Raw genomic sequence first — 57671 nt, forward strand, 5'->3', positions numbered from 1 at the left:
TTATCTGCATCTTTTACAGTAGTCTTGTCAAATGAGTTAAGGTCTGTATCTGCTTCACCAGTGTTAGTCAATGGTTCGCCTAACTTACTACTGATGATAGTTTGATCAGGTGTCAATTCCTTTTGAGTTCCATCACCAAAGGTTACGATAGTACGGCCATTGTCCTTAACATCAATGTTAGTAATATCTTTGTCACCATTAGTCTTCTTGATGTTTGATACTACTTGACCTTTTTCTTCATCAGTTAACTTATCTGCATCTTTTACAGTAGTCTTGTCAAATGAGTTAAGGTCTGTATCTGCTTCACCAGTGTTAGTCAATGGTTCACCTAACTTACTACTGATGATTGTTTGGTCTGGTGTCAATTCCTTTTGAGTTCCATCACCAAAGGTTACGATAGTACGACCGTTGTCCTTAACATCAATGTTAGTGATATCTTTATCGCCATTTGTCTTCTTGATGTTTGATACTACTTGACCCTTTTCATCATCAGTTAACTTATCTGCATCTTTTACAGTAGTCTTGTCAAATGAGTTAAGGTCTGTATCTGCTTCACCAGTATTAGTCAATGGTTCACCTACATCATAGCGCTTGATGGTTTGATCTGGAGTCAATTCCTTGGTTGTACCATCTTCAAACGTTACAGTTGTTGAACCGTCGCCCTTTACTTCAATGTTAGTAATTCCCTTATCTGGGTTTTTCTTAGTAACGTTGCCCTTAACTTCTTCTTTTTGAGAATCAGTTAAGTCAGCATCACCCTTCACTGGTACCTTATCGAAATTACTATTGAAGTTGTCGGCATCATTGGTAATAACAGTTACTGATACATCTACAGACTTAGTGCTGCCATCTGGGAATGTAGCAATAATCTTACCTGAAAATTCTCCAACTGTATCTGTCTTTGGTGTATTTTCTGGGTCCCAACTGTATGTTGTTCCATTAGGCATATCTGCCTTATTAGTAATTACATCCTCAGCCTTTGGTAAATCTGCATTACGTTTTACAGAGACAGAGTCCGCTTTAGGATTATTTTCATCTGCATCAGAAACAACCCTAACTGGTACAGTCACTTGATCTACAGATCCATCTTTATAAGTAACATTAACCACACCAGTAGATTCACCACTCTTAGAAACATCTGGTTCTTTTGCCCAACTATATTCAGCATCCGTTGGCATGTCTTTACCATTCTTGTCTTGCTTTTGAATACCATCTTCAGCCTTTGGAACTTGATTAATTCGAGTAGGTATTTCTTGTGATGCTGGATCAAATTGTTCTGATTGAGCTGGACGAACATTTACAGTTGTATCAAGAGTATCTGTACTACCATCTTCGTAAGTTACAACAATTTTTGCAGGAACTCCACCTGGAGTAGTTGTTGAAGGAACAGTTTGCCAATCAATCTTAGTAATTGGGTAGTTATTTGAATCAACTGTGTCACTAGCCTTGCCAGTTAAGTCTTCATTATGATCAACAGTTATTGGATGAGTAGTTGGATTATACTTATCGGCATCACTGTTTACGTGGATAGTTACATCTACATCTTGAGTTGAGCCATCTGGATAAGTTACGTGAACTGTTCCAGGCTTGTCACCCCAAGTAGAAGTATCAGGCTTTTTAGTCCAAACATAGTCTGTATTTTCAGGAAGATCAGACGTATTTTCAATGCTATCCTTTGCAACAGGATCTGTGCCTTTATCTACATTTACTGTCTTACCCTTAGCAGAATAAGTTTCATTATCTAATGGAGTTACTTTAACAGTTACATCTACAGACTTAGTACTGCCATCTGGGAATGTAGCAATGATTTTACCTGGGAATTCTCCAACTGTATCTGTCTTTGGAGTATTTTCAGGATCCCAACTGTATGTTGTCCTATTAGGCATATCTGCCTTATTAGTAATTACATCCTCAGCCTTTGGTAACTCTGCATTATGTTTTACAGTTACAGGCTTTTCAGGAATTGGTGTAACAGATTCATCGGCATCACTAACTACATTAACCTTAACTGGTACATCAACACTCTTGTCACCAACAGTTACAGTAACTACCCCTTCTTTATCACTTCCTGAAGTAGAAGTATCAGGAGTGGTCTTCCAGCTATAAGCTGCATCTTCTGGCAATTCAGCGTTCGGATTAATTGCACTCTTAGCTTCTTCGGCTGTAAAGTTGTGGTTCAAGCCAACTTTAACTGGTTCGCCTGCTTCAATTACGTGAACGTTACCAGTTATTTGAGTACTATTACCATCACTGTAAGTTACAGTTACTGTAGCCTTCTTTACACCTGAAGTAGAAGTATCAACTGAACCATTCAAAGTTGGTGTTGTACCTTCTGGTAAAGCATCCTTATTAGCAATTAAATCACTAGGATTTACAGTATCGCCCTTAGCAACATAGATATCTTGTCCCTTAGCAGCTTGTTCAACCAAATCACTATATGGAATTACCACATTTTGTCCTTGACCAGCTGGGTAGGTTACATGCAATCCATCTTCTTGGAATGAATCATGGGTAATTGGATTAAAGTTACCATACTCATTAGTAACTGAATCAAAGTTATCCTTCTTGATAGTGCTAATTACTTGGTCTTTTTCATCATCAGTTAAGGAAGTAGGATTATCTACTAAAACCTTAGGTCCAACTTTAATAGTTGTTACATCTCTAGGAATATAAACACTTGGATCATCAGTTCCTGAACCGGTGTAGTTTACTCCACCAATATTGTCAACTACAACATTATCGCTATTTAAGTCTGGGTTAGCTATAGTGAAAGCTTTCTTAATTGCTTCTTTATCAATTGGGAAAGTAGTTGTACCGTTTTCATTCTTATCTTGAACAATTTGACGCACTGGAGCTTGGACAGTTATCTTATTAACTTTTACGGGTAAGTCTACTGATGAACCATCACTATATGTAAGTTTGATATTACCATCAGAATCAATTGTAACTGTTGGCTTTCCATCAGAAGCTGGGTTGGCATTCGCTATTGCAGTCTTAACAGCTTCTTGGTCCTCATCAGATAATTGTTGCCTATTATTAACAATTATTCTTTCAGATGGGATATTCACTACAACAGTATCAGCAACAGTCTTTTTGGCAACTAAATCAGTCAATTTAGTTGCAGGACTTCCGTCTTGGAAAGTAACTGGAGTATCACCATTATCTTCAACAATGTTAGTAATATCAATACCATTAAATTTAGTATTTGGATTTGCGGCTTTAATTGCATCCCAAACCTTAGACTTTTCAAATGGAGTTAGACTAGAAACATTATCAACCTTAACCTTATTAGGAACGTTGATTACTGCATCTGGTGCAGAAATAGTCGTTGTAATAGTTTTGGTTACTTCCTTAGTAGTAACTTGAACATTTGGATCATGCATATCCCCACCAGCTACTGGTGTTGGAACATTGTATGTTACAGTTTCAGTCATAGTTACTGACCCATCACTATTAACAATTACTTCAGCATTAGGATTTGCAACTTTAACTGCACTTGCAATTACTTCTTTTTGGGCATTAGTCAAATCAGCTGCTGGATTATTATTCCGATCACTCAACTTGATTAAAGTCTTCTCTGGATACTTCGCAACAACTACAGATAACGGAATTGTAGTCTTTGAATTATCTGGATAAACTGCAGTGATTGTTGGATTACCACTTTCATCAGTTCCATATTCATAACTTTGAACTTGGGGATTATTCTTTCTAAGACTGTTTTCAATTTGTGCCTTGTCATTGTCAGTTAACTTAGTTGGATCAGTTACTAAAGTCTTAGAAGTAATTTCTAATGGGTAAACCATGTTATTAACTATTTGTGCAGTAAGCTTTTCACCTGGTATGGTAATTGAACGTGTACCATCTGTAAAACTAACCTTAGCCATATCATCTGCAGTACCATCAGTACCTACTGAGATCTTAGTAGTATCCACATTAGCGTTCCCCTGCTTAAGAACATCAGTAACCACTTGAACTTCACCAGAATCTAATTCTTTTTGGTTTTTAACCCCAATTCTAGTCGAAATGTCAAAAGTGGTCTTATCTGCAGGAATAGTTGCAACCTCTTTACCATTATCATCATAAACAGTAATATCCCCACTAGCGTGTGCTTGTACATGATCAGATGCAATATTTGGATTATCCTTCAAGAATGCATCCTTCATAGCTTGCTTTTCGCCATCGTCTAAACGATAAATCGGCACTAATTGACCAGTTTCATCAGGTTGATCACCTTTATTTGCAACTACTGTTCTAAGTGGAATTGTTACAGCAACATCATCCATAGTTAACTGATGTGTCGTACCATCTGGTAAAGTAGCAGAAACTACATTATTTCCATTATCATCTTTTACAACATTTACATCTGTTAGATAAGTTGTACCACCAGACATATTGGCATTTTTAACATTTTGAATAATTTGGCTGATTTCTGTTGAAGTTAAGTTAGTTTTATCAACGACAGGTGTTAATGTTGTTGGCTTATTCAAAGTAGCATTTTGATATACAAGTAAATCACCAGCAACTTTAGTTTTAGTACCATTATCAACAAAAGATAATGTCGCTGTACCATCATCGGCAATTACATTACCAGCACTAGTATCAGCAACAGATGGATTGAGCTTCTTAATTGCGGTTAAAACTGCTTGTTTTTCATCTGATGTTAAATGTTTTTTATCAGCAACTACTGTTCTCTTTGGTAATTTTAAGATTGTTTGATCAGTAGTTAATGTTGCAGTATTTCCATTATCATCTGTTAATGAAACACTACCATCATTATTAACTTGAGCTGTGAAGCCCTTGTTAGCAGCTTCTGTAGCAGACTTTACACTAGCTTGTTCAGAATCACTTAAAGTGTAATCAGGGGTAGTCCAGTTATTTGCCTTGTTAGATACAACAGTTCTAGTTGGAATATAAACAATAGTATCACTAATTGGAATAGTTTCAGTTATACTACTGCCATCATAAGTAACAACCACTCGACCATTATTTTGATCAATTGTCGCACTTGTTACATCACGATCTTTATTAGCTTCAATTACTTTATCAATAATTGACTGCTTTTGATCATTAGTTAAATTATCTGGATCACCAACAGCTGTTTTTACTTTAGGAGCTACTGCGTCAGCATAAATCAAGTTGGAGTTAACTACATCTAAAGTAGGGCTGCCTTCACTAAAGCTAAGAGTTGACGTAGCATTGTAACCATTATTAATAGTTGCATTATTCCAATCAAATAGAATATTAGGATTATCTTTAGTTAATTGATCCTTAATATTTTGTTTATCTTGATCTGTTAAATTATTTGGATCAGCAACTTTGACTAACTTCTTAACAAAAACAGTTGTATATTTAGCGTCTAGTTTTCCTTGGCTATATACTAATCTCTTTGAATCATTGTTAGTAGAAATAGTATATGTAACATTTCCACTACTATCCAAACTAATATTCAATAAATAAGCAATACCATCTAAACTGGCCTTCTTTTGAATAGATTCTTGGAAGGCGGCTTTATAAACATCGCCCCCTACTGAACTTACAGTTTCACCAATTGGAACTAAGACTCTCTTAGGATAATTAATCGTATATTGGTTAGCGCGAACATCATCTAACGTTAAAACTTGCCCATCGGAATACTTAACAGTTACACCTGTATTGTTAGTACCGAAACTAACTTCAGTAGCACCATCATTAGCATCCTTAAATAATTGCTTAACTTGATCTAGTTCTGAACTAGTTAAATTAGTTTGATCTTTTACCCAAACTAGGCCAGAAGGTGGAATAATGCTTTGGTGAATACTTTCAAAAACAGTCTTAGTCCCAGGAACAGTAATAGGTTTTGAGCCATCAGCAAAAGTTACACTTGCAGTACCATCTAAAGCAACTGAAGCAGATGTAAAACCATCTGAAATTGTTTTATTAGCATTTTTAAGATTGTCTACAACTTTTTGCTTTTCTTCAGCTGTAATATTAGTTTTATCCTTAACTAACACTGGGTTAGGAATATTGATGATGGTTTGAGCTGGTGTTAAAGTTGCAGTCTGGTAAACGCCAGAAGCAGAAGTTCTTGAAACAGTTACTGAACCATCATACTTACCATTTATTTGATTTACTCTAATACCTAACTTAGCAGTAGCATTAGCCGCATTAACATTAGTACTAATAGAGCCAGCTTCATCATCGGTAATTGTGAAAGTATCTGCTCCAGAATCTTGATAAATCATAGTCTTTGCAGGAACTTGAACTACTAAATCGTCATAAGATACAGAATTAGTTGACCCGTCAGCATAAGTCAAAGTTGCTGCTCGATCAATATCACTATAAGTAACATCAGTAACATTTGAATTAGCTGCCTTAATTAAGTCAGTTATCTTTGCAGTTGAAGCGGTATCTTGGCTTAAATTAGTTTTGTCATTAACGACAGTTAAAGCTGCAGGGTCAACAGCTGGATACTTAATATTATCCTTATCAGCATTGGCAACTGTAATTACATATTGCTTATTAGTTGAATCATAACTAGTAGTTGCTTTAAATCCAGCTTTTTCAAGATCAGCCAAATTATTGATGTTTAAACTTAAATACTTACTTCCATTATCTGATGTTGGGTTAAGAGCCTTATCAATTTTTGCTTGCATTTCATCTGTATCATTGCTATAAGCAAATGACTCAGAGATATAGTAATTCTTTTGAACAGACCCAGTATTTGGAACCACACTATCAGTTACTGAACTAGTGCTGGAATTGGTATTACCTGTTACATCAGTTAATGGAGCTTTAGTCAAAGTATAGTTAACAGCTGGAATGTTGCCAGTTGCATTATTGGTTGCATTTTTAACCACAACGTTAACTTGAGCCGTTGCTGCGTCTAATGAATCACTAGTAATAATCTTACCAGAGCTTACCCCACTTGAAGCAGCTTGCATCAAGTGAATATCTGAATTAGTCTTGGCAGCTTGTCCTCTAGTAGCACCACCATCTGCATTTTGAGGTGTACCTTCATTTCCTAAAGCAATTACACCACTATATGTAGAAACCTTTTCACCACTAGGTTTTGTGTAAAATGTAACAGTCCATGTGGCACCAGAATTATCATTCAAGAACTTAGACCCTTGAGTTCTAAATAAGATTCCATAGCCAAAATCGTTGACATCAATAACAGGATTTTTATTGCCCCACATATTTTGATTCTGATTCTTATTGGCATTGTTTTCATCCATCTTAAATGCTTTTTGCCAGTAAGAACTACCATTTCCGTTCGAATCGATGCCACTATTAAAACCATGCACATTGTCATAGTTAGTACTATCTCTTGGGACAATACCATATGAATCCATATAAAGAGCACGATCATTTAAAACTTTTGAACGTTGTGTAGCAGAACTTGTATTAGTAAAAGTAGTAATGCTACTTGTTACATATCCAGTAGCAAAAGTTAGTGGAATCTTGCCACTATTGATATAAGTAGTGGCAGTAGCAGGATCAGTGGCTATCCATCTATTAATGGCAGCTTGGTCATAGTCTTGATAACTTTGGGACATTTCACCTTTAATATAAGCAGTAGCGGTTTTTACTACACTGCCACCTAAACTTGCAGCGTTATTACGTAAGGTTTCATTAACAGTAAATAAATTACCATTTGCATCCTTAACCACCTCATTGTCTTTAGAAATCATTAACGCATACGCACCACTATCTGCATGGTTAACAATATTATTCATGTAATATTTGCCATCAGGCAAGAAAGTTACAGTCCATTTAGTAGTGCCATTATTTTGAGCTTCTTGCGTAATCTTATAATTCTTGGTCATATCAGAAGCCCAACCCCAGTTTTGTGGACCACCAGCAAAGATTTTACCAGGATCAACTTGACTATTTTGTCGCATGTAATCCATGCCTTTAGCTTGATCAACATTAGTTGTCGAAAAATTACCCATGCTGTCTTGCCGTGTTTTATTAACATAAGTTTGAGCACTATCACTATTGTCAGTAATATTGCTCTTATTAGAAGTATTTTGATAACTAGGTGTAGTTACTTCATTTGAATTACTTGTATTTGCTGAAGTAGATGCAGAACCTGACGATTGTGAATCAGAAGCCCTATCTACCCCCCCACCATTTTGTGAATTCGCTGTACTTGAAGAGGTATCTGCTTGAACAACTTGTGCGTTACTTACAAAAGTAAAACCTAATAATACAGATACTACCCCAATAGATAATTTTCTTAGAGAAAATCTTTGTTTTGCATCAAACATATTTCTCATAAATATCCCCCTAATAGCATAAATTTATAGATAAAATTATCTTATAATAGCATATTATAATAGAAAAAGTTTATAATTGTTACCTTTTTCAATTAAATAACTTATTATTAAATCTCAAGCAAACACTTATATACCAGCTAATCACTATGCTATATTCCCCTCAAAAAAATAAAAAGCAAAAAAAATGATAAAGAGCCAAAAGTTGATGCATTTGACTTTTTATCAATTTCATAATCATTATTTTTTTACTAAGGTCAACTTATTTTCTATTGTTTTTCTTGAAAAATCCATGATAGCCAACAATCGAAGTCAAAATCAAAACTATAATTCCTAAAAGGGATACTTCACTTTTTTGCAAACCAGTTTGGGGGAGTTTCGTTGCAAAAAAGAATATTTTAGTGGGAGTTTGGGGAAATGTTATTGTTGGGGAAAGAATTTTTTCAATATTTGATTGAGGAGTATTCGAAGTTGGGATTGTTGAATTATAGCTAGAATTTGAATTATTTGATTTGGCTGTATTATCATCTCTATTTCTACTTTCTAAATTTTTTCTACTAATTACTGTATTTTTTAAAGTGGAATTAGATCTAGTCGCTGCACTAACTAATTGACTATTTATATAACTAATTCCACCAATCAAAATTAAAGAAGAAATTATCATGGTATATCTTTGCAAAATTTTTCTTACCATTTTCTTCCCTCCTTTAATTTTGTTGCTTTTAGCTTAACCCCTTTTTTTGAAAAAAGTTTGAAGAACTCACGAAAAAATAGCGAAAAAAATAGCACTTACGTGCTACAAATTTTGCCACAAATGTGCCATATCTTCTGGATCATCAATTTCAACTGTTACTTTTTCATCAGTAAATGGATCAGGGAAACTTAAATGGGAACAATTTAAAGCTTGTCTAGTAAAATTATCCACTGAGCCATATAATTTATCACCAAATAACGGATGCCCAATATGAGCCATATGCACCCGAATTTGATGCGTTCTCCCTGTAAAAAGACGCAATTTAACTAAACTAGCGTCATCTTTCTGGGCTAAGACTTCATACTGTGTCACAGATTTTTGCCCATTAGGAGTAACATAGCGTTTCACACTATCATCAATCTTACCAATTGGGGCAGTAATCAATCCTTTTTGGTGTTCAGAATTGAAGTTACCATGAACAATTGCATGGTATTCTTTTACAAAAACGTCCTTTTTTAATTCACTGAACTTACTATGCGCAACAGCATTTTTTCCAACCAAAACTAGCCCACTAGTATCTCTATCTAAGCGAGTTACAATATGTGGCTTTAAAAAAGCTTGCTCGGAGCTTTTTTTCTTTGCGAAATACCCCATAACGCGATTTACAACAGCATCCTTATCTTCATATCGTGAAGGTATCGACAAAACTGCCGCTGGCTTATTAATTACTAGATAATTATCCGTTTCTAATACAATTTTGACCGACTTATTAGATGCCTTCAAAAAGTTATTGACTTTTTCCTTCCCCATTACAAATAAAACTTCATCACCAACTTTTAATGTGAAATTTGTAAATCGACGCCGATGATTAACTAAAAGCATCCCACCATTATGCTTAGCGTTAACAATTGCCTGTTTTGATAACTTTTTCTTACTCAAAAAAGGTCCCAAACGTTTGGGATCTTCTTCACTTACTATAAATTTAAAAATTTTCATTTAGCCAATAAATGCATCTCCTACTCTTGACCAAAAATGATGATGACCGAACTTATCAAAGTGAATTCGCTGCTTAGAAATACGATAGATTACTCGATTAACGTGATCAACTGGTATTCGATTACCATCAATTATCAAAATCAAATTATGCCCATCATTAGGCAAGATTGTAATCCATTCATCAGGGGCAATCACAATTGGTGACCCGATTGTTCTAAAGACCCTATTATTAATAGAAGCGATTTCTGTCATTTGCAAGGCCTTTAATCGTGGATGAATTACTGCCCCACCTAAAGCCTTACTATAAGCTGTTGAACCTGTTGGGGTAGAAACACAAATGCCATCTCCCCTAAAATTTTCAAACAACTCACCTTTAATATAAATATTGGCAACTAAAGTTTTTGAAATTCGCTTAATACTTGCTTCATTCAAAGCTAGAAAACGTTCTTGCCTGCCATCATCCATCACTAAAGTTAACTCTAATAGCGGATAGCTTGAAGTAGATGGTGCTGTCGTACATAAAGCATCAACCATTTGGTCAATATCATAATTTCGCCAATCTGTATAAAAGCCCAGATGCCCCGTATGAACACCAATAAAACGAACTGAATCAACAATCTTTTCATATTTATGAAAAGCCGATAATAATGTGCCATCCCCACCAACTGAGATGACAACATCAGGCTGATGTTCATCTATAGTTATTTGCTTTTCTGCTAATAATTTTTTCAAATGTTCAACTACTTCTATAGTCTTTTTATGACTATTATTGATAATTGCTACTTTCATTATTGTCCCTTGCCCTTGTTTTGATTAAATACCTTTTGGGCATCTTGTACTTCTTTACGAATAGCACTCATTTCTTCATCAAGTTGATATGCTGCTTCTGCTGTTGATTTAAGTCTTTTAGAAACATCTTCAGGATATTTACCTTGATATTTATAACTTAATGTATGCTCAACAGTTGCCCAGAAATTCATCGCTAAAGTTCTAATTTGAATTTCCGCAATTAAAGTTTTTTCTCCTTCTGGTAAGAAAACCGTATACTTGATAACCATATGATAAGAACGGTAACCTGAGGGCTTTGCAGCATGAATATAATCACGCTCCTCTACCACCTGCATATCACTACGTTCATGAATCAAATCAACGACTTTATAAATATCATCCACGAATTGACACATGATTCTTATACCAGCAATATCTTGCATATCAGTTTCAATAACTTCTGGACTAATTATTCGACGTTGCATCTTTTCTTTAATGGAGTCGACAGTTTTCACACGGCCAACTACAAATTCAATTGGTGAATGCTCACCACGAGTTAAAAAGCCTTGTCGAAGACTTCTAAACTTGACCTTTAATTCTTGAACGGCCTCGTTATATGGCCATAAAAAGGTATCCCAATCAGTCATGCTCATTGTCCTCCTTATATTTTTTCAAACACAATTATTCTAACATAACCCAATACCTTTCTCACAATATAAAACTAGATAGCTGTATAATAAAAAACAAAGGAGTGACAACATGAGTAAAAATCGAGAAATTGAATCTAAAACTTTATTAGAAAGAAAAGTTTTTTCCGCTATTTTAAAAACTTTTCCTAGCAAAAAAAGCTTTACTCAAATAAATTATTATTTTGATAACGATAAAGAGACTTTAAAAAATAATAAAATAAGTCTGCGAATTCGGCTTTACCCAGATAAAGCCGAACAGACTATGAAGGTGCCTGCTAAAAAACTTTGTCAAGAAAATTATCATGAGGTTATTGAAATTAACGATTCCCTCTCCCTGAAAGTCGCACAAGAAATTGTCGAAAATAGTTTAAATGGTGGGGTAACAATTTTTGAAAATAATTGTGGTAAATACTTATTTGATAACTTCTCTGATATTTGCCAAGATTTAAAAATTTTCTCTTATTCTAAAACTACTCGCCACTTATTAGTGGGACCTAATGACTGTGAACTAACACTTGACGAAACTTCTTACCCTGATGGATATCGAGATTTTGAACTAGAAATCGAAAATGATAATCCTGATTTAATAAAACAAACCTTGAATACTTTAATTCAGCAATTTAATTTTCATCCTAATTCCAAAAATACTAATCAAAATAAAATTGCAAGAGCTAGTCTACATAGAAATTAGGCAAAAAAATAGCATAATGCCCATACATTCGCTAAAATATAGATGAATAAATTTGTTGGAGGCTTAGAAACCATGTTTGAAGTTTTTATGTTTGTTAATCCAATTGGCACTTGTTGCTACCAAACAGAACAGACAATTATGAAAACCATGAAAGAGGCAGATGCGATTACTCGTTATCATCTGATTCCTTTAGCAAATATGAAAACAATTCAGAGTGATTTGATCAGAAAACATAAGTGTCCTACTAATTTAGAGACATATAATCACGCTAGTGAAGAAACTTTTGCCGCTTTGAAAGATTATCATGCTATTAAAATGGCTTATGGCAATAAAATAGCACGTAAATATTGCTTAGCAGTACAACACAATATTAATGACCTTAATAAAGAATACAACACTGGCTTATTTAAAAATCTGATTCAGGAATTGGGCTTATCTATTCCTAAAATTCAAAGTGCTCGCATGTCCACATACTTAAATGAATCCATTGCTGCAGATGAACGCTTAGCACAAAAATGGCATATTAATGATACGCCAACAACTGTCATCTTCAATGATGAAGACGAAAATAGTGGTTTAATTGTTGAAGGTCATTTACTTCACGATGAGCTTTTACAAATTATTAATGGTTTTGATATCTAATTTTCCTTGTTAATGGTTCTTGTAAGATTTGATATTTTAAAGTTAAATATTCTCGTTTACTATCAATTTCCAGATAATAATAGCCCCAACTCCTGTTAAATCTCAAAAAAATCGCTTGCCTTTGATTTAAGTAATTTGTCAAATAATGCCGCTTACCTACAATCCAAATATCAATTATCCCAACTTTTTTATATAAATTATGGCGATGTGAAAATTCTCCCTTTGAAAGTGGTGCACACTGAATTTCAAATGCTAATTGTGAATTTACAAGAATGTCTGCTCTCAATTCCCCTTTTGCCAAAGGGACTTCCTCTTTAGCTGGGAAACCAGCCGCAATTAAAGCTGTTTTTAAATTAATCTTTCCCCGATAATGTTCTTCTTTTTCTCCTTGCCGACCTACTTGAGCCATTTGATGTTTAAAAAAGGGTAATCTCTTTTCTGAAAGAACTAGAATAACTTTTTTCTTGCATCGCGGACAAAGATATTTCTCTTGATTTAAAGCTATAAGATTTGACTGAATCCGGGCTTCTTCTGTTCTTGCTAAAACTAATTTATTATTTAAAAGCGCTGCATACATAATAATCCTCCTGATTTTATGTACACAAAAAGAGGTCAAAATTTTTTGACCTCTTTTGACTATTTGAAATAAGTTAATAAATCAGCTAGTGCATCTTGCTTGATCAAACACTTTCCATTATTTTTGAACAAATTAAGCGTCTTATCATCAGCTAAAGTTCCAAATTCAAGACAAACTGACCAAATATTGCCAGAATCTACATCTTCAGCATTACCTAAATTATTCATTTGTAATAAATAATGTTCCTTGAAAGTATAAAGACTAGCCGCTACTTTATCTGTTGGTAAGCTATCAGCTAATTGAACTACTTGGTCAATATCAGAAAATAAGAAATTAGCTTGATTACTTACTTCCTTGGCTGGGATATCCTTGTTAGAATCTGAAGAAATTCCCAATTCTTTATTGAGCTTTTGAATAGGTCCTAACCTACTTTCACGATTATCATTACCCATTCCTAAAAGATTACCAAGTTGTTTTTGAATACTATCAGCATCTGCTTTATTATATTTCGTTATTAATAAATCCAGACCGCCTTCATTAGGCATTACTTGAAAAGTAACTGGTTGATTATCTCCGGCAAAAGAGTGATCCGTATCTACCTCGCGCAAGATGGAATAGAAAAAGTCTTGGATTTCACTTTTATTTCCAAGTAAATCTAGCATCCTAATGCCACGACTTTTTAATTCTTCTGAGTCCATGTGCACTCGAATAGTATTTTCATTTATTTTCTCTACTTGCACCTTAATCCCTCCTTTGTACTAGAATATTGTAACCTAAATTACTAATAAAATAAAAACGTTAGCCGAAGCTAACGTAATTTTTAAAGGTCAGCCAATTTTTGAGCTTTGGCCAATTCTAAACGACGTACCTTTCTTGGTAAGAAACGTCTAATTTCATCATCATTATAACCTACTTGAAGTCGACGATCATCCATAATAATTGGTCGACGCAACAAGCTTGGATTCTTTTCAACAAGGTCTAAAAGCTGATCAATTGAAAGATCATCCAAATTTACATGTAGTTCTTGAAAAGCTCTTGAGCGTGTTGAAATAATTTCTTCAGTCCCATTTTCAGTTAGACGAAGAATATTGACAATTTCTTCTTTAGTCAATGGTTCTGAAAAGATGTTTCTCTCTTTGAAAGGAATATCGTGCTTATTAAGCCATGCTCTTGCCTTACGACACGAAGTACAACTAGATGAAACATATAAATTAATCATTACGTCACGCTCCTTAAATATAACATCAATTCTTCCTGTGTAATTTATTATACACTATCAGCTTAACTTTATAAAGTTAATATTTGTTTAATATTCTTAAAACCTTATATTGTTAATCTTTTTTCTATAAAATTATTATATCAATTATTTTTGAAAGAAGTGTGAATTTAAGCAAAAAAATAAAAGAGCCTATAACTAGACTCTTTTATTTATTAATCTAAATTAAGCTTGCTCATCAAGTCTTCTACTAACTTTTGGTTATCTTCATTAGTTAAAGATTCATTGATTGCTTTATCTACTAAACCTTCTAAGTCCTTAGTATCAAGCTTCTTCATTTGGCTTCTGATACGCAAGATTGAAGTAGCGCTCATTGAGTATTCATCAAGTCCCATTGCTAAAAGAAGTGGGAACATTACTGAATCACCAGCTGCTTCACCACACATACCACACCAAATTCCGTTATCATGAGCAGCATCAATCGTGTGCTTAATCAAACGAAGAAGTGAAGGGTTGTAAGGTTGGTATAAGTATGAAACATGTTCATTACCACGGTCAGCAGCAAATGTGTACTGAATCAAGTCGTTAGTACCAATTGAGAAGAAGTCAACTTCCTTAGCAAATTGATCTGCAAGTACAGCTGCTGCAGGTACTTCAATCATCATACCTACTTGAATGTCATCACCAATCTTAACACCATCTTTAACAAGTTTTTCTTTTTCTTCATTAAAGATAGCTTTAGCCTTGTGAAGTTCAGCCAAAGTACCAATCATAGGGAACATAATTCCCAAACGACCATAAGCAGATGCACGAAGCAAAGCTCTTAATTGAGTACGGAAGATTTGATCTTCCTTAAGAGAAATTCTCATTGCACGATAGCCTAAGAATGGGTTCATTTCTTCAGGAAGTGGCAAGTATGGTAAGTGCTTATCCCCACCAATATCCATTGTACGAATAACAACTTGCTTGCCATTCATACCTTCAATGACTTTCTTATATGCTTCGAATTGGTCATCTTCTGAAGGAAGTTCGCTAGAATTCATGTACAAAAATTCAGTTCTGTACAAACCAACTGCTTCTGCACCATTTTCTAATACACCAGCCATATCATCTGGAGTACCAATATTTGCAGCAATTGTGAAGTGTTTACCATCTTTAGTTACTGATGGAGCATCTTTCAACTTCTTCCATTCAGCCTTTTGCTTTAAGAAGGCTTCACCCTTCTTCTTGTAGTCTGCTACTTCTTCATCAGACGGTTCAATTACTGCTAAACCATCTAAACCATCAACTACTAAAAGTTGACCGTCTTTAATATCACTAGTAATTGAGTCAGTACCAACAACAGCAGGTAATTCTAAAGAACGTGCCATAATTGCTGAGTGAGCGGTACGACCACCAATATCTGTTACAAAGCCTTTTACATAGTCTTTGTTCAATTGGGCGGTATCACTTGGAGTCAAGTCATGAGCAACAACTACTACTTCATGATCGATAGCTGCAGGATTTGGTAAATTCTTGCCAAGCAAGTGAGCCATAATTCGCTTAGAAACGTCACGAATATCTGCAGCACGTTCTTTCATGTATTCATTATCAGTCATGCTTTCAAAGATTGTAATGAACTTTTGACTTGTTTCATCAAGTGCAAATTCACTATTTACCTTTGAATCTTTAATTTCTTGCTTAATTGCCCCAATGTATTCAGGGTCATTAAGAATTAACAAGTGCGCTTCAAAAACTTGTGCTTCTTCTTCACCCAAGTTTTCCTTAGCAATATCACGAACACTTTCAACATCGTGAATAGAAGTTTCTACAGCCTTTTCAAAGCGAGCAACTTCTTGATCTACATCATCTACTGAAGCTTTAGTAAAAGAAAGATCTGGCTCAACTAAACGATATGCAGGAGCAACTGCAATACCGTCACTAGCTGCAATACCCTTTAAAGTCTTTGTCATTATTCAGCTAAGCCTTCCTTTTTCATAGTGTCGCTGATTGCTTCGATTGCTTCTGCAGCGTCATCACCTTCAGCTGAAATAGTAACTTCAGCATCTTTACCAACACCAAGTGACATAACACCCATGATTGACTTAAGGTTTACGCTCTTACCATTAAATTCCAAGTTGATGTCTGAGCTGAACTTAGAAGCAGCTTGAACTAATAAAGTAGCTGGACGTGCGTGAATACCTGTTTCTGCAATAATGTGAAAATCGCGTTTTTCCATAGTTAAAAGTCTCCTTAATAAATCATTTTTTCAAAAATACCCGTACGGTATCTAGATTAACATGTTTATAAATTTAAAACAACAACAATGTAAATGTTTTCAGTCTTATTTATCAATATTTGTTGCAGTATAAATAATTGCCCCGCCTCTTAAAGCGCGCCCTTTAATATAAGTTCTTTTTCCAAAAGCTCGCAAGGCCTGTTGAAAGGCAAATGCATCTTTAGCTTCTATTTTGTATTCAGATAATTCCCCATCAACTAATTGATTTAAAATGCTTTCATAATCCATATTCTTCACCAACTTTTTAAATTTCGCTAATACCTTTTATGTAAACCTTAGACATTTTAACTAGCAAAAAATACTTTGGCAAATTCCGAGCTTAGCACTTGACTAGTTAGAGTGCTAAAACTACAATTTAAGTAAAGTTAAGGGAAAGGCGGTATATGAATGTTATGCCAAAATTGTCATGAACGCCCTGCCTCCATTCACCTTTACACTAAGGTAAATGGCGAAAGTCGTTCACTTGATTTATGCCAAAAATGCTACCAAGAATTTCGTGCTAGTCAAGGAGGAAACCTTGGTAACGAAAATATAAATAATGATAACTACGATAATAATGAAAATCCAAATATGGGAGACTTATTTGGGAACTTTAATAACTTATTCGGTTCAATGAATGGCGCCACTGCTAGTCAAATGCAAAATCCACAAACTCCTGGTCGGGGTGGAAATGGTAATAGCATTTTAGATCAATATGGAACAGATTTAACTGCTTTAGCTAAACAGGGTAAAATCGATCCTGTCATTGGTCGTGACAAAGAAATCGCTCGCGTAATCGAAATTTTAAACCGCAGAACCAAAAATAATCCTGTTTTAATTGGTGAAGCTGGCGTAGGTAAAACTGCAGTAGTTGAAGGGTTAGCTCAAGAAATTGTTGATGGTAGTGTTCCTGCCAAACTACAAAATAAGCGAATTGTTTCTCTCAATATTGTTTCAATGGTCCAAGGTACTGGTGTCCGAGGCCAATTTGAACAGAGAATGCAACGACTTATCAAAGAATTACAAAGCAATCCAGACTTAATTCTGTTTATAGATGAAATTCACCAAATTGTTGGAGCCGGAAATGCTGAAGGCGGAATGGATGCTGGCAATATTATTAAACCTGCTCTTGCACGTGGTGATTTCCAATTAGTTGGTGCAACAACGATTAAAGAATATCGTGAAATTGAAAAAGACTCTGCTCTTGCACGGCGCTTCCAACCTGTTGAAGTTAAAGAGCCAAGTGTAGATGAAACTATTAGAATTTTACATGGTATTCAAAAGCGATACGAAGACTATCACCATGTTCATTACACTGACGCTGCGATTGAAAGTGCAGTAAAATTATCGTCACGTTATATCCAAGATCGTTATTTACCTGATAAAGCTATCGACTTACTTGATGAAGCTGGTTCAAGAATGAACTTAACAATTCCTTTTGTTGATAAAGAAAAGATCAAAGAAAGAATTGATGCTGCTCAACAACTAAAACAAGATGCTTTAAAGAATGAAGATTACGAAAAAGCAGCCTACTATCGCGATCAAATTGAAAAATATGACAAGATGAAAGATCAAAAAGTTGATCCTGACAAATCCCCTGTCATTACTGACAAGATTATGAATAAGATTGTCGAAGAAAAAACTGGCATCCCTGTTGGCGATATTCAAAAGCAAGAAGAAAATCAATTACAAAACTTAGCTAGTGATTTAAAAGCAAAAGTTATCGGACAAGATAAGGCTGTTGAACAAGTTGCTCGAGCAATTCGCCGTAACCGCATTGGTTTCAATAAATCCGGTCGTCCAATTGGTTCATTCTTATTCGTTGGTCCAACTGGAGTTGGTAAGACTGAACTCGCTAAACAAGTTGCCTTAAAGATGTTTGGTTCTACTGACGCAATGATTCGCTTTGACATGTCAGAATATATGGAACAATATTCAGTTTCTAAGCTAATTGGATCTGCTCCAGGTTATGTAGGTTATGAAGAAGCAGGTCAGTTGACTGAACGAGTTCGTCACAATCCATATAGCCTGATTTTACTTGACGAAATAGAAAAAGCTCACCCAGATGTTTTAAACCTCTTCTTACAGATCTTGGATGATGGTCGCTTAACAGATTCTCAAGGTAGAACTGTTTCATTTAAAGATACAATAATCATTATGACTTCAAATGCTGGCCAAGGTATTAAAAATGCTAGCGTTGGATTTACTGCCGAAGCCAATCCAAGTAAAGAATCAACTCGTTCATCCATGAGTCAATTCTTTAAACCAGAATTTCTAAACCGACTTGATGATGTAATTGAATTTAATCCATTATCAAAAGAAGACTTGCTTAAAATTGTTGACTTAATGATTGCTAAGACTAATAGTATGATTAGCGATCAAGGTCTACATATTGATGTTACTGACGCTGCTAAAGAGAAGTTAGTAAAAGAAGGTTATGAACCTAGTCTTGGTGCAAGACCTCTCCGTCGCACAATTCAAGCAGAAATTGAAGATAAAGTAGCAGACTTCAAACTCGATCATGCTAATGTTAAAAATTTCCTTGCCGATTTAGTCAATGATGAGATTACTATTTCTGCTAAAGAAAGTTAAAATTAAGCACCTGCGGGTGCTTTTTCTATAAACGATTTAACGATTTTAGAGTATACTATAAATATAGAAACAATTTAGAAAGACGCAGGTGAAAACAATGCATTTAATTGACGTTACAAATACTTATTCTGACTTAGTTCAAAACCAGCTTAATTCAACTAATGCACAATATATTAAAGTTTATTCTCTTGGTAATTCTTCAGTTGTTTACACTGAAACAGATGCCGATATCGAAATTGTTATCGAAAATCATGATCGTAAAATAAAAGATGAAGAAGTTGAATTTTTGATTCGTCGCCTGATTCGTGATGATCGTAGCTACGATATTACAATTGACAAAACCAAAAAAGTAATTGCAATCACCTGCAGAAAATAATTAATTAAAGCAAATAAAAAGTTCAGTTGATTAACTTCAAAACGAAGTAGCCAACTGAACTTTTTTTGTTTACTCAAAATTCCAAATATTTTCCAAATAAAAATCTTCTCCAGCTAACAAAGTAATTGCTGATAAATCATTTCCAGAAACTGGTGGATATTGACATTCAAGTGCGATGCCTGCAAACTTATCAATATTTTTAGCAACTCCTGTCCCATCAAAATGATTAGCTGTATAAACAACCATACTTGGAGCTGTTGTTGTCATCGTAACACGATGATTTTTAGTTTCTAATTTAGCAGCAAACTTATCTCCATTAGTTAATAAAAACGGATGATTTAAGCCACCTTCAGATATTATTTGCTTGTCAGTACTATTAATTACATTAGCTAGTTTTTGTCCTTTACGAAAATCAAATACTGTATTGTCAACACTTAGCCATCCTTCATAAGGTAAATGCTCTTTATCTAATGGCTTAAAATAATCAGCAGCAATAGTTAAAGTGGTATCAAAAATATTATTTGGTTGATCCAAGGCAAAATAAGTGTGATTAGTAGGATTAAATAAAGTAGTTTCATCAGATTTTGCTCTAATTTGATACTTTAGTTGATTATCATTATTCAAAATATATTTAACTTCTAATTTTAAATTACCAGGATATGAATTATGTCCTGCTGAATCCAGAAAGGTAAAAATAACTTCTATCTTTTCAGGTGATTTGTTGATTCTAAAGTTATAAACTTGTTGATCTAGCCCATCATTTCCACCATGAATATGATTTTTCCCCTCATTCATTGCCAGCACTACATCTTTACTTCCGCAATGCCAAATATGACCACGAATACGTCCTACTACTCTACCAACAGTTCCACCTAAAAAATTACGTTCTTTACTATAATCAAGGCGCCCAGGCAAAGATAAAACCAAGTTTTGCAGACCTGCTTGTCCAGGCATTAATACTTGTTCTAAAGTTGCTCCATAATTCAATAATTTTACAACTAAGCCTTGGTCGTTCACTAAAGTAAATTCATATAAATTTTGCTCGCAATATTGACCATATTTTTCGACTTTAATATCCATAAACTTTCACCACTTCTAAATAGCTATAAGTTATAGCTGATGACAGAATCGCTTAAATGCCGCAATACCTACTTCATCACGCTTGAAAACCCCAGCATCTGCTAAAACTTGCGCAAAGACTTCTCCTACAGCCAATTGCAGTTGCTTATCAGAATTGCTTTCACTCCATGAGTATTTTTGGCGTAATTGCTCAGCCCACTCCTTATGAATCGGATTAATCTGATTAGGTTGATTCAATAAGTATTTTTTCACTTCATTAAATTCCGTTTTCAATCTTGCAGGTAAAATTGCACGTCCCATTACCTCTATCAGACCAATATTTTCCTTTTTTATATGCTGAACATCAGCATGTGGATGAAAAATTCCATCAGGATATTTATTACTAGTTTGATTATCACGCAATACCAAATCTAATTGATATTTTCCTGCAATTTTTTGAGCAATTGGTGTAATAGTATGATGTCTGATACCATTAGTTACTGCTCTTACATCCACTGTTTCATCAGTATAGTTATCCCAAATTTTTCTGATATGTTCTGCTGCATTAATTAACTCATCTTTATCATGGCTAATTAGCCGAATTACACTCATTGGCCACTTAACAATCCCCGCTTTTACTTCAGGATAATCTGCTAATTGCAATTTGATTTCTATCGGAGCTTTGGCCATTGGAAAAATATGTCGTCCACCTTGATAATGTTCATGAGAGAGCATTGAACCGCCAACAATCGGTAAATCAGCATTTGAACCAACAAAATATTCAGGAAACATATCAACAATCGCAAGCAAATTACTAAACGTTGTTTGATTTATTACCATCGGTTCATGATTTTCATCAAGAAAAATTGCGTGTTCATTAAAATAAGCATACGGCGAATATTGAAATCCCCAAGTTTTACCACCTAATAAGAATCTGATAATTCGATGATTGGCTCTTGCTGCGAAATTATTTCTTCCAGCATATCCTTCTGTTTCCATACATAAAGCACAAGCAGGATAACCTGCCTTTTTTAATTTAGCTGCAGCCGCGATATCTTTAGGATCTTTTTCAGGTTTAGACATATTAATCGTTATTTCCAAGTCACCATATTCAGTTTTAGCTGGAAAAACAATATTTTTAGCGATGGCTCTTGTTTGAATATAGTTATTAGCTTTACTTAAATTGAAAAACCAATTGGTAGCTTCTTTGGCACCTGCTTGATATTTATCCCAAAATATATGATTTGCTTGACTAGGACTAGGTGTTGCCAAATCCATAATTTGAGCTTCTAGAATCTGTTTAGCCGCTAAAGTATCCGCAATCTTCTTATTTGCTACTGCTTCTTTTACTAATAGATCAAGATTAGCTAAAAAATCCTTTGCTGCAGATAAACTAAGTGCATTATCCCCTATTAAGTTCAATAAACGATTAGTAAGATATACCTTATCCATTTCTGAATAATTGGGGTTTAATTTTAAAATAAGTTCAATTTGTTTTTCGATTGCTGTCAATTACGATCACCAAAACCTTCCGGATTATTTTCATGCCATTTCCAAGCGGTTTCAATTATTTTTTCAATATTATCAAATTGAGGCTTCCAACCTAACAGTTCTTTAGCCTTATCTGAGCTTGCAATCAAAGTGCTAGGATCTCCAAGTCTTCTAGGGCCAATACTTGCTGGGATTGGCTCACCAGTTACCTTACGCGCTGCTTGCAAAATTTCCATATTAGAAAAACCTGTTGCTGATCCTAAATTAAAAGCTGTTGACGAGTTGCCAGCTTCCAAATATTTCAAGGCTAAAACATGAGCATCTGCCAAATCTAAAACATGGACATAGTCACGAATATTAGTGCCATCTTTAGTTGGATAATCATTACCGTAAATTTGTAAACTTGGACGTTTACCTGCCGCCACTTGCAAAATAATTGGAATCAAGTGCGTTTCTGGATTATGATCTTCACCAATTGAACCATCTGGCATAGCTCCTGCGACATTAAAATAACGCAAGGCTACAAACTTTAATCCATCAGCTAAATCAGCCCAGTGCATAATTTTTTCCATAGCTAATTTACTTTCTCCATAAGCATTTGTAGGAAGCTGGGGATCAGTTTCTTTAATTGGAATTTGCTTTGGTTCTCCGTACGTTGCGGCAGTTGATGAAAAAACAATTCTTTTTATTCCAAATTGATTCATTGCCTCAAGTAACGTTACCATTCCACAAGTATTATTATCAAAATACTTTAGCGGATTTTTCATTGATTCAGGAACTACAGAAAATGCAGCAAAATGGACTATTCCATCTACTTTTTCCTGACTGAAAACTGAACTTAAAAACTGAAAATCTCTAATATCTCCTTGGTAAAACCTTGCCCGTTTATCAACTGCTCTTCGATGACCCGTAATTAAATTATCTAAAACAATAACATCTTCACCCGTAGCTAATAAACGTTTAACTGTATGAGAGCCAATATAGCCAGCTCCACCTAAAACTGCAATTGTCATATTTTATCTCCTTAAAAAACTATTAACTTAATTGCTTTGCACCATCTGCAATATTTGCAACATAAAAGTGTGCATCATAACCTATTTTTTGACGGTAAACTTGCCCAACCTCATTAATAAAATCTTCTACATTATCAAGATTTACAATTGCAATTGCACAGCCTCCAAAACCCGCACCGGTCATTCTAGCACCTAAAACCCCTGCTTGCTTTAAAGCGGTTGTTACTAAAGTATCTAATTCTGGGCCAGTTACTTCATAATCATAAGCCAAAGATACTCCAGAAGCAGAAACTAATTTTCCGAATCCTTTTAAGTTCCCTGCTTGTAGAGCCTTTGCAGCATTCAAAGTTCTCATGTTTTCAAATACTGCATGACGAGCGCGTTTAATCAAAATTGGATCATAAATTAAATAAGTATTTTCATCAAATTCATCTTCAGTTAAATCACCTAAACTAGAGATATTTAGCTCTTTTTGCAGTCTTGCCAAAGCCTGTTCACATTCACTACGCCGTTCATTGTACTTAGAATCTACTAACTCTCTACGCTTATTAGTATTCATAATAACAATTACGTTATCACCCATTTCGACTGGTAAATAATCATATTGCATAGTATTAGTATCTAATAACATTGCTTGGTTTTCTTTTCCCATTTCAATAGCAAATTGATCCATAATACCAGATTTTACGCCAATATAATCATTTTCAACCCTTACACCAAATTTAACTAATTCAAGAGGTGTAAACTTTCCACCAAATAAATTATTCAAAATGGTTGCTACAAGCATCTCAAGGGAGGCAGAACTTGATAAACCAGCTCCATCAGGCAAATTACCACTAATATAAATATTAAGGCCATGACTATAGTCTAAACCAGCTGCTTGCATAACTTGTGCCATTCCTTGGAAATAATCTGTCCAAAGACCTTGCTTTTCTTTAGCCAAATCAGCAAAAGTAATTTTTACAACTCCAACATCTGGGAAGTTATCAGAATAAAGTAAAAAGGCATCCTGATCATTTGAACCAACAGCAGCATAAGTTCCCAGTGTAATTGCACAGGGAAAAACATGCCCACCATTATAATCAGTATGTTCACCTATCAAATTAATCCTACCGGGAGCAAAAAAAGTATGCTCAGCAGCTTTTCCAAATTGTTCGATAAATCCTTTTTTAACATTTGTACTTTTCATTCATCTTCTCCTTGAGAAATAAAAAAGACCACAAATTATCCACTCAAAAAGTGGATAATTTGCAGTCTTGCCTAATTAAATAGTTACAATCTACAATTTCATCTACATTTTTATTATAGCACATATCTCTATTAATGTAAGCGCTATTAAGCTCTACTTATTTTTAGTATTCATTCTCCAGCACATTCCATAAAGCAATAATATTATTGCTCCCCAAATGTAAGCTAATTTTACAGAAATAGCGTAACTTAACGGCAAAGAATAAATATAAATCATCGCAACACTTACAACTAATCCAACAACTAATAATACTGGTCTTACTATCTTAGTTTTATTCATATCTTTATTTAAATTAGCCACAGCAATTCCTTGTCCCAATAATGGAATCAAACCATAAAAAAGCAGTAACTCTAAGAAGACTGAGCTAGGCTTATAGGAAGGCAATATTAAAGAAGCAATAATTAACATAAATTCTAAAGCAACAATAATGCGAGCTTGCTTCTTATTAAGATTTGAAGCCCAAGAAGCTGTTAATATAATAGTTACAACTAATGCAAATATATACAATGCAAAAAGCAAATGTTGTAAGGAATTATTCGGTGTGTACTGACGTAAGTATGTTGCCAGCTTTAGTTGAACAAAAAACGCCAATACCAGATAAATTAAATTTGGTAGTTTAGTTTTCAAAGTAGTAACCCTTTCTTCATTCATAAATAAAACTATTTTTCTCCCTTTACTATCAATTATACGCTCCCCCCATTTTTTTGTAAGCGCTTATTATAAAACGATAAAAAAGCACTGAGCTTCTAACTCAGTGCTTTTCTAATCTTACAACTTTTCAGTTAATTTTACATCTGGATATTTATCATGGAACCAGCGCATTGCAAATTCATTTTCAAATAAGAACAATGGCTTATCATATCGATCCTTAACCAAGAGGTTCCGTGATGAGGACATCTTAGGATCAAGTTGCTCTGGATCAATCCAACGCGCAACTCTCTTACCTAATGATGTCATTTCTACTTCTGAATTATATTCATTTTGCATTCTAAACTTAAATACTTCAAATTGAAGTTGTCCAACTGCCCCTAAAATATATTCATCAGTGTTAAAGTTGCGGTATAACTGAACTGCCCCTTCTTGAACTAATTGATTCATTCCCTTATGGAATGACTTTTGCTTCATTACATTCTTAGCTGTAACTCGCATAAATAATTCTGGCGTAAATTCAGGAAGTGGTTCATAAACGATTTTACGTTTACCAGCATAAATACTATCACCAATCTGGAAATTACCAGTATCATATAGCCCAACAATATCACCAGCGACAGCTTTAGATACTTGAACACGCTCACTTGACATAAATTCAGTCGCATTATTTAAACGAACTGCCTTGCCAGTTCTTGCTAAAGTTACATCAAGTCCCTTTTCAAATTCACCACTACCAATTCTAACAAAGGCAATTCGGTCACGGTGATTTGGATTCATGTTAGCTTGAATCTTAAAGATAAAGCCAGAAAATTCTTCATCATCTGGTTTAAGTTCTTCATCATCATTAACTTTATGGCTACTTGGTGCTGGCGCTAAATCAACAAAACTCTTCAAGAAAGTTTCAACCCCAAAATTAGTTAAAGCTGATCCAAAGAAAACTGGTGTCTGTTCACCCGCTAATACTCTTTCTTCATCAAAAGTATTACCTGCTTCTTTAATTAATTCAATATCATCTAATGCTGACAAATATAAGCTATCATGACTTAATTCTTCGCTTTCAGGTAATTTACCTTCGCTATCTAAGTCAATAAAGCGATCATCGCCATCTTTACGATAAAGCTCTACTCGGTTATTTTGAATATCGTATAAGCCCTTTAAGCTCTTACCAGAACCAATAGGCCAATTCATCGCAACACCTTCGATACCTAAGATATCCTCTAATTCAGCTACTAAATCTAAGCCATCCCGACCATCACGATCAAGCTTGTTCATAAAAGTAAAGATTGGAATACCACGTTTACGCACAACTTTGAAAAGCTTCTTAGTCTGTGGTTCGATACCCTTAGCTGAATCAATTACCATAACCGCTGCATCTACTGCCATCAAAGTACGGTAAGTATCTTCAGAGAAGTCTTGGTGTCCTGGTGTATCAAGAATATTAATTCTCTTACCTTCATATTCGAATTGCATAACTGAACTAGTAACAGAAATACCACGCTTTTTTTCAATTTCCATCCAGTCACTAGTTGCGAAATGGCCAGACTTACGTGCTTTAACTGTACCAGCACTTCTAATAACCCCACCAAATAAAAGCATTTGTTCCGTAATTGTTGTCTTACCAGCATCGGGGTGGGAAATGATTGCAAAAGTCCGACGCTTATTAACTTGATCTAATAACTTCTCTGCCATTAATCCTCAATTTCTTCTTTCTTTTTATTTGGAATTGTTAAAAGCAAGGTAAGAATTCGAGACCCTTTCATTCTTCTAGTTGTCAAAACCATACCATTGTCTAAAGGAACGGATAACTTCTCGCCCTTTGCAGGAATCATTCCCAATTTTGTAATGACATAACCGGCAACAGTATCAACATCTTCCATTTCTAAATTGGTTTCAAATTCTTCATTGAAATCATCAAGGGTCATCTTACCGTAAATTACATACTTATTGTCACTTAACTTGGTAAATAAAACTTCAGCAGTATCAACTTCATCATCAATATCACCGACTATTTCTTCAATTAAGTCTTCAATAGTTGCTAAACCAACAACCCCACCATATTCATCAGTTAAAATAGCAATTTGTTGCTGTCTTTTTTGCATTTCAACTAATAATTCACCTAAATCAATTGTTTCTGGTGCAAACAGCGGCTTATACATTACATCTTGGTAATCAAGTTTATCAAAGCCTAGCTTTCTTGCCTTACGCAAAACAGTTCTAATATGGATAACACCAACAATTATATCCTTGTCTTGATCATATACAGGGATTCGAGAATATGGTTCATGCAATATATCATCAAGATTATCTTGAAAATTATCATTAATATCGACCATGAACGCATCTGTTCTTGGTACCATTACTTCCCGGGCCATTTTACCTTGAAAGTTTAAAATCCCAGTAAACATAGAATAGACTGTATCATTAATCGACTTATCTTCATGCAATTTTTCAATTTCTTGTTCTAATTGCTCAAGGGGTTCACTTTCTTCCTCACCCACAAATTTTTTTACGTAGATTTTCAAAGAAATTTGACGCCGCAGGGTCACTACTCATCTTCTTGCTCTCTTTCTATCTTTAATAATAAAAATAAAATATGTCAAATAATCCATAGTATTATACCATAGCTAAGCGCAATTTTATGATAAAATGCTACTAAGAAAGAGGTTATACTTATGGAAAAGAAACGTGTATATTTAGTTTTTGTCTTTTTACTACTAATTCCATACTTGTGCAGCTTAGCAGTTATCGGAATTGGATATAATGCTTTAGTTCTTCATTCTAGCAGCATTTGGCGTTCAACTATTGGAGCTTTAATGGGGAGCTTTATTATGTTTGCCATTAAAGCAACAATTCAACGACCACTTGACTTGATGGCTAATCAAATTAATGAAGGACTTTTTGAACAATTTCTTCGTTTCTTTAGTGTTAGACGGCGGCCTTGGTTACAACTAGCCAATATAGTTTTAGATTTTATTTTATGTTATATTGCAACCTTCCTAGTCCGCACTTTCCTTAACTTAGATCAAATTGTTGGCAATTCAGTTGGCATTACCTTGATAGTAATGTTTGTTTCAACTTGTATTGGGGCATATTTAGAATATGACAACCTTTCAATTGATCCTGGCCAACATTAACTTTATTCACTGACCTTCAAGTAAAGCACTTGGGTCAGTTTTTTTGTATCTAAATCAACTTTTTGTAAAACATATGGAAGTGGTGAATCGCCTAAGTTTTCATACACCTTAATTCCTTCAGCAGTAACATCTTTTAAGAAACTAGGAATTGAGCTATTCAAAGGTGTTGAAAGATTGGCTAAATCACCATTTCTTTCTTTAACAGCCACTTCACTTTTTGGTAAGTTCATCTTGAGCATCCCATGACTTTTGGTAAGTTCATGGTCACTAACAGCTCCATACCAATACATAAAGCTATCTGGATTAAACACAACTAAACTTGCTCGATTATTTTCTAAATTATTTTCTTTCAAAAAATTAGCAAATTCTTCATCGTTTTCCATCATCATATTTTGTTCAGAAAAACTACGATTTTGGTCAATTAAACTAGCTGGAAATGGTCGTCCATAAAAAAATAATTCATCAATTGTTGTTTTCATAAAACTTCTCCTAATATTCATCTAATTCTGAAAGAGAAATAACTTCTCCTGCCAAAAAACGGTCAATATCATTATTTGAAAAGCCGTGACTATATAAATACGTTCTTATTTTATACTTTCTTTGGCTTTCATCAAGTCTTTTAAAACGTTTATAAGCTTTTATACCTTGTTTTTTCAAAGCCTCATCTTCTTGCGTTTCTTCATTAACTAAATCTAAATCATCAATTATAACTTGCACTAAATCAGTTCTAAAACCATGTTGCAATAACTTGAACGTCATTTTTTTCTTAACTTCGTTAAAGGCTATTTTTCCAAGTTGATTTTTTAAAGATTTAATCAATCTTTTTCCCACTTCTATCCAGTCCTCAGATGAAACTTCTGCTAATGCATCTTCAATATTGTTATCTGGGACTTTTTTTAAGCGCAATTTTTGAGCAACAGAAGCTGGTCCATCTTGTCCAACTGCCAAATCATTTTTTATAAATAGTCGAGCATACTCGAAATCATTTAAATAGCCCAAGTTAATAAATTCGTTAATTGCACTGTCAATTGCTTCAGGGCTTAATTCATGCTTAACCAAATATTGTCTTACTTCATCAACTGTTCTAATTTGATAACTTAAATACCGAGCAGCTAGTTCACTAGCTTTGGCATCTGTATCAAATTGTTTAATTTGTTCAATTTGCTTATCGGTCAGCTCACTGCCTTTAAATAATCGAAATTCTGTCAGTGTGCGCTCACTTGCTGAAAAAGCATATTTATCATCAAGAAAAATATTATATCGTCCGCTTCTTTTTTGTGCGGAAACTTTTGTAATTTTTGACATCATATTTCCTTTCACTAGTTTAATTCCATGCTATCAAAAAAAGTAACCTTCAACACTACTTTTTTTCTTGCACGTGTAGTTTTTTGCACTTAATATAATCTAAGACAGTAAAATTAGATTTTTGTAGAAAGAATTATGAAATGGTATATCAAAAGAAAGATTTAAAAAAAGACATTATTATTACCATTAAGCGCTTAGGTATTAATGGTGAAGGTATTGGCTATTATAAAAAAAAGATTATTTTTATTCCTGGTGCTTTACCAGATGAAGTAGTCGTAGCCCAAATAATTAAAACACATCCTGGCTACATCGAAGGTGAATTAGTTCGAATTAAAGAAAAAAGTCCTAATCGGGTGGCTTTCCCTGATAAAGTTGATCCAGAAATTGGTGGTCTAGAACTAGCTCATTTAAGTTATGACAAGCAACTTGAATTCAAGAAAGATATTGTCTTAGAATCTCTTAGAAAATATCATCCTCGTGGCTATCAAAAATACAAAGTTAAAAATACTATCCCAGCTAAAGAAAATTGGCATTATCGTGCTAAAGCACAATACCAACTCGAATTTAGTAAAGGGAAAACCAAATTGGGCATGTATGCACCAAATTCCCGTCGTTTAATTGACCTACCGGAAATGCCTACCCAATCTAAAAATACCCAAAAAACAGAACGTTTAATCAAAAAATTAATCGACAAATATCATCTACCTGTTGCCAATTGGCGCAAGCATTTTGATGGAATTAAAACAATAGTAGTTCGTGAAGCTGTTTCTACTGGAGAAATGCAGGTTACTTTTATTACTATTGGGAAAAAGATTAATGGTTTGAAAAAACTAGCTCAAGAAGTTATGAAGCTTGATAACGTAGTTTCTGTCTTTCAAAATGAAACTGATTGGAATAATCCGCAAGTTTGGGGAAATAAGACGGTTAAACTAGCTGGAAAGAATCAAATTATAGAACATATTCTCGATAAAAAATTTGCTTTATCTCCAAGAGCATTTTTCCAACTTAATCCAGAACAAACAGAAATTCTTTACAGCGAAGCTATTAAACTGCTTAACTTAACTCCTGATCAAGTTTTAATTGATGCTTACAGTGGCGTTGGGACAATTGGTATCATTGCCAGTGACTATGTTAAGCAAGTTATTGGTATTGAAAGCATCCCTGAAGCAGTTGAAGATGCAATGCACAATGTTAAATTAAACCATGTCCGCAATACTGAATATCTACAAGGTAGCGTTGAAAAAATCTTGCCACAACTAAAAAACAGTGGGGTTCCAATCGATGCTTTAATTGTCGATCCACCAAGAACAGGGTTAGCTAAATCCTTAATTAAGACCATTATGCAAGTTAAACCTGAGAGCTTTGTTTATATTTCATGTAATCCATCTACTTTAGCTCAAGATTTAGTAATGTTAAGTGAAGTATATGATGTTCGCGTAATTGAAAATGTCGATATGCTACCACAAACTGCTCGTTGCGAAGCAATCGCTAAATTAGTTTTACGTAAAGAAAATTAGTTTTAGAAAAAAAGACTAGTAATGTAAAATAACATTACTAGTCTTCTTTTTTGCATTAAAAAACAGGCTACCCTTTTACTCTTCCTGGTAAGTAGCCTGTTCATCAAATGGATGAGGTAGTATTTCCTCTAGTCACAATCATCAACATGTTTATCAATATATTGGCTGACGCGACCATAATAACATCACTTGTTCGAGTTTTTGCGAAAAGAACGCAACCTATTTTTAATAATCAAATGGAAAACATACGCGCAGCCAAATCATAAGTCTATTAACTATAACGGCTGACACCTCTTTTTCAGAGAATCTTCATTCAACTAACAATACAATTCTGGAGATAAAAACCTAAATTTTGTTACTTTCTACCTCTTCCACACTTCTAATATATCATTTTATGTAACCGCTTGCAAGTATTATTTCTTAGAATATTGACGAATATTTTCATTTGTTCCAGCAAAATACCAACCATTTGCATCAGAATTTATTTCTTCACTAGCAGCCAAGTCTTTCAAACTATCATTAAATATTTCTTCATATTCTGAAACCGTTAATTTTTTACGATTTTCTAGCAGTTCTTTATGCTTTGCAGGATATAATTGTTTTTCGTATCCTTCTACTAAACGACCAGTAAAGAATTCTGCCATTGCACCTGAACCATATGAAAATAGTCCAATTAAACTCCCTGCCTTTGGTTGATCTACTTCTAATAAACTAAGTAAAGACATGTAAAGTGAAGCTGTATAAATATTACCAACTTCTTTACTATAAGTTGCACTTGCTACAAATTTATCAAGCAGTCTAGCACATGTTTCAGGTTCTTGACCTTCAATAGCTAATTTAAGAGCTTTTTGTCCCATTTTAGTAAATGGCAAGTGGAACAATAATGCTTCAAAGTCACTCGTCTTCAAGTTTTGCTTTTGAGTATAATCTTCAAAACAATTCTTGAAGAAATCAAGATAAACATTAGTTGAGTATTTACCATCAACTAAAGCACATTTGAAATTGTTAGGGCGCCAAAAATCATCAATATCATCAGAATACATACTAGTTTCACTATCAATTTCTAAGATACTTGGGTCTTTTTTAATAAGTAAACTAATACTACCAGCACCTTGCGTAACTTCACCAGGTGTTGCTACGCCATAACGCGCAATATCACTACCAATAACAATTGCGGTCTTATCTTCATGTGCTCTAACATAATCAATTGCTGTCAAAATAGCTGCTGTTAAGCCAAAGCAAGCTTCTTTCAATTCAAAAGTTCTAATATTTTTGGGTAAATTCAAAGCCTTTTTGACAAATAATGAAGCAGACTTAGATTGATCGACACTTGATTCCGTACCAAATACTAGCAATCCTAACTTTTCAAGATCAATTTCATCAATATATTCACTAGTTGCATTGATTGCCATTGATACAGCATCTTGACTTTTATCTGCAACCGCCATTTTATTTTGGCCAATTCCAATTAAAAACTTGCCAGGATCTACATTTCTTGCTTCAGCTAAATCCACCATATCGACAAATTTATTTGGTGTATAAAAACCTATTTTATCAATACCGACTTTCATTCTTAACTATTTTCCTCTCTAATCTTTTGTAAAAAATTCTTTGCATCAGTTTCACCATAGCGTTTTTGCTCTTGCATCAACTGCTTTACTGCTTTTTTTTCATTATCAGTAGCAGATAAATTTTTCAAAACATTGCGAATTTGCAAATTCATATGGCCCTTTTGAATACCAACAGTTGAAATAGCAAGTAATGCTGCCAGATTATTCGCTAATCCAACAGTTGCAATAAGTTCAGCTAGTTCACTGACGCTAACTTGCCCCAAAATATTATATGCTACTTGTACATCACTACGTGACTTAATGGAGCCCCCAACCACGCCAATAGCAAGAGGCAAGCTTATCTCACCAACTAGCTTACCATCTTCAATCTGCCAGCTGCTCAAGCTTTGATATGTACCTGATAGACTGGCTGCCTGATGACAAGCCGCCTCTACTGCTCGAAAATCATTTCCTGTTGCAAGTAAAATTGCATCTACACCATTCATAATTCCCTTATTGTTAGTAACAGCACGATAAGAATCTTGCTTACCAATTTTGCTAAGTAAGGCAACTTTTTGAGCAATTTCTTCTCCAATTTTTTTATCTTGGGTTTTAGTTAAGCTTGCAAAAGCTAAAGATACTTTAGCGTGAGTAAATTGACTAGGATAATTAGATAAAATTGCATATAATTTTTCAACAGCAAATTCTTGACTAATTTTTTGTCCCAAAAATTCTAGGATTGCATTAGTTCGATTAGCCCCCATGCTTTCAGCAGGATCAACCAGAACTCGTAAAAAAAGCAAATTATCTTTTAATTCAGAGACAATTTTTTTGACACCGCCACCATGCTTAACCAAAGAAGCAAATTCTTGGTTGGCAGCATTTAAATAACTAAGCTCTTTACTTTTAAAGCTTGCTAATGAGAATTTCTCTACTTTGAAAACTAATTGTCCCCAAATTCCTGTCCGCTCACTTTTGGCAATAGCACCACCATTTTGATTAAAGATATTTAACCCATGGTTGGCTGCTGCAACAACTGACGCTTCTTCAGTTGCCATTGGAATTTGAAAGCTTTTGCCATTAACAACTGCTACTTGCAGAATTGATAATGGTAAGGTCAACTTACCTATTACATTTTCACTAAGTGTATCTAATTCTGCTAACAAGTCATAATCAACTTTATTAAGCTTAATTCCTTTCTGAAGTAAGCTTTCTCGTCGCTCACTTGCAGACAACTGATAAAATTTCACCTTTATTTCACCCGCTCGATTTCAAAAGCAATTGCTAACCCGCCACCAATGCACAAACTAGCAATTCCTCTTTCTTTATTTTCACTAATTAAAGAATGAGCTAAAGTACCTAAAATTCTCGCACCACTTGCTCCTAAAGGATGCCCTAAAGCCAAAGCACCACCATGGATATTAACCTTGTTATGATCTAAATGCAATTCTTTTTCAACAGCTAAACTAGTAGCTGCAAAAGCCTCATTAATTTCAAATAAATCAATATCAGCAAGTTTTTGTCCAGTTTCTTGGAGTAATTTTTCAATGGCTACTTTTGGACCAAAGCCCATTATTTGTGGATCAAGTCCTACTTCTGCATAGGCACTTAACTTAGCAAGAGGTTTAAGGTTTAATTCCTTAACTTTATCCTCAGTAGCTAAAATTAACATACTTGCACCATCAGATAATGAAGATGAATTACCTGCTGTTGCAACACCATCTGCTTTAAAAACGGTTTTTAAACTAGCTAATTTTTCAACACTAGAGTCAGGACGTACATTTTCGTCATAGCTTAAATCAACTACTGGGCTAATTTCTTGGTCAAAGAAGCCGTGCTCTTGAGCTATAGCTGCTTTTTTATGTGAATCTACACTAAACTCATCAGCTTGTTGACGACTAATACCATATTTAATAGCTACATTCTCACAAGTATTACCCATTAACTTATTACTAAAAGCATCAGTTAATCCATCATAAAGCATACTATCAATAAAGTGGGGATTATCTTTTTCAGACTTTTTAGCTAAGAGTGGAGCATTGGTCATACTTTCACTACCACCAACCGCTACTAATTTTAAATCACCAATGAGCATTTGCGCTTGAGCTAACCGAACTGCTTTAAGTGATGAACCACAAACTTCATTAATCGTTGTGGCAACACTTTCATTTTTCATACCACTATTAATAGCAACTTGGCGAGCCATGTTTTGTCCAAGTCCTGCACTTAAGACATTTCCCATAAACAAGGCATCTAACTCATTAGAACGCAAATTAGCAGCCATTAAGGCGTCTTTAAGGGCAAATGTCCCTAATTCTACGGCATTAAAAGCTGCTAATTGTCCACGGTAGCGGCCAAAAGGTGTTCTTTTAGCCGCTACAATATAAATGTTTTGCATCAAATTTCCTCTCATTTCTCCAAAATCTGATGCTAATTTTACTATTTGATGTACTTATTTAAAAATGCTTTGATTTTAGCTTTATATTCTTGCGGATGTGTTGCAAATGACTTAGCATGACTGGCCCCTGGAACTACCCATAGCTGCTTAGGGCCGTTGCTTGCTCGATAATTTTTATAAACCATTTCAGTTGGTACAAAATTATCTTTAGCTCCATGAATAAACATCATTGGCTTAGTATTTTTCTTGAGCATCTTGATACTATCTGCATCCCCCAAGAAATAACCTGCTCTTAAACGAGTTATTCCACTCAACACTTCTACTAATGGGAAACGTGGAAAGGTTGGCATATTATACAAAGCTTGAGCTTCATGCTCTATCTCATTCTTAGCATTAGTATATCCGCAATCTTCAATAAAAGCCTTAACCTGACTAGGCAACTTCAAACCACTAGTCATCATCGTTGTAGCTCCACCCATTGAAACCCCAAAGATTACAATCTCCTGCTTCGGATTATCTTTAAGTAATTTTTGAGTCCACTTTTTCACATCATCTTTTTCCATCCAACCATATCCAACATAATTCCCTTGACTTTGACCATGTCCACGTGCATCTGGCAACAAGACATTGTAGCCCAATGAATGAAATAATGCGGCATATTCACCCATTCCATCTTTGTTATTCATATAGCCATGCAAAATGATTACAGTTTTTTGGGAATTGCCATTTTTGATATAATTAGCATCGAGTCGCAACTTATTATCACTACTCATCATATAAAGATGCTTCTTAGTAGCTTTTTTATACCAAAGTTTTTCCTGATACAAAGGATCTGACTTAGTCAGAGGTTTACTACTGCTTAAAAATGTTTTGTGTCCTGGAACTACTGCTACATTATAAAAGTACATTCCTGCTCCTAAAAAAGCTAAAACTATAAAAGCAAAAATGCCACCAAGCCATTTTAATCGCTTAGACTTCTTCGCGTTCTTTTCCATCATGTGCTCCACCGTCTTTCATATACTATTCAAAATAAGCTTTTAACAGTATATCACTAAAGAGAACAGATAGGAAATATCAAAAAGTAAAATTAGCTCTTCTTTACGATATTATCCCAAATATAGGCATATAAAAAGTAATAAATATTTAATTAAAGAGAAAGTTAATAAATGAGATTAATTGATTTTTTACAAGTAAGCAAAGATTTAACTGGTCAGACCCAATTTTATTTAAAACAAGAAAGCCAACTTTTGCCATTAACAAAATTAAGTCTAACCAGTACTCATTGTTTTCTTTATTCAGGAACTACACCATTAACTAAAGATAAGATTTTTAATATAATAGCTCGAACAAAAAATAAACAAATCGAGCTTAAAATTATCATTAATAATCATGAATTTCCAGTCTATGGTTTACAGATTATCGTGGACAAAAAAATAGCCATTTTAATGTAAAAAAAGAAGACCATAAGGTCTTCTTTTTAGTAACTATTACTTCTTGTTAGGTTTCTTTTCAGCTTCAAGTTTTTTAGCTAAGTCCAAAATATATGCTCTTAAAGCATCCTTAGTTTCTGGATGAGTCAAACCATATTCAATTGAAGTTTCAAGGTATCCTTCCTTGTTACCAACGTCATGACGTTCACCATTAAATACGTGAGCAAAAACGCGTTGCGTCTTATTCATAGTGTCAATTGCATCAGTTAATTGAATTTCACCGCCAGCACCTGGTTTTTGCTTACCTAAAATATCAAAAATCTCAGGAGTTAACAAGTAACGACCAATAATAGCCAAGTTACTTGGTGCCTTATCAACAGCAGGCTTTTCAACAAATGACTTTACATTGTAAAGGCCATTAGTTATTTCACCATCTGGTGCAATAATTCCGTATTTTGAAACATCTTCATGTGGAACACGCTTTACAGCAATTGTTGAAGCGTGGGTTTCATTATAACGATTAATCAATTGTTGAGTTAAAGGAACCTTATCACTCATTAAATCATCGCCAAGTAAAACAACAAATGGTTCACCAGCTACAAAGCTCTTGGCACGGTAAATAGCATCTCCCAGACCAGCTGGATGTGGTTGACGAGTGTAGTACAAATTAACCCCTAAGTTAGTAATGCTTTGAGTTAATTCTAAGAGTTTTTCTTTATGCTTTTCTTCAAGATTGGCTTCAAGTTCAGGATTTGAGTCAAAGTGATCCTCAATTGGACGCTTACTCTTACCAGTAACGATTAAAATATCTTCAATTCCTGATGCCTTAGCTTCTTCAACAATAAATTGAATAGTTGGTTTATCAAGAATTGGTAACATTTCTTTCGGCATAGCCTTAGTAGCAGGCAAAAATCTAGTACCCAAACCTGCTGCGGGAATAACTGCTTTTCTAACTTTCATTTATTCACACTTTCCTATTTTTTATTTCCGTTATAAAACATAGTATATCAAAATTATGCGCTTTCAACTATCGGATTTTAGCATCTCCATGCTTTAATTCATCAATTGTCGCATTAACACATACGCCAAGCAAAAATAACAGTGAACTTAGGTTCAACCATAACATAAAAATAATAAAAGTACCAACAATACCATAGTTTTCAAAAGAAAGCTTAAAATGGCTTAAATATAAACCAAAAAGATATGATAAACCGGACCAACCAACTAAGTTAATAAAAACACCTGGCCAAATTGCGCGCTTACGTTTTTTTACATTCGGCAAAGCAAAATTAAAATAAGCTATTACTACTAGCATTACTGCAAGTAATACTAACCATTTATATGTAAAAATACTCTCTATCCCTAGATAATTAATCCCTAAAAAGGCCTTTACACTATCTAAAATTTCTTGACCAAAAGTCAAAGCAATCGTCAAAACAGTCAGTAAAATAATCATCAAACCAGTAATTAAAACAACCACACCACGTTCTAATAACTTTCTACCAAATGAAAAACGCAATTCTTGTTGTCTAACTCCATAGATTCGATTCATACTAATCCTCATTGCATTAGTTAGCGACGAAAACGACCACAAAGCAATCAAAATCCCGAAAGAAATATATCCAGTTGATTGTTTTTGTAATACTGATTTCACAATCGGCATAATAAAGTCTGCCACTTTCGTTGGCAGACCATAAATCAAGTATTCTTCAACCACTTCTGGCTTTAAATGGAATAGTGGCATAATGTTTCCAGCAATAATTATTATTGGAAACATACTAAATAACAAATAATATGCTATAACAATTGAGCCTTGATTAATCTCACCGCGCGACATTCTTTTAGAAAAGATTTTAAAGAATTGCCGCCAATCAATTTTTTTAATCATCTAATTCATCAAAATGTGGCAAATACTTTTCTAAACCATCATAAGGCTTTTGCAAAGTTAAAATCTTAGGACCATCTTTAGTAATAGCAAAGGTATGTTCAAATTGAGCAGCTTTTGAACCATCTGGAGTTACATAGTAAACCCAATCATCGTTTGGATCATCAACTGTCTTTTGCATAATTCTCCAGTCACCACCAGCTTCAAGCATTGGTTCAACTGTAATAGTCATACCTTCCTTTAAGCGCAATCCGTGACCTGCTTTACCCCAGTGTGGTACTTCTGGATCTTCGTGAATAGTTGGTTGAATACCATGTCCAATTAATTCACGTACATCGCCAAAACCATTTTCATCTTCAACATAATGTTGAATTGCGGCACCAATATCACCAATTCTATTACCCACTTGGGCTTGATCAATTCCTAAATACATTGCCTTCTTAGTTACATCAAGAAGTCGTTGATCTTCTTCAGAAATTTTACCTACTGGATAAGTAGTACATGAATCAGTTTCATAACCATCTAAATTACAAGTTACATCAACACTAACTAAATCGCCTTCTTGTAAAATAAGATTTTTTCTAGGAATTGCGTGGGCAATTTCATCATTAACTGAAATACAAGTACCATACTTATAACCCTCAAAACCTTGTTCTGATAAGCGACCGCCACGTTCTTTCATAAATTTTTGGGCAAATTCTTCAATATCCCAAGTTGAAATTCCGGGTTTAATCACATCTCTTAAAGCTTCAAACAAAGAAGCAAGTAAACGACCTGATTTTTGCATACCCTTGAGTTCACGAGTTGATTTTAAAGTAATCAAATTTTTTTCTCCTTCAATAAAAAGTTTAATACAGCTACTATTATAGCCTTATTTTTACTTTAACAAAAACTATTCTCTAATACTTTTTATTCTAAAAATAAATCTTTTTCTAAATTAAGTTTACATTTGCATTCTACTATTAAATCTTTAGTTATAATGTGCTAAAATTTAACAGTTAATAATAACGATTTAGAAAAGGAATAAAATATGCAAGTAAAAATTGTCTATGCCAGCATGACTGGAAATGACGAAGATATGGCCGAAATTTTAGAAGAAGATCTTCAAGATGCTGGTTTTGATGTTGACTCTAGTGATGTTTCTTTTACCGATGCGAGTGATTATTTAAATGCAGATATCTGTGTTTTTGTTACCTATACATACGGTGAAGGCAAAATGACTGATGAACTTGAAGACTTTTACGATCAGTTAAAAAATCTCGACTTATCAGGTAAAAAGTTCTTAGTAATGGGTAGTGGCGATAAAACATACAAGGACCACTACTGTGAAAATGTTTTTGACTTTGAAAAAGTATTTTTAGCTTGTGGTGCTGAAGAAGTAATTAAACCATTAACAGTTGAAAATGCCCCTGATGATGATGATATTGCTAAAATTGATGAAATTGCCGATGAATTAGCTGAAAAATTCAATGGTTAAATCTGATCGTACCCTACTACGTGAGCAGGGGCGCAAACTATTAAGGCGTCATAGAAACTTATACGTTTATATGTTTTTTGGTTTCGTTGCTGCCTTAATTAACACAATCGTTTTTGTCGTTTTACACAATAACTTTAAAGTAGTTTTAGTACTTGCTAATACTCTAGCATTTATCATTTCTAACTTAGCCTCATTTTTCTTCAATCACTATGCTGTTTTTACTCATCATGTTGATAAAAGTAAATCAATCTGGCACAAATTAATAGCTTTTTTCACTTTTAGAATAATTAGTATCATACCCGATACATTAATTATGTTAGTAGGCCTAAGTGTACTTCGCTGGAATACAGTGCTTGTTAAGCTAATTGATCAATTGCTAGTGGGAATCTTTAATTATTTAACTACTAAAGCTGTCTTTCAAAAAAACGACCATTTTATTAGAGAACGAATTCGGCAATATGTAATCGAATCAAAGCAAAAAAATAAGGACCATTAAAGGTCCTTTTTATTTTACAATATATCAACTTATAACCTTTCATGAACCATTTTAATATGAGGTGTTGATTCAAAAATAAAAGGTGTTCCAATAGTCTTAAAGCCTATTTTTTTATAAAAATCTTTTACCTGTTCTTGAGCTTCAATTTCAATTTCTTTTCCTGGGAAGTAGTCTTTTATGGTAGCCATGATTTTCTTTAATAACTTCATCCCATATCCATGCCCACGAACTACTTCACTAGTAACCACTCTCCCAAAAGAAACATATTTTTCATTTAAAAAGATACGAGCATAAGCTATTATTTTATCATTTTTGATTGCAAAAATATGCAAAGCAGAAAGATCTGTTTTATCAATTTCATGATAAATTCGTTTTTGTTCAACCACAAACGTAGAAATCCGTAAATCTAAGATTTGCCAAATTTCTTTAGGAGTTAATTCATTCCACTTCTTTACGTACCACATAACTATTTTTCCTTTCTTTCAAATAATAATTGATTCACACGTTCAATACTCTCAAAAAGTTCTATTTGTTGACTGTCTGATAAATCTTCAATTAAGTTATTTATTTGATCATTCGAACGCATATCAATTGATTTATATGCTTCAAGTCCCTTGGCTGTTAAAACTAATTTAATCGAACGTCGATCTTGTGAATCAGGAATTTTTTCAATTAACATTTTCTTTTCCAATTGGCTAATTATTCGACTAGTATAACCTTTATCAACCTGTAGTTTATGGACGATTTGAATTGGTGTTATATCATCTTCTTCAGCAATTTCCTCAAGAATTCTACCTTCAGGCCAAGATAAATCTGTTTTAAAAATCTTCTTATTAAGCACTCCAAGAGCTATTACATATTGTCGATTAAATTTTCGAATTATATTAATTTCTTTATGGTTAAGCATTAGTTATCTCCTGTAAATAGTTGCCTTTGTCAATTATCTTATAGCAATACAGTTGCCTTTGTCAACCTGTTTTTTTGCAAACTAAAAAGGCTCAATTCCGATAAAATATCAGAACCAAGCCTTAAAAATAAATATTGTCAGAAATTAAAGTCCAGTTTTAAAGTTATTACTCTTATTTTTTATTCAAATTCTGCTGGACGCTCAGTATTCTCTTTATCAAAGTAATAAGCAATCGCATCCATAATTCGATCACTTGCATGACCATCACCATATGGATTCTTTGCATTGGCCATTTCTTCATAAGCATTCTTATCTTCTAAAAGTTTAACCATTTCAGTTCTTACTTTATCAACTTCAGTACCTACTAACTTCAAAGTCCCTGCTTCAACACCTTCAGGTCTTTCTGTAGTATCCCGTAAGACTAAAACGGGCTTACCAAGTGAAGGGGCTTCTTCTTGCACACCACCTGAATCAGTCATAATAAAGTAACTTCTTTGAGCTAAGTTATGGAAGTCAACAACATCTAATGGATCAATCAAGTGAATTCTAGGATCGCCACCTAGTACTTCCTTGGCTACTGCTTGCACACGTGGTGACAAGTGAACTGGATAAATAATTTCAACATCATCGTGACTATCCACCACTTGTTTCATCACCTTAAATACTCGGCGCATTGGTTCACCTTGGTTTTCACGTCGGTGCATAGTTACCAAAATCACGCGATTACCTGGTTTAATCTCATCTAAAACATCATGATGGTAATCTTTTTGAACTGTTTCATGTAAAGCATCAATAGCTGTATTACCAGTAATAAAAATATTATCTGCAGGGTGACTTTCTTTAAGTAAATTTTGTTTACTTAAACTAGTTGGAGCAAAGTATAAATCACTCAAAACATCAGTTAATTGACGATTCATTTCTTCAGGAAATGGAGAATATTTATTCCAAGTTCTAAGTCCAGCTTCAACGTGACCTAAGGTTGTTTGTTCATAAAATGTAGCTAAACTTGCAGCAAATGAAGTAGTAGTATCACCATGAACTAAAACAATATCAGGCTTTTCTTTTTTAATTGTATCAGTAAGCATTGTCATGACCTTAGTTGTAATATCAGCTAAAGTTTGGTTCTTGTGCATAATATTAAAGTCATAATCTGGCTTAATCTTAAAAATATCTAACACTTGATCAAGCATTTCTCTATGTTGAGCAGTAACAACAGTCACTTCTTCAAAGCGTGCATCTGACTTTAATTTTAAAACAAGCGGAGCCATCTTAATTGCTTCTGGTCTTGTTCCAAAAACAGTCATTACTTTAATTTGCTTCATAAAATTACCTCCATCGCGTTAATACCTATGATACGCTATTAATAAGTTATTGAAAAGAAGGGAATTAAATGGATTTACGATTTTTCTATTTATTTATTAGTGGCTTTTTAATCACAATTGGATCTTTTTGTTCAGTTTTTGGAGTAGCGGAAAAAAGCACTTTAAAAAAATGGATTTTAATTTCAACCGGATTGATTTGTTGGGGAATTGTAGCAATTTTACTTATTGCAAAAATCGTACAATATTAAATATATTAACTCTTATAATTCTTGTTTTATATCTTTTCTTTGTAAATGTTATTGTATTTTATGATGATTAGTAATAAAATTATGAACTATAAATCCGGGTTTATTTATCTATAATACATAATCAGTTCTTGTTATATTAAGGACAATACAGAAAGAAGTATTAAACATGAATAAATTAGTACGAGATAAAATACCAGAATTTGTAACTAATGCAAAATTTAGAAAACTCAACCAAGACGAAATTCTTCCAGCACTAAAAAATAAAATTGTAGAAGAAGCTAATGAAGTAAAAGATGCTACAAGTGAAGAAAAGTTAATTGAAGAATTGGCAGATGTTTATACAGTTTTAAAAGCATTTTTAGATTTTAAAGGAATTACTGAAGAAGAGTTATTAAAGGTTGTAAATGATAAAAAAGCATTTAAAGGGGATTTTTCTAAGTTTTTATTTATGGAGAAAAGTTAAATAAAAAGGTTGATATTCTTCGTTTAAAAACGAAGAATATCAACCTTTTTTTGTATATTATGACCACGGCCAGAATCGAACTGGCGACCTACTGTTTAGGAGACAGTGGCTCTATCCTACTGAGCTACGTGGCCAAGGTACAATATAACTCTATCATACTTTTACTTATTGTACCCAACTTTTTTAATATTCAAATGAAAAAAGACTATGTTTTTCTTGTTCTTTTGCTATTCTTTCACCTGCCAGAACAAATGGTAGCCAAATTAAAATCGCTACTATCACATTTACCGCTACTAAAACTAATGCCCTCCAGTCATAATTAGTTGCTAAAAAAGCATTTAAAAATGGCGGAATAACATTAGGCACGGAAGTTGATACTGGTTCAACTAAGTGCCAAGCCGTTGCCCAATAAGCCAGAGTAACGTTAGCTAATGGTGCTAAAATAAATGGAATTAAATATAATGGATTAAGAACCAATGGCAATCCCCAGACTATTGGATCATTTATATTAAAAAATCCTGGTCCAATAGCAATCTTCGCTAAAGTTCGAAAATCACTTCGTTTTGAAATCAACAATATCAATAGAATTAAGACTAAGGTATCCCCAGTTCCACCAATCCAGCTATAAACATCAAAAGAATTTCTAGTCCAAAGATAGTGAACAACATGTCCTGACTTTACCGCTGTTAAATTAGCATTTTGTGGAGTAAGCCAGATTGAATCAATGACTGGCACTAAGACACTCATTCCATTAATACCAAAGAAATAAAAAGCATGTAATAAAAACGTGATTAATAATACTATTCCAAACCCCTGCCCCATTTTAGTCAAAGGATTCTGAATTGTATTCAATAACCAATTTCCAAAATAAGTACCTGTCACCATTTGAAAAATATAATTGATTGCTCCAACAATACTCAAACTAATAATCATTGGTATCAAGGCAATGAATGCTGCTTCTTCAGCATGGGGCATGTATGAACTAAAGCGTAAAGTTAATCTAGCTTTAGTCATTAATATAAATATAGATAGCCCAACAGCACCAAAAATTAACGATGTAAACAAGCCTAAACTCGAAAGTTGGCTAGTATTAAAAGCATTTTTTATTGAAACTTCATCACCATTAATATTTAATTTCACAACATTTGCTATGCTCATTAAATAGCAACCTAAAGACGTTATTGCACCGGCAAGACGATTAACTTCAAAGCTCCTTGCTAATTGATAGCCCCATGCTAAAGCAAAATATAACGAAAACAGTTGGAAGGTTCCTTGATAAATCAAATTAGAAATATTAATTACCGGTGTTAAAGCATATTCAACCGCCCCTAACCCCAATTCTGTTTTTGCAGCATTAATTAACCCGGGAATTAAAACAGTCAAAGATCCTACAATGCTGATCGGCATCACTGATATAAAGGCATCCCGCAAGGCAACTAACCAACGCCATTTTGCCATTGTGGTTGCTAAAGGAAGTACCCATCTCTCCAAAAAATAGATAAAATTTTTAATAAGCTTTCTCACTACTTTTTCTCTTTTCTCGGATGATATCCTTTATTTTTTTGATTTCTTTTACGCTTTTTATGATGTTTCTTAGCTTTCTTAACTTCACTAGAAACAGCTTTTTCAAGTTGTTTCTTTTCTGTCTTTTTCGGCTTTTCAGTTGATAAACCAAATCCTTTAAAATAAACTTGCTTTAAATCAATGCCTGTGAGCAATTTACGCATATCCCGCAAGTCATGATCATCACCTAAAGTTACTACAAAACCGTCATGCCCCATTCGTCCTGTTCTACCAGCGCGGTGTAAGTAAGTATTTTCATCTTCAGGCAATTCATAATTAACCACATAAGTTAGCTTAGGAATATCCAGACCACGGGCTGCTAAATCCGTTGCTAATAGCAACCGTGTTTTACCTGCTACCAAATCATTAATAGCTTTTTGACGTCTAGTTTTAGGTTGGTTGTTAGTTAATAAATCAAATTTGGTCTGTGAATGACTAAAAATACGCGCAAATTTTTCTAACGTTTCATTAGAGTCAAAAAATAGAATTCCCTTAAAGCCATCTAGTTTTACCAGCCGTTGCAAAAATTGAATCTTATATCGATTAGTCACTTTTAAGAAATAATGTTCAACTGGGCTTTTTTGTTCTGGTCGAACATCAATTAAGAAGAAATTAGTTGCAAATAACTCCTCAGCTTCTTGCGTTACGCTACTTTCAGTCGCCCCAAATAAAACAACTTGACTAGTTGTTGGTAAATTTTGTCCTAAGCTAGAAAGCAGCTCCAATTTAGTAAATTCTAAAATATCATCAGCTTCATCAATAACCAATTTTTGAATTTTATTAAGCTTTATTTTATTATCTGAAAACAAATCGAAAAAGCGTCCCGGTGTTACAACTAAAACTTCCGGTTTTTTCTTCTTCAATTGCTCAATCTGTCTACTACGATTACCGCTACCTACCAAAGCTAAAACATTTAAGCCAAGTGCTAAAACGTACGGACGAATCGCATTTCTAGTTTGAATAGCTAATTCAGTAGTTGGTTCAAAAATCACCATACTTGCATCACTACCAGGCTTAGTAGTTTCTAGCAAAGGTAAACTATATGCTAAAGTCTTTCCTGTTCCAGTTTTAGCTAAACCTATAACATTTGCCCCGCTTTTAAGGCTTTCATAACTAGCTTTTTGAATTAAAGTGGGACTTTTTTTCCCTTCTTTAGTTAAGATTGCTTGAATTTCTTTTGAATACATTATTGTGTTAAATCTCCATAAAGTTGTTTATATTGACCCATTGTGCCGTTATATGCATACATTTCTACATCATATTCCATTGCTTTTACATTTTTTATATGCCCTTTATTTGTATAGCGCCAAAATGAATATTGCAACTTATCAGGGGCTTGACTAGCTGTCGACATGAATTTAGTTGCAGCTGGGAAGTATTTTTTATATTTAATATCTCCTTGAACCATAACGCTTTTACCATCTTTTAAAAACAATTTTGCTAATTGCCCCATATGGTTCCAAAATGCTAATTTATTGCTATCACTACCAGGAGCAGCTTCTAGCAAAATTGGTAGACTTCCAGTGTTATTAGCTGTTTTCTTATTAAAATATTTATATTGCGCCCTAACAGATGACTCATCACTAAAATATAACACACTACCAAAAGCCAAATTAGTTCCCTGAATTTGACTACGATAGCGTTCATAGTCATCATCAAAATAAGACTTACCCTGTGTAGCACGCAAATAAACAAAGGAAACTCCCGCAGCTTGTAACTTATGCAAGTCAACAGAAGCTCGATATTGATCAAGTTTAACACCAATTACACTCAAGTTTGAGCCAGTTGGTAATGTAGTTCTCTTAGGTAATGTACGATATGCAAACAATAAAGCGCCAATTACCAAAAAGAGACTAATAATAATTAATGGTAATGTAGACCGATGACGAAAATGTGGCACAATAAACCCTCCTAGAAATATTTTAACCAATATTCATGGCTATACCAAGACTTTGTATGGTTTATCTAGTATAATTTCAATATACTTCATTATTAACTAATTAAAAGAGGAGAAAACATTGAAAAAAGAAATTACCTTTACCCAAGGTCTTGCAACATTAGTTGGTAGCGTAATTGGGGCCGGTGTATTTTTTAAAATTGGAACAATCAGTCAACAAACTAACTCTGCTGGTTTAACAATATTTGTCTGGATTTTAGCTGGTTTTTTATCACTAGCATCTGGTTTAACAATCGCAGAAGTTGCTGCCGAATTACCTGTAAATGGCTCCATTCAATATTTAGAATATACTTATGGTAGTATCTGGGGGTTTTTATTCGGTTGGGCTCAAATAATTGTCTATTTCCCTGCTGAAGCTGGAGCCAGCAGCTCAATTTTGGGTACTCAAGCTAGCAACCTCTTTGGAAACAAGATTGCCGCTCTACCAATTTCATTGTGTATGATTACTTTTATTTTCTTAACTAATTTATTAGGAACTAAATTTTCAAGTAAATTACAATCGGTAGTCACTGTGATTAAAGTTATCCCACTTATTTTAATCATTATCTTTGGTTTAATGGCTCCTGAACAACATTTTAGCTTTACAGGTTTTGCATCAAAGAATGCTGTTCCACTAGTAACTGCAATAAGTGGTGGATTATTATCTGCTCTTTTCGCTTTCGATGGGTGGGTTAGTGTTACTAACTTAGCTGGTGATTTAAAAAATCCTCAAAAGGATATGGCTAAGATTTTAATTTGGGGATTAGGAATTGTTACAGCCATCTATGTTTTAGTCAACTTTGTATTTTTAAAAACTTTACCATTTAATAGCATTTATGGTAATCAAAATACTGCTTTCAATACTAGTATTAAGCTATTTGGGAATATGGGCGGTAAATTAGTTACAATTGGTATTTTGATATCTTGTTATGGTGCCGCTAATGCTTTCATGCTTACTGGTATGCGCGCTCCATATATTTTAGCCCAAAATAATTTATTACCATTTTCCCATCAATTCAAACAAGTTAATAAAAAGACGGGAGTTCCCGTCTTAGGTGCCGTTACTATCTGGCTCATCACAATGGCTATGATTAGTTTAGGTAATTTCGATATTCTAACTGACATGCTGGTATTTGTAATGTGGTTTTTCACAATTATGTTAACCCTATGTCAACCTATTTTGCGTCGTCGCAAGCCTAATCTTAACCGCCCATTTATGGTGCCGTTTTATCCAATTACACCAATAATTGCTTTAGCAGGTGGTATTTTTATCATTATAATGACTGTTATTAATCAATTCTGGCTATCATTAATTGGATCTGGACTTACTGTATTAGGGCTTCCAATATACTTTTATAAGAAAAAACAGAATAAGTAATAAAAGAGGCTATATTCACTTCACCGTTAAATATAGCCTCTTGATATTTTATTTATTTGCATATGCTTGAATAACTTCTGGCTTTACAACACCAATATATGGAATATTTCTAAACATATTATAAAAGTCTAATCCATAACCAACTACATATTGATTACCAACTTCTGACCCATAATAGTCAACAACCACATCATCAACCCGACGAGATGGCTTATCTAGCAATGCCACACATTTAACACTTCTAGCTCCTAAACTAAGAAAGTGCTGCTTCATAAACTTCATTGTATGTCCGGTATCAACAATATCTTCAACAATTAAAACGTCTTTATCAGTTAAATCAGTATGAACATCTTTAACTAACTTAACTTTACCAGATGATTCCAAACCATTACCATAACTAGATACATCAATAAAGTCCATCTTACAACGTACATCCATTTCACGAGCAAGATCAGTCATGAAGAAAATTGCACCAGTTAATGCCCCTACTAATACCGGCTCTTTTCCAGCATAATCTTCAGTTAATTGCTTACCTAGCCGGACACACATTTCATGAATATCATCACGACTAAATAAAGTACTTTCTAAAATATCTTCGATATTATCTCTCATTGCTAACCTATCCTTGAATCCTTATCTATACAATTCTATTTAAATTAATAATAACAAAAAAAGCACTAATTTGTCAGTGCTTTTGTGAATATTATTCAGTAGTTTTGGAATTATTATTCAGTTTTTCAACATTGAACCATCTCATGAAGCCTTGCTCTATTTCAGCAACTTCAAATTTATAACCTTCAACAGTTACACTATCACCCTTCTTCAAGTCTGGATAGTGTTCCATCATATAACCACCGATTGTGATTATATCGCTATCTTGGAATGCCTTAAGCTTTTCATGATAAAATCTTTCAAAGTCGTACAAAGTGGTCTTTCCTGAAACGCGGACCTTACCATCCTTATCTCGGATAATATATTCATCAGAAACGTCATCAATTTCATCTTTAATTGATCCAAACAGTTCTTCATAAATATCCTTATCAGTAACAATCCCACTAGTTCCACCATATTCATCAACAACTAAAACGATTGGAGTATGTTTTTGAATCATTAATTGCAAAATATCTTGAATAGGCATGGATTCTGGTACCGTGATAATAGCTCTAATCAATCTACTTAATGATGCGTTGTTACCTTCATTACTCTGTTCTACAATGTCATAAGCATAAACATAGCCAACCACATCATCTTTATCATTATCACGCACAACTGGGAAACGACTAAAGCCTTCATCTAAATATAACTTTAGAGCAGTCTTTACCGTATCAGTAGCATCAAGAACAGTTAATCGTGTTCTATCAGTCATAATGTCCTTAGCTACTTTATCATTTAATTCAAAAGCTCGCTCCATATACTTCAAATCTTCTTTATCAAGTGCACCACCTGTTACTGCTAAACGTGACAACTTAATAATTTCAGATTGTGAATAAATCTCATTTTCTTCAGCAGCTTCTTTAAAGCCCATTAATTTTAAAACACCATTAGAACTAGTATTTAAAATCCACACAAATGGGTAAACCAAGGTGTGAAAACATTTAAGGGGAGTTACAATTACCATTAACATTTTTACAGGCATATCAATTGCAATATTTTTAGGTACAATTTCCGTAAAAACGACCTCTAAATAGGTTAACAATAATACCCCTAAAACAGCTCCAACAGATTTAGCTAAAGATTCACCAAGTGGACTAAACTTTAATCCCCTAATAATAAGTTCTGATAAAGTATCTGTGGAGAACCAACCTAAAACAACCCCAACTAAGGTTGTACCTACCTGTGTTGTTGACAGGTACTCATTCAGATTATGAACCATATGCAAAGCTCGTTTTAGCTTTTTTAAATTACCTTCTTTGTTAGTAATCATATCTTCAAGCTGGCTTGGTCTTGTTTGAACAAGCGCAAACTCAGAAATAACAAAAAAAGTAGCAAATCCCAAAATAATAAGTGTAGCAACTAAATTAGTCACTATCTGACTAGTATCCAATTTTTATATCACCTTTAAAAATAAAAATTACAATAAACTATTTATATTTTACCATTAGCTAGGCATTTATTTAATTAATTTGAAAATTTTGTCAAATGGAACTCTTCCCGGAATATAAGTTGGTGAATTTACTTCAGCAGCTTTATCAGCATAGCCAATGGCAATTGCCATTCCAATCGCCTCATCATCAGGAATATTGGTATATTTTCTAATTAAATCAGGATAAGCAACCAATGAATGGGCTGGCATTGTATCTAATCCACGATTGATTGCTAAAAGCATAATACTTTGTGCAAAAATACCTAAATCAAAAACTGACCATGCAGGAGATTTTTTGGGTATCGTCAAAAAAATAATCGCTGGAGCATAGAACATATTATTATTAGCATTTTCAAATAATTCAGTTTTATTATGCAAAAAGTATGTAACAAAAGCGCCCATATTAGACATATTTTGACTAGGGAAAGTTGACCAATCAATTGATAACATTGTTGAAAAATCTTCACTAACCGGTGCTTTACGTGCAATATATGCCTTGTTTTCACGCTTTAATTTTAATAAAGCTCCACCAGTAATGGCATATGCTCTCCAAGGTTGCGAATTAAGCAATGATGGTGATTGTTGAGCTTTTTTAATAATCTCTTTGATTAATTCATCATCTACTTTACGAGTTGAAAATTTTCGAGTTGCACGTTCCTTATTGAACACCTCTTCAAAATCCATAATATATCTCTCCAATCAAGTTACACTTTCAATTTATATTATAAGAAAAATGCTTTCAGTTTACTAATATTTTCATCTAATAAAAAAGTGTCTGACCAGAGGTCAGACACTTATATTTTAAGACTTAGTTTAAGCCTTTCCATTTCCATTCAGTAACTTCAGGAATATCCTTACCATTATCACGAATGTAAGTGTGGTGCTTAGATAAAAGTCTATCCATTTCATCAATAAAGCCTGCTGCTGGTAAATCAAGATGTTCAACAGCATCTTTGGCTAAGTGGAAACGGTCAATTTCATTTAATACACGCATATCAAATGGAGTAGTAATGTCACCATTTTCTTCATAACCATGAATTGATACATTATGATTATGACGATCGAACCAAATTGATTCCATCATTGGCTTGAAGCCATGCCATGCAAAGATTACTGGCTTATCCTTAGTAAACAAACGATCAAATTCTTCATCTGATAAACCATTTGGATTCTTACGTTGACTTTGCATCTTCATTACATCCAAGACGTTAATGTAACGAATCTTAAGTTCTGGGAAATTCTTGTGCAATAAATCAATTGCCGCTAAAGTTTCCAAAGTTGGTTCTGTACCAGTTGAAGCAAAGACTACGTCTGGTTCAGCATGTTCATCAGTTGATGCCCAGTCAATATAACTAAGGCCATTTTCAACTAATCTTTGAGCTTCTTCTTTACTAAACCATTGAGGACGAGGTTGTTTTGAAGTTACCAAAACATTGATACATTCACGGTCCGCAAAAGCTTTATTACTTACAGCAAGTAATGAGTTAGTATCAGCAGGCAAGTATTCATGAATTAAATCTGGACGATTCTTTTCAAAGAGGTGGGTTAAAAGACCTGGATCTTGGTGAGTGTATCCGTTGTGATCTTGTTGGAAAACAGTTGAAGTATCAACAATGTTAAGTGCTGGGTAATCATGTCTCCAGTATTGTTCTTTAGCCTTTCTGAGCCATTTCATATGTTGAGTTAGCATTGAGTCAACAACTCTACCAAAAGCTTCGTAAGTTGCAAAGAAGCCATGACGACCTGTTAAGACATACCCTTCAAGCCATCCTTCTGCTTGGTGTTCTGACAATTGAGAATCAATCATTCTACCAGAACGAGCTAAATCTTCATCGTTTGGTTCTTCAATATCTTCCATCCATTGACGCTTTTGTCCATCTAAAATAGTGAACAAGCGGTTAGACTTAGATTCATCAGGACCAAAGCCACGGAAGTTAGTTGGATTCAAATTAGCAATTTCATTTAGATATTTAGACCATTCTGCCATATCTTGCTTTTCAACACTACCTGGCTTATCAAAATCAATTGCATAATTTCTCCAATCAGGTAAGTGAAGCCGCTTAGGATTAATACCACCATTTGTGACTGGATTCATTGCCATTCTTTGATCGCCTTGAACTGTATTTTCAAGAACGATATCTTTTGGTGAGCCATCTTCATTAAATAATTCTTCTGGCTTGTAGCTCTTCATCCAATCAATAAGCATATCTTTATGTTCCATATGTTCTTGATCTACTGGAATTGGAATTTGGTGAGCTCTAAATGAATTTTCAATTGGGTTACCATCTAAATCAAACTTAGGACCAGTCCATCCCTTTGGTGCACGTAAAACAAGCATTGGCCATTGTGGCATTGAGTCATCACCACTTTCACGAGCGTGCTTTTGAATAGCCTTAATATCTTCAATAGCTTTATCTAATTCCTTAGCCATCAATTCGTGAGCTTCCATGTGGCTTAAACCATGAACATTTACAAAGTATGGCTTCCAACCCATACCTTCAAAGTATTGAGTTAATTCACTATCGCTCATTCTTGAAACAATAGTAGGATTTGAAATCTTAAAACCGTTAATTTGTAAAATTGGTAAAACTGCACCATCGTGAATTGGGTTAATAAACTTATCACTAAACCAACTTGCTGCAAGTGGACCAGTTTCACTTTCACCATCGCCAATTTCAACAGCTGCAATTACATCAGGGTTATCTAAAATTGCACCAACACCATGTGAAAGTGAATAACCAAGTTCTCCCCCTTCATGAATTGAGCCAGGAGTTTCTGGTGCAGCATGTGAAGCAACACCACCTGGGAATGAAAAGCGCTTGAACAAGCGTGTCATCCCTGCTTCATCTTGTGTAATTTCTGGATATCTTTCAGTGTATGAACCATCAAGATATGAATTTGAAACCATAACTTGGCCACCATGTCCAGAACCTTCAATGTAAAACATATTAAGATCATATTTCTTAATTGCACGGTTTAAATGAGCATAAATAAAGTTTTGTGGGACAATAGTTCCCCAGTGACCGATTGGCTTAGGTTTAACATCTTCAGCCTTCAATTCTGTTTTTAATAAAGGATTCTTCATTAAAAATAATTGACCAACTGATAAATAATTAGCTGCACGCCAATATGCATCAACACTTCTTAAGTAGTCTTGTGAATCATAATTAACTGCCATTTTTGTTCTCCTTTTAAGGAATTAAAATTCTTTTTTACACTTATATAATACCCAACTTTTTGCAAAAGTTCAACTTATTTTATAATTGGTTGGGTCCAATTTTGGTACAAAAAATAAGGTCTCTTTCGGCCTTATTTTTATTGGTTCAAATTAACAAAACTGTTATATCTCATATACTTATAATGAATTCGCATATTAGATACTTCAAAAGGGGTCCCATCATCTAAAAAGAAAATCCCTTCCATAACACCTACAGGTTCATTAGCTTGCAAATTCAATTCTGATTGATCTTCCGAATTAGATGGCTCAACAGTAATATTCAAAAACGATCTAGTAACAGTTTTGTTTTGAGTATCTTCTAAATAATTAAATAGGGAATCTTTTAAAATCTCCGGTGTAAGCTCAGGTACGATCTTTATTGGCAAATATCCTGTTTCAATTAAAAAAGGTTGATTATCAAGTAACCTAAGTCTTTTAAACTGATAAACAAAATCCGATTCATTAATAAATAAATCTTGAGCCAATTCTTTACTAGCATTAATAACTTTAAACTCTAAAAGTTTAATTTTTTGCTCTTTACCAGGAACTTTAAAACTATCAGTTAACCCCAAGTTAGAGCCTTCATAACGGAACAAGGCTTGATTTTTTAAATACAGTGGATTAATGAAAGTCCCACTTCCCCGCTTTTTAAAGATAATACCTTGTTGCGCCAATAACTCAAGCGCCCGCTTCATTGAAGACCGTGATACTTGATAATGACTAGCCAAGCTGCGCTCATCTGGCAAGCGCATATCTTCATATTTTTGAGCGAGAATATTTTGTTTAATATCACGCATTACAGCGCGATAGACGAAATCAGTCATTTCAATCTTCTCTCTTTACTTATCTGCTTCTTTTAAAACCTTGGCAAACCAGCTTACAAATTGTTCTCGATCAATTGCAACTCCAATTTCTGCATTTGCTGGTTTACCAAAAAAGTTATCAAAGTCCATTACACTAGCACCATAAGTATAAGAATCATTTGTATCAATTGCCACAAAAGCTGGCTTAAAAGTATACATATCTGGTGCAAGTAGCATCCCTACTGCTAAGGCATCATAAATTTCAAGACCATCAGTTAAGGTCCCATCATGTAAATTAGACAAGATAGAATACAGCATATCGTCGTTTTTTCCATAATTTCTAACAATATCCATTGTATCTTGCTTAACAAAGGCTTGATGACCCAGCTCAAGAGGCGCAACTCGAATTTTTACTCCACTTTCAAAAACAATTTTAGCTGCTTCAGGATCACCACTAACATTGTATTCATCATATGGTCCATAATTTCCTCGACCAATTGCTCCACCCATAATAACTAATTCTTCAATTTTTTCCAAGTCATCTGGATATTGTCTAAAGTACAGAGCAAAGTCAGTTGCTGGTCCAATTTGCATCAAAGTAACTTTTTCAGAGCTATTAGCAACAACTTCATGAATTTTGGTGGCTGCTAAACCAGAAACCAATAATCCTTTATCTGGTTCAGGGAAGTCGAACCCATCCATTCCACTTTTACCATGCACTTCAGATGCATCAATTGGCTTCTTCACTAATGGTAATTTAGCTCCCGATACCACCGGTACTTTAGTACCTAAAAATGTTTCTAATTTCAAAGTATTATTAAGAGTTTTTTCTAAATTAACATTTCCCCATGTTGCAGCAATTAGCTTAACATCAAGTTCTTTAGCAAATAAAGAAATCGTTAATGCAACTGCATCATCAATACCTGGATCAGTACTAATAATTAATGGTTTCTTATTCATTGCTTTCTCCTTCAAAAATCTTTTAAATTATCATATCAAAAATAAAAAGACAAAGATAATTATCTTCGTCTTATTCTAAAATTAAGTTAAATTAGCGCTTAATTTCTTGAATTGTTCCGTTACTTTTAGCAACGATTACTTCATCACAAATATTTAAGAACAAACCATGTTCAACCACACCAACAGTATGATCAAGATAATCTGCCAAACCAGTTGGAACAGGTATTGGGCTAACATCTAAATCTAAAATATAGTTGCCATAATGTGTAGTCAACTTCTGATTACCATTCATTCTAAACTCTGGATTTAGGCCTTCTTTTTCAAGGCGCTTTTTTACTTGCATGCAAGAAACGGGCAAGACTTCAACTGGTAACTTAAATCCTGATAAGTGGTCAACCACTTTGCTTTCATCAACAATCCAAATATTCTTTTTAGAATTAACAGCAACATTTTTTTCTAGTGTTAAAGCAGCTCCGCCACCTTTGATGCCATTTAGTTGGCTGTCAACACGGTCAGCCCCATCAACAGTTAAATCTACTTCATCAACATCTGCTAATTCATCTACTTTAAAGCCATAACTTTCTAATTGCTTTTTTGAGCGACTAGAAGTAGTTACTATATGCTTCAAAGTTAGACCTTCTTTTTCTTTACGCTCACCTAACCAATCAATGAAAAACTTTACAGTAGATCCGGTTCCAACACCTAAAACAGAACCAGCTTGAACTTTGTCAGCTGCTACTTTAGCTGCTTCTTTTTTTAGTTCATCTTGCGTATTTTTATCCATTATTCTCTCCCCATTAATTCCTTAACTTCGTTGTAAGTAGGGATTGAAGGCTGAGCCCCTAATCTGCTCACAGCAATTGATGATGCACGAGCTGCAAATGTAGCAGCTTGTTCAATATTAGAAAAGTCAGCATTCAATTGACTTGTCAAAAAGCCAATAAAAGTATCTCCAGCCCCAGTTGTATCTGCCGCTTCCACTTTAAATGCTGGGACTAGTTTTTCAACATTGGAAGTTGAAATGTAACTTCCCTTATCACCATATGTAATAACTACATTTTCAATACCTAATTCATGTAGCTTATCACTATTAGCCTTGATTGATTCTAAATCCGTAACTTCAATTCCTGTAATTAAGCTACTTTCAGTTTCATTAGGTGCAATCATATCTGTTAATTTTAGTAGCTCTTTAGGAAGGTCTTTAATTGCAGGTGCTGGATTTAAAACTGTAACCACATTATTTTTCTTAGCAATTTTAAATGCTTCAATAGCTACTTCAATTGGTGTTTCTAATTGTGTAATAATCGCATCACTATCTTTAATCAATTCTTCGGCAGCATCAATATCATCAATACTTAATTCATAATTGGCACCATGATCAATAATAATATTATTTTGACCAGCTTCATTCAAATTGATGTATGCATGTCCTGTATTGGTACCAGAAGTAGTTTGGACATAAGTGGTATCAACACCATAACACTTCAATTGCTTCAAAATAAATCGCCCTGATGAATCTTCACCAACTCGATTAATGAAGTAAGTTTCACTCCCAGCCTTAGCAGCAGCGATTGCTTGATTGGCACCCTTTCCGCCACCTGCTTCTGTAATATCAAGTGCATTAATAGTTTCACCAGGCTTTGGAAAATCTACTACATGGAGGGTGGTATCGACATTACTTGACCCTACAACAACAATCTTTTTCATATCAATTTCCTTTCATGAAAGCGGTTAACCATATTATAACCTAGTTATCGAAAATAAAAAAATAACTTAAGTCAGGCTAATTCCACTAGTAATGAACCCCTTTAATCTGGCTGCTTCCCATTCAAGAGTTTCATCATCATCAACTTGAGATAATTTATAGCCAACAAAATATGGGGGAGCATAAAATCTTGGGATAACTTTACAGCATGTCCCTTCGCCATTTTTTATTGGATAGAAGAATAGATTATACGAATCTACCCCATGTGACAAGACACTTCTTACATATTGAGTAGATTTTTGAATTAAATCTGCCCAAGTATCTAGATTTTGATTGTGCCATGTCACAATATTTACTTCTTGATATCCTTGTACAGGACGCTTAGATAGGTTCATTTCAACGTCCCCACTCTTACCAACTTCAAAGCCGGTAAAATTATTTTCTTGAATATTTTTATAACCATCCATTTTATCAAGTCCCACAATCTGCATATGGGGATGTTGCAATGAACCATCAGATTTTGGTCCAAAGTTTTTATACCAAAGAACACTCTGATAATCACCCGAATTATACATCTTTTGGAAGCACTTTAAACCAAACTTCATCAACTCCCGATTTTCTTCTCTAGTATAAGTTGAAATATCGCCTTGATGGTCACTGGACTCAATCAAAATAGTC

The 57671-nt window shown here is 34.1% G+C and carries 53 protein-coding genes, 1 tRNA gene and 1 pseudogene (1 of these 55 running past the window's edge); 12 read left to right on the top strand and 43 right to left on the bottom strand.

Going from position 1 to position 57671, the window contains the following annotated elements:
* From ETI37_RS04905 to yjbM, 5 genes are all read right to left on the bottom strand, one after another.
* A partial coding sequence (locus ETI37_RS04905) for a Rib/alpha-like domain-containing protein (protein WP_244285216.1) occupies nucleotides 1–8258 on the bottom strand: 8258 nt, incomplete at its 3' end.
* Nucleotides 8259–8517: 259 nt separating this feature from the next.
* Complete coding sequence (locus ETI37_RS04915) at nucleotides 8518–8949, bottom strand: LPXTG cell wall anchor domain-containing protein (protein ID WP_006587035.1); 432 nt, start codon at nucleotides 8947–8949, stop codon at nucleotides 8518–8520.
* Between the two features lie 102 nt (nucleotides 8950–9051).
* On the bottom strand, nucleotides 9052–9945 hold the full coding sequence (locus ETI37_RS04920) for an RluA family pseudouridine synthase (protein WP_006587036.1): 894 nt from the start codon (nucleotides 9943–9945) through the stop codon (nucleotides 9052–9054).
* Nucleotides 9946–10734, bottom strand: coding sequence for an NAD kinase (locus ETI37_RS04925; RefSeq protein ID WP_006587037.1), 789 nt, complete (start codon nucleotides 10732–10734; stop codon nucleotides 9946–9948).
* Nucleotides 10734–11360, bottom strand: coding sequence for a GTP diphosphokinase (gene yjbM / locus ETI37_RS04930; protein WP_006587038.1), 627 nt, complete (start codon nucleotides 11358–11360; stop codon nucleotides 10734–10736). The genes ETI37_RS04925 and yjbM overlap by 1 nt, the downstream gene beginning before the upstream one ends.
* Before the next feature lie 112 nt (nucleotides 11361–11472).
* Here yjbM and ETI37_RS04935 point away from each other — a divergent pair, with 112 nt between their 5' ends.
* Nucleotides 11473–12093: a CYTH domain-containing protein gene (locus ETI37_RS04935; protein WP_006587039.1), complete on the top strand. Its 621-nt coding sequence runs from the start codon at nucleotides 11473–11475 to the stop codon at nucleotides 12091–12093.
* Nucleotides 12094–12165: 72 nt separating this feature from the next.
* Nucleotides 12166–12735, top strand: coding sequence for a DsbA family protein (locus ETI37_RS04940; RefSeq protein ID WP_224783254.1), 570 nt, complete (start codon nucleotides 12166–12168; stop codon nucleotides 12733–12735).
* Here the strand turns inward: ETI37_RS04940 and ETI37_RS04945 are convergent.
* From ETI37_RS04945 to ETI37_RS04970, 6 genes are all read right to left on the bottom strand, one after another.
* Nucleotides 12716–13312, bottom strand: a complete 597-nt coding sequence (locus ETI37_RS04945; RefSeq protein ID WP_006587041.1) for a competence protein CoiA — start codon at nucleotides 13310–13312, stop codon at nucleotides 12716–12718. The two genes, ETI37_RS04940 and ETI37_RS04945, sit on opposite strands and share 20 nt — an antisense overlap.
* Before the next feature lie 59 nt (nucleotides 13313–13371).
* A complete protein-coding gene (locus ETI37_RS04950) occupies nucleotides 13372–14052 on the bottom strand; it encodes an adaptor protein MecA (RefSeq protein WP_006587042.1) in 681 nt (226 codons plus the stop codon).
* 80 nt (nucleotides 14053–14132) lie between these two features.
* Complete coding sequence (spxA, locus tag ETI37_RS04955) at nucleotides 14133–14531, bottom strand: transcriptional regulator SpxA (RefSeq protein WP_006587043.1); 399 nt, start codon at nucleotides 14529–14531, stop codon at nucleotides 14133–14135.
* A gap of 212 nt (nucleotides 14532–14743) precedes the next feature.
* The gene (gene ptsP, locus ETI37_RS04960) at nucleotides 14744–16480 is read right to left on the bottom strand and encodes a phosphoenolpyruvate--protein phosphotransferase (protein ID WP_006587044.1); all 1737 of its coding nucleotides are present in this window, start codon (nucleotides 16478–16480) and stop codon (nucleotides 14744–14746) included.
* Nucleotides 16480–16746 carry a phosphocarrier protein HPr gene (locus ETI37_RS04965; protein WP_006587045.1) on the bottom strand — a complete coding sequence of 89 codons (267 nt, stop codon included), beginning with the start codon at nucleotides 16744–16746 and terminating at the stop codon, nucleotides 16480–16482. The genes ptsP and ETI37_RS04965 overlap by 1 nt, the downstream gene beginning before the upstream one ends.
* 105 nt (nucleotides 16747–16851) lie before the next feature.
* On the bottom strand, nucleotides 16852–17034 hold the full coding sequence (locus tag ETI37_RS04970) for a hypothetical protein (RefSeq protein WP_006587046.1): 183 nt from the start codon (nucleotides 17032–17034) through the stop codon (nucleotides 16852–16854).
* Nucleotides 17035–17193: 159 nt separating this feature from the next.
* Here ETI37_RS04970 and ETI37_RS04975 point away from each other — a divergent pair, with 159 nt between their 5' ends.
* Both ETI37_RS04975 and ETI37_RS04980 read left to right on the top strand, forming a co-directional pair.
* A complete protein-coding gene (locus tag ETI37_RS04975; protein ID WP_006587047.1) occupies nucleotides 17194–19377 on the top strand; it encodes an ATP-dependent Clp protease ATP-binding subunit in 2184 nt (727 codons plus the stop codon).
* 97 nt (nucleotides 19378–19474) lie between these two features.
* Nucleotides 19475–19753, top strand: a complete 279-nt coding sequence (locus tag ETI37_RS04980; protein ID WP_006587048.1) for a DUF1827 family protein — start codon at nucleotides 19475–19477, stop codon at nucleotides 19751–19753.
* A gap of 69 nt (nucleotides 19754–19822) precedes the next feature.
* On the opposite strand, the gene ETI37_RS04985 is transcribed toward ETI37_RS04980, so the two are convergent.
* The 7 genes and pseudogenes from ETI37_RS04985 to ETI37_RS05015 all read right to left on the bottom strand — a co-directional run bounded on the left by ETI37_RS04985 (nucleotide 19823) and on the right by ETI37_RS05015 (nucleotide 27769).
* The gene (locus ETI37_RS04985) at nucleotides 19823–20833 is read right to left on the bottom strand and encodes an aldose epimerase family protein (RefSeq protein ID WP_006587049.1); all 1011 of its coding nucleotides are present in this window, start codon (nucleotides 20831–20833) and stop codon (nucleotides 19823–19825) included.
* Between the two features lie 30 nt (nucleotides 20834–20863).
* The gene (locus ETI37_RS04990) at nucleotides 20864–22324 is read right to left on the bottom strand and encodes a UDP-glucose--hexose-1-phosphate uridylyltransferase (RefSeq protein ID WP_006587050.1); all 1461 of its coding nucleotides are present in this window, start codon (nucleotides 22322–22324) and stop codon (nucleotides 20864–20866) included.
* Nucleotides 22321–23316, bottom strand: a complete 996-nt coding sequence (gene galE / locus ETI37_RS04995; RefSeq protein ID WP_006587051.1) for a UDP-glucose 4-epimerase GalE — start codon at nucleotides 23314–23316, stop codon at nucleotides 22321–22323. Before galE ends, ETI37_RS04990 begins: the two co-directional genes overlap by 4 nt.
* A gap of 22 nt (nucleotides 23317–23338) precedes the next feature.
* Nucleotides 23339–24505, bottom strand: a complete 1167-nt coding sequence (locus tag ETI37_RS05000) for a galactokinase (RefSeq protein WP_006587052.1) — start codon at nucleotides 24503–24505, stop codon at nucleotides 23339–23341.
* A 153-nt stretch (nucleotides 24506–24658) separates the two neighbouring features.
* The gene (locus ETI37_RS05005) at nucleotides 24659–25216 is read right to left on the bottom strand and encodes a hypothetical protein (RefSeq protein WP_006587053.1); all 558 of its coding nucleotides are present in this window, start codon (nucleotides 25214–25216) and stop codon (nucleotides 24659–24661) included.
* Between the two features lie 117 nt (nucleotides 25217–25333).
* Nucleotides 25334–26905: a peptide chain release factor 3 gene (locus ETI37_RS05010; protein ID WP_006587054.1), complete on the bottom strand. Its 1572-nt coding sequence runs from the start codon at nucleotides 26903–26905 to the stop codon at nucleotides 25334–25336.
* A pseudogene (locus ETI37_RS05015) lies at nucleotides 26905–27769 on the bottom strand (hemolysin family protein). Before ETI37_RS05015 ends, ETI37_RS05010 begins: the two are co-directional and overlap by 1 nt.
* 119 nt (nucleotides 27770–27888) lie before the next feature.
* Here ETI37_RS05015 and ETI37_RS05020 point away from each other — a divergent pair.
* Nucleotides 27889–28350 (top strand): hypothetical protein, encoded by a 462-nt coding sequence (locus ETI37_RS05020; RefSeq protein ID WP_006587056.1) that lies wholly within the window; start codon nucleotides 27889–27891, stop codon nucleotides 28348–28350.
* Between the two features lie 2 nt (nucleotides 28351–28352).
* Here ETI37_RS05020 and ETI37_RS05025 read toward each other — a convergent pair whose 3' ends face one another.
* Both ETI37_RS05025 and recX read right to left on the bottom strand, forming a co-directional pair.
* Nucleotides 28353–28829, bottom strand: a complete 477-nt coding sequence (locus ETI37_RS05025; RefSeq protein WP_006587463.1) for a hypothetical protein — start codon at nucleotides 28827–28829, stop codon at nucleotides 28353–28355.
* Nucleotides 28830–28839: 10 nt separating this feature from the next.
* Entirely contained in the window at nucleotides 28840–29655 is an 816-nt protein-coding gene (recX, locus tag ETI37_RS05030; RefSeq protein ID WP_006587464.1) for a recombination regulator RecX, read from the bottom strand.
* Nucleotides 29656–29795: 140 nt separating this feature from the next.
* Between recX and rlmD the strand changes: the two genes are divergently transcribed.
* Nucleotides 29796–31172 carry a 23S rRNA (uracil(1939)-C(5))-methyltransferase RlmD gene (rlmD, locus tag ETI37_RS05035; RefSeq protein ID WP_143458475.1) on the top strand — a complete coding sequence of 459 codons (1377 nt, stop codon included), beginning with the start codon at nucleotides 29796–29798 and terminating at the stop codon, nucleotides 31170–31172.
* 413 nt (nucleotides 31173–31585) lie between these two features.
* On the opposite strand, the gene ETI37_RS05040 is transcribed toward rlmD, so the two are convergent.
* Genes ETI37_RS05040 through ETI37_RS05055 form a run of 4 tightly spaced genes read right to left on the bottom strand, consistent with a single transcriptional unit; the run spans nucleotide 31586 to nucleotide 36118 of the window.
* Complete coding sequence (locus ETI37_RS05040; RefSeq protein WP_006587060.1) at nucleotides 31586–32743, bottom strand: hydroxymethylglutaryl-CoA synthase; 1158 nt, start codon at nucleotides 32741–32743, stop codon at nucleotides 31586–31588.
* 2 nt (nucleotides 32744–32745) lie between these two features.
* A complete protein-coding gene (locus tag ETI37_RS05045) occupies nucleotides 32746–33972 on the bottom strand; it encodes a hydroxymethylglutaryl-CoA reductase, degradative (protein ID WP_006587061.1) in 1227 nt (408 codons plus the stop codon).
* A 2-nt stretch (nucleotides 33973–33974) separates the two neighbouring features.
* Nucleotides 33975–35120, bottom strand: a complete 1146-nt coding sequence (locus ETI37_RS05050) for a thiolase family protein (protein ID WP_034535767.1) — start codon at nucleotides 35118–35120, stop codon at nucleotides 33975–33977.
* A 41-nt stretch (nucleotides 35121–35161) separates the two neighbouring features.
* Nucleotides 35162–36118 carry an alpha/beta hydrolase gene (locus ETI37_RS05055; protein WP_006587063.1) on the bottom strand — a complete coding sequence of 319 codons (957 nt, stop codon included), beginning with the start codon at nucleotides 36116–36118 and terminating at the stop codon, nucleotides 35162–35164.
* 168 nt (nucleotides 36119–36286) lie between these two features.
* On the opposite strand from ETI37_RS05055, the gene ETI37_RS05060 reads away from it, so the two are divergent.
* Nucleotides 36287–36571, top strand: coding sequence for a hypothetical protein (locus ETI37_RS05060; RefSeq protein WP_006587064.1), 285 nt, complete (start codon nucleotides 36287–36289; stop codon nucleotides 36569–36571).
* Between the two features lie 36 nt (nucleotides 36572–36607).
* Here the strand turns inward: ETI37_RS05060 and galU are convergent, their stop codons facing one another.
* From galU to map, 3 genes are all read right to left on the bottom strand, one after another.
* Nucleotides 36608–37510: a UTP--glucose-1-phosphate uridylyltransferase GalU gene (gene galU, locus ETI37_RS05065; protein WP_006587065.1), complete on the bottom strand. Its 903-nt coding sequence runs from the start codon at nucleotides 37508–37510 to the stop codon at nucleotides 36608–36610.
* Between the two features lie 67 nt (nucleotides 37511–37577).
* Nucleotides 37578–38438: a YihY/virulence factor BrkB family protein gene (locus ETI37_RS05070; RefSeq protein ID WP_006587066.1), complete on the bottom strand. Its 861-nt coding sequence runs from the start codon at nucleotides 38436–38438 to the stop codon at nucleotides 37578–37580.
* Entirely contained in the window at nucleotides 38431–39258 is an 828-nt protein-coding gene (gene map / locus ETI37_RS05075; protein ID WP_006587067.1) for a type I methionyl aminopeptidase, read from the bottom strand. The genes ETI37_RS05070 and map overlap by 8 nt, the downstream gene beginning before the upstream one ends.
* Nucleotides 39259–39465: 207 nt before the next feature.
* Here map and ETI37_RS05080 point away from each other — a divergent pair, with 207 nt between their 5' ends.
* Both ETI37_RS05080 and ETI37_RS05085 read left to right on the top strand, forming a co-directional pair.
* A complete protein-coding gene (locus tag ETI37_RS05080; RefSeq protein WP_006587068.1) occupies nucleotides 39466–39912 on the top strand; it encodes a flavodoxin in 447 nt (148 codons plus the stop codon).
* Complete coding sequence (locus tag ETI37_RS05085) at nucleotides 39905–40408, top strand: GtrA family protein (RefSeq protein WP_022091258.1); 504 nt, start codon at nucleotides 39905–39907, stop codon at nucleotides 40406–40408. Before ETI37_RS05080 ends, ETI37_RS05085 begins: the two co-directional genes overlap by 8 nt.
* Before the next feature lie 29 nt (nucleotides 40409–40437).
* Here the strand turns inward: ETI37_RS05085 and ETI37_RS05090 are convergent, their stop codons facing one another.
* The 3 genes from ETI37_RS05090 to wecB form a co-directional block, all read right to left on the bottom strand.
* Nucleotides 40438–40872: a GNAT family N-acetyltransferase gene (locus ETI37_RS05090; protein ID WP_006587070.1), complete on the bottom strand. Its 435-nt coding sequence runs from the start codon at nucleotides 40870–40872 to the stop codon at nucleotides 40438–40440.
* 2 nt (nucleotides 40873–40874) lie between these two features.
* Nucleotides 40875–41315 (bottom strand): MarR family winged helix-turn-helix transcriptional regulator, encoded by a 441-nt coding sequence (locus ETI37_RS05095; protein ID WP_006587071.1) that lies wholly within the window; start codon nucleotides 41313–41315, stop codon nucleotides 40875–40877.
* Between the two features lie 179 nt (nucleotides 41316–41494).
* Complete coding sequence (gene wecB, locus ETI37_RS05100) at nucleotides 41495–42637, bottom strand: non-hydrolyzing UDP-N-acetylglucosamine 2-epimerase (protein WP_006587072.1); 1143 nt, start codon at nucleotides 42635–42637, stop codon at nucleotides 41495–41497.
* Nucleotides 42638–42705: 68 nt separating this feature from the next.
* Between wecB and ETI37_RS05105 the strand changes: the two genes are divergently transcribed.
* Together ETI37_RS05105 and ETI37_RS05110 are read left to right on the top strand one after the other, a co-directional pair.
* Complete coding sequence (locus ETI37_RS05105) at nucleotides 42706–42885, top strand: hypothetical protein (protein ID WP_006587073.1); 180 nt, start codon at nucleotides 42706–42708, stop codon at nucleotides 42883–42885.
* 166 nt (nucleotides 42886–43051) lie between these two features.
* Complete coding sequence (locus ETI37_RS05110) at nucleotides 43052–43348, top strand: nucleoside triphosphate pyrophosphohydrolase (protein ID WP_006587074.1); 297 nt, start codon at nucleotides 43052–43054, stop codon at nucleotides 43346–43348.
* Nucleotides 43349–43408: 60 nt separating this feature from the next.
* On the opposite strand, the gene ETI37_RS05115 is transcribed toward ETI37_RS05110, so the two are convergent.
* From ETI37_RS05115 to ETI37_RS05130, 4 genes are all read right to left on the bottom strand, one after another.
* Nucleotides 43409–43482, bottom strand: a tRNA-Arg gene (locus ETI37_RS05115).
* Nucleotides 43483–43531: 49 nt separating this feature from the next.
* Nucleotides 43532–44860 (bottom strand): PTS sugar transporter subunit IIC, encoded by a 1329-nt coding sequence (locus ETI37_RS05120; RefSeq protein WP_034530361.1) that lies wholly within the window; start codon nucleotides 44858–44860, stop codon nucleotides 43532–43534.
* Nucleotides 44861–44871: 11 nt separating this feature from the next.
* On the bottom strand, nucleotides 44872–46098 hold the full coding sequence (locus ETI37_RS05125) for a DEAD/DEAH box helicase (RefSeq protein ID WP_006587076.1): 1227 nt from the start codon (nucleotides 46096–46098) through the stop codon (nucleotides 44872–44874).
* Nucleotides 46098–46811, bottom strand: coding sequence for a GH25 family lysozyme (locus tag ETI37_RS05130; RefSeq protein ID WP_006587469.1), 714 nt, complete (start codon nucleotides 46809–46811; stop codon nucleotides 46098–46100). The genes ETI37_RS05125 and ETI37_RS05130 overlap by 1 nt, the downstream gene beginning before the upstream one ends.
* Nucleotides 46812–46929: 118 nt before the next feature.
* Here ETI37_RS05130 and ETI37_RS05135 point away from each other — a divergent pair, with 118 nt between their 5' ends.
* Nucleotides 46930–48225, top strand: coding sequence for an APC family permease (locus ETI37_RS05135; RefSeq protein WP_006587078.1), 1296 nt, complete (start codon nucleotides 46930–46932; stop codon nucleotides 48223–48225).
* Between the two features lie 48 nt (nucleotides 48226–48273).
* On the opposite strand, the gene hpt is transcribed toward ETI37_RS05135, so the two are convergent.
* The 9 genes from hpt to ETI37_RS05180 form a co-directional block, all read right to left on the bottom strand.
* Nucleotides 48274–48837, bottom strand: a complete 564-nt coding sequence (hpt, locus tag ETI37_RS05140) for a hypoxanthine phosphoribosyltransferase (protein ID WP_006587079.1) — start codon at nucleotides 48835–48837, stop codon at nucleotides 48274–48276.
* Nucleotides 48838–48928: 91 nt separating this feature from the next.
* A complete protein-coding gene (locus tag ETI37_RS05145) occupies nucleotides 48929–50269 on the bottom strand; it encodes a hemolysin family protein (protein WP_006587080.1) in 1341 nt (446 codons plus the stop codon).
* Between the two features lie 66 nt (nucleotides 50270–50335).
* Nucleotides 50336–50992: a nitroreductase gene (locus ETI37_RS05150; RefSeq protein ID WP_006587472.1), complete on the bottom strand. Its 657-nt coding sequence runs from the start codon at nucleotides 50990–50992 to the stop codon at nucleotides 50336–50338.
* Nucleotides 50993–51116: 124 nt separating this feature from the next.
* Nucleotides 51117–53486, bottom strand: coding sequence for a phosphoketolase family protein (locus tag ETI37_RS05155; RefSeq protein ID WP_006587082.1), 2370 nt, complete (start codon nucleotides 53484–53486; stop codon nucleotides 51117–51119).
* Between the two features lie 137 nt (nucleotides 53487–53623).
* Nucleotides 53624–54349, bottom strand: a complete 726-nt coding sequence (locus ETI37_RS05160; RefSeq protein ID WP_006587083.1) for a GntR family transcriptional regulator — start codon at nucleotides 54347–54349, stop codon at nucleotides 53624–53626.
* 15 nt (nucleotides 54350–54364) lie between these two features.
* Entirely contained in the window at nucleotides 54365–55288 is a 924-nt protein-coding gene (locus ETI37_RS05165; RefSeq protein ID WP_006587084.1) for a nucleoside hydrolase, read from the bottom strand.
* A 91-nt stretch (nucleotides 55289–55379) separates the two neighbouring features.
* Nucleotides 55380–56072 (bottom strand): ribose-5-phosphate isomerase RpiA, encoded by a 693-nt coding sequence (rpiA, locus tag ETI37_RS05170; RefSeq protein WP_006587085.1) that lies wholly within the window; start codon nucleotides 56070–56072, stop codon nucleotides 55380–55382.
* Entirely contained in the window at nucleotides 56072–56995 is a 924-nt protein-coding gene (gene rbsK / locus ETI37_RS05175; protein WP_006587086.1) for a ribokinase, read from the bottom strand. Before rbsK ends, rpiA begins: the two co-directional genes overlap by 1 nt.
* A 66-nt stretch (nucleotides 56996–57061) precedes the next feature.
* Nucleotides 57062–57671: the 3' portion of a DUF4931 domain-containing protein gene (locus ETI37_RS05180; RefSeq protein ID WP_006587087.1), read on the bottom strand. Its footprint extends 197 nt past the window's final position; the window shows 610 of its 807 coding nt (coding positions 198–807); the start codon falls outside the window, past its right edge — the gene reads right to left on this strand; its stop codon occupies nucleotides 57062–57064.

The organism is Lactobacillus mulieris (assembly GCF_007095465.1).
In the GTDB taxonomy this organism is placed as follows: domain Bacteria; phylum Bacillota; class Bacilli; order Lactobacillales; family Lactobacillaceae; genus Lactobacillus; species Lactobacillus mulieris.

Excerpts from the sequence above, each read along its gene's own strand:
- ETI37_RS04915 (WP_006587035.1), bottom strand. The coding sequence starts at position 8,949 with ATGGTAAGAAAAATTTTGCAAAGATATACCATGATAATTTCTTCTTTA.
- ETI37_RS04920 (WP_006587036.1), bottom strand. The coding sequence starts at position 9,945 with ATGAAAATTTTTAAATTTATAGTAAGTGAAGAAGATCCCAAACGTTTG.
- ETI37_RS04925 (WP_006587037.1), bottom strand. The coding sequence starts at position 10,734 with ATGAAAGTAGCAATTATCAATAATAGTCATAAAAAGACTATAGAAGTA.
- yjbM (WP_006587038.1), bottom strand. The coding sequence starts at position 11,360 with ATGACTGATTGGGATACCTTTTTATGGCCATATAACGAGGCCGTTCAA.
- ETI37_RS04935 (WP_006587039.1), top strand. The coding sequence starts at position 11,473 with ATGAGTAAAAATCGAGAAATTGAATCTAAAACTTTATTAGAAAGAAAA.
- ETI37_RS04940 (WP_224783254.1), top strand. The coding sequence starts at position 12,166 with ATGTTTGAAGTTTTTATGTTTGTTAATCCAATTGGCACTTGTTGCTAC.
- ETI37_RS04945 (WP_006587041.1), bottom strand. The coding sequence starts at position 13,312 with ATGTATGCAGCGCTTTTAAATAATAAATTAGTTTTAGCAAGAACAGAA.
- spxA (WP_006587043.1), bottom strand. The coding sequence starts at position 14,531 with ATGATTAATTTATATGTTTCATCTAGTTGTACTTCGTGTCGTAAGGCA.
- ptsP (WP_006587044.1), bottom strand. The coding sequence starts at position 16,480 with ATGACAAAGACTTTAAAGGGTATTGCAGCTAGTGACGGTATTGCAGTT.
- ETI37_RS04965 (WP_006587045.1), bottom strand. The coding sequence starts at position 16,746 with ATGGAAAAACGCGATTTTCACATTATTGCAGAAACAGGTATTCACGCA.
- ETI37_RS04970 (WP_006587046.1), bottom strand. The coding sequence starts at position 17,034 with ATGGATTATGAAAGCATTTTAAATCAATTAGTTGATGGGGAATTATCT.
- ETI37_RS04975 (WP_006587047.1), top strand. The coding sequence starts at position 17,194 with ATGTTATGCCAAAATTGTCATGAACGCCCTGCCTCCATTCACCTTTAC.
- ETI37_RS04980 (WP_006587048.1), top strand. The coding sequence starts at position 19,475 with ATGCATTTAATTGACGTTACAAATACTTATTCTGACTTAGTTCAAAAC.
- ETI37_RS04985 (WP_006587049.1), bottom strand. The coding sequence starts at position 20,833 with ATGGATATTAAAGTCGAAAAATATGGTCAATATTGCGAGCAAAATTTA.
- galE (WP_006587051.1), bottom strand. The coding sequence starts at position 23,316 with ATGACAATTGCAGTTTTAGGTGGAGCTGGCTATATTGGCTCTCATACA.
- ETI37_RS05000 (WP_006587052.1), bottom strand. The coding sequence starts at position 24,505 with ATGAAAAGTACAAATGTTAAAAAAGGATTTATCGAACAATTTGGAAAA.
- ETI37_RS05005 (WP_006587053.1), bottom strand. The coding sequence starts at position 25,216 with ATGAATGAAGAAAGGGTTACTACTTTGAAAACTAAACTACCAAATTTA.
- ETI37_RS05010 (WP_006587054.1), bottom strand. The coding sequence starts at position 26,905 with ATGGCAGAGAAGTTATTAGATCAAGTTAATAAGCGTCGGACTTTTGCA.
- ETI37_RS05020 (WP_006587056.1), top strand. The coding sequence starts at position 27,889 with ATGGAAAAGAAACGTGTATATTTAGTTTTTGTCTTTTTACTACTAATT.
- ETI37_RS05025 (WP_006587463.1), bottom strand. The coding sequence starts at position 28,829 with ATGAAAACAACAATTGATGAATTATTTTTTTATGGACGACCATTTCCA.
- recX (WP_006587464.1), bottom strand. The coding sequence starts at position 29,655 with ATGTCAAAAATTACAAAAGTTTCCGCACAAAAAAGAAGCGGACGATAT.
- rlmD (WP_143458475.1), top strand. The coding sequence starts at position 29,796 with ATGGTATATCAAAAGAAAGATTTAAAAAAAGACATTATTATTACCATT.
- ETI37_RS05040 (WP_006587060.1), bottom strand. The coding sequence starts at position 32,743 with ATGAAAGTCGGTATTGATAAAATAGGTTTTTATACACCAAATAAATTT.
- ETI37_RS05050 (WP_034535767.1), bottom strand. The coding sequence starts at position 35,120 with ATGCAAAACATTTATATTGTAGCGGCTAAAAGAACACCTTTTGGCCGC.
- ETI37_RS05055 (WP_006587063.1), bottom strand. The coding sequence starts at position 36,118 with ATGATGGAAAAGAACGCGAAGAAGTCTAAGCGATTAAAATGGCTTGGT.
- ETI37_RS05060 (WP_006587064.1), top strand. The coding sequence starts at position 36,287 with ATGAGATTAATTGATTTTTTACAAGTAAGCAAAGATTTAACTGGTCAG.
- galU (WP_006587065.1), bottom strand. The coding sequence starts at position 37,510 with ATGAAAGTTAGAAAAGCAGTTATTCCCGCAGCAGGTTTGGGTACTAGA.
- ETI37_RS05070 (WP_006587066.1), bottom strand. The coding sequence starts at position 38,438 with ATGATTAAAAAAATTGATTGGCGGCAATTCTTTAAAATCTTTTCTAAA.
- ETI37_RS05080 (WP_006587068.1), top strand. The coding sequence starts at position 39,466 with ATGCAAGTAAAAATTGTCTATGCCAGCATGACTGGAAATGACGAAGAT.
- ETI37_RS05085 (WP_022091258.1), top strand. The coding sequence starts at position 39,905 with ATGGTTAAATCTGATCGTACCCTACTACGTGAGCAGGGGCGCAAACTA.
- ETI37_RS05090 (WP_006587070.1), bottom strand. The coding sequence starts at position 40,872 with ATGTGGTACGTAAAGAAGTGGAATGAATTAACTCCTAAAGAAATTTGG.
- ETI37_RS05095 (WP_006587071.1), bottom strand. The coding sequence starts at position 41,315 with ATGCTTAACCATAAAGAAATTAATATAATTCGAAAATTTAATCGACAA.
- wecB (WP_006587072.1), bottom strand. The coding sequence starts at position 42,637 with ATGAAGCAAATTAAAGTAATGACTGTTTTTGGAACAAGACCAGAAGCA.
- ETI37_RS05105 (WP_006587073.1), top strand. The coding sequence starts at position 42,706 with ATGGATTTACGATTTTTCTATTTATTTATTAGTGGCTTTTTAATCACA.
- ETI37_RS05110 (WP_006587074.1), top strand. The coding sequence starts at position 43,052 with ATGAATAAATTAGTACGAGATAAAATACCAGAATTTGTAACTAATGCA.
- ETI37_RS05125 (WP_006587076.1), bottom strand. The coding sequence starts at position 46,098 with ATGTATTCAAAAGAAATTCAAGCAATCTTAACTAAAGAAGGGAAAAAA.
- hpt (WP_006587079.1), bottom strand. The coding sequence starts at position 48,837 with ATGAGAGATAATATCGAAGATATTTTAGAAAGTACTTTATTTAGTCGT.
- ETI37_RS05150 (WP_006587472.1), bottom strand. The coding sequence starts at position 50,992 with ATGGATTTTGAAGAGGTGTTCAATAAGGAACGTGCAACTCGAAAATTT.
- ETI37_RS05155 (WP_006587082.1), bottom strand. The coding sequence starts at position 53,486 with ATGGCAGTTAATTATGATTCACAAGACTACTTAAGAAGTGTTGATGCA.
- ETI37_RS05160 (WP_006587083.1), bottom strand. The coding sequence starts at position 54,349 with ATGACTGATTTCGTCTATCGCGCTGTAATGCGTGATATTAAACAAAAT.
- ETI37_RS05165 (WP_006587084.1), bottom strand. The coding sequence starts at position 55,288 with ATGAATAAGAAACCATTAATTATTAGTACTGATCCAGGTATTGATGAT.
- rpiA (WP_006587085.1), bottom strand. The coding sequence starts at position 56,072 with ATGGATAAAAATACGCAAGATGAACTAAAAAAAGAAGCAGCTAAAGTA.
- rbsK (WP_006587086.1), bottom strand. The coding sequence starts at position 56,995 with ATGAAAAAGATTGTTGTTGTAGGGTCAAGTAATGTCGATACCACCCTC.